Origin of the sequence: Paraburkholderia sp. JHI869 (assembly GCF_038900775.1) — a bacterium.
In the GTDB taxonomy this organism is placed as follows: Bacteria; Pseudomonadota; Gammaproteobacteria; order Burkholderiales; family Burkholderiaceae; genus Paraburkholderia.
Genome location: NZ_JAYMSC010000022.1, coordinates 56,512 through 114,182, shown reverse-complemented (window position 1 = coordinate 114,182; position 57,671 = coordinate 56,512). Strand labels below are relative to the sequence as shown.

The following is a 57,671-nucleotide window of genomic DNA, read 5'->3' as shown; positions in this document are numbered from 1 at the left end:
TCGCCTCCTGGTACACATCCCAGCCGCGACGAACCTCGTCCACAATGCGGTTTTGAGCATGCACGTCTTGCGCCGCAAGCTGCAGCGCCAAACGCGTCTCGACGTGCTCCTTTGCTTCGACTTCGCGCCTCTCTGTCAACGCGAGGTTGTTCTGGACCTGGACCATCTGACGCTCAGCATCGGAGACAATCCACCCTTCTTTCAGCGCCTTCATAAAAAAGCCCGCCGGGCTCTTCGAAACTTTTCCGAGCTTAAGACTGAATCGGGTTCTTTCAACGGCCTGTTCAAGGCGCTCGTCGTTGTACGTGTCTCGGTCCGATGCGATCTGGCTGAACTGAGCACTCGACAACCCAAACTCTTGCTTCAAGGTCTGATATAGCACTTGTGCTTGTTCGTGCGAATGCAACAGACGTTCAGCCATTTCTTTGCGCTGTATGCGAAAACGCAGTCGACCTATCTTCTTTGACCCCGGCTCATTACGCGTTTCGTACGACAAAGCAAGGTCAGAGACCTCATTGATCTGATCCACGGCGGGAGTGAGCCAATCACGCTTGAAATATTTGAACTCGCTGGCCTTAGCGCCCATCGAGCCCTGCCATGAGCGCAATTCATCGAGCGTGAACCAATCTGTTAGGCCCTCGTCTGCATACGGCAGTAGGCGGTCGTACATCACGCGGGCGTAGCTCAGACTGAAAAGCGAAGTGACGCGAAGACTAAGCCAATGAGACTTGCCAGGGCCACGAATTATCCCGATGAGATCGGGCGGCACACGAAACTGGAATCGCCCGCCGGTATAGGAAATGCGTCCGATTAACTGCACCGACCCGAATGGCTTCGTCCCATCTGCCTCGGCGTCCGCGGTAGCTTGGATCAGCGCCCGCTGCGCTTCCGTAATAACTTGCTCCAGATGCGAGTTATTGCGGCTCGAGTAGCGCATAAGCCACTTGAAGTAGTCGAGTTCCACGTCGTAGAGATCGTGGATGTCTTTCTCTTGTGCGACGATGAAGTAGGCTGCATCAATCAAACGACGCGCGGCGACACCTAAGTCAACGATACGAATAAGAACATTCTTTCGTGCAAAGCCGATATCGGACCGCGCGGCGTCGACCGGCAAATCTTCGGCGCTCGCGTCGTCGAACAGAGCCAAGGCCAATTGCCTAGATGTGGCCACTTGCGCCGCTGTCGTCATTAGGCTCCCCTTGTGTCCCCCGTTCGTCCGAGCGCTACGGTACCGACCGCAAAGTGCGCTGTCAACACAGGTTACCTCACCTTGCATCCCGCGCCATCACAAAACGCCTCACCTTAGACGCTCTGCACTCACAAATCGTCTCACCTTAGCCGCCCAAACACTTCACTTTGCGATCCACTCTTCCTCACTTTGTCGTGGTAAACGGCGCACCTTCGCGCTCAATTAACAGCACCTTCGACACAGAACACCTCACCTTCCAACGCTAAACCTTTGATTTATCTAGACAAAGAGGATCGCGTTAGTGGTTTGTCGGTTTTCTGTTTACAAGAAACACAAACAAACCTTCCGGCAGAACGACGATATGGGCTTTTCGAGAGAAACTTGATCCGACTGGAGCAGACACGTCTCTTTCGGGTCGAGGCTGTGTCAAAACTCGAAACCACCCTGTTTTCGGGTGTCGCTTTACCCTTCCCGAAGTGCCGCGGAGCCGATACAGAGCGTTCTGGTGGGGCGACTTTCGCGTTCGATGTCGAAGTCGCACGTTTTGACACAGCCTCGGCCGTGAAAATACGGTGGGAACGGATGCGTAAGGTGAGATGAATTGTGTTTGCGACGAAAGCTAGCCCAATCCCGGTAGCTTTTCGTCCGCTAAGGTGAGGTATTTTGTGTTGGTAAACCCGCACGAATCTCCCAAATTGAGTGCGCTTCCCGGATTGATCGCTCTGGCACCCTTTTTCCACGTATATCGAAGTAGCCGTAAGTACTTGAAAAGATTGTATATTTTACAGAAGAGACCGCGCAATTGACTCCCCGTGTTCGAATGTAATGGCAATTCTGCGGTGTGGCTAGTATTCTACGCTTCGACTTACGCATGAAGCCGAACCGTAGAAATGATCGGTGAACGTTTAGAAATCACCTCACCGTGAACAAAAAGGAACTTACCGTATGAACTTAAGCGAGCTTCCGGGCATCGATCGACGCGTCAAACTGTCGGACTTCAGCGAGTTCGCAGAGCGGCTGCGAGTTATGACCGACGAACTGCGTGATCAGATACTAGCTCCCCGGCCGCGTAAGACTGCTCCTGTGTTCACGATTGGTGAGCTTTCGGAACTCTGCGGAGTGGACCGTCAGAAAATTAACTATCTCGCGACGAAGGAAGGCAGCGACCTTCCGGCAGGTGAAACGCACGGGACAGGGCGAGCAAGAATTTTTTCGTTGAAAGATGCGCGGAGTTGGGTGCAAAAAGTTTCGGCGATCTACCAGACGCCTCTCGTAACAGGGACGCGCGAACAGCGCGGGCGTGTATTGACAACGGCGAACTTCAAGGGTGGATCGTGCAAGACCACGACCTCTATGTGTCTTGGACAAGGGCTCAGTCTGCGCGGACGCAAGGTGCTTATGATCGACCTCGACCCCCAGGCCTCTCTGTCTGAACTCTGCGGACTGTATGCCGAGAAGGATATTACATGGGAGGACACTGTCCTGCCCTACATCTATGAACCAAATATAGAGGGGGGCTTGGGCTCAAAAGTGCAGAGCACGTATTGGGACGGACTTGATGTCATTCCCGCGCACAACTATTTGCACGATGCCGAGTTTCATCTGCCCGCTGCACAGAAGACTAGCCCTGGCTTTGAATTCTGGTCAGTGCTGCGCAAAGGCATTGAGCCACTGCGCGCCCAGTATGACTACATCATTTTGGACACTGCACCGTCGCTGTCTTACATGACCTTGAATGGGTTGATGGCCGCGGATTCGATGGTTATGCCGCTGGTCCCGGAAAGCTTGGACTTCATATCCTCGGCATCTTTTTGGTCGCTGTTCGCTGAGGTCGCAAATGGCTTTGCTGCGCACGAGGTGGATAAGACATATGACTTTGTCTCGGTCCTGCTCTCGAAAGTCGACTACGGCACGACGTCCTCGGCCCCGGTAGTACGGTCATGGTCGCAACGAGCTTACGGCGATTGGCTGCACGCGACGGAAATCCCCGCGAGTTCAGTGATGAGTAATGGTGCGCTTGCTTTCTCGACCGTGTTCGATCTGTCGCGCGCTGACACCGTTGCGAAGACCCTTGCGCGGGTTAAGCAGCCGCTTATGGATTACTGCAAGTGGATCGATGACCAGTACGTGGCACAGTGGAGGGCCGGACAATGAGCAGCTTGCGTGATCGCATGATGGCAAAGACGGCTGATGTTCGAGCTGCGAAGGACATTCAGCTTGAGCCTCAGCAGGAGAAGAATAAGGCTCCACTCACCGCGCCTGGAATGGCTGGCGCCCTTGCTCAAGCGCAAAAGCGAATAACGGAATTGGAGAAGGCGGGTCCTGCTTCCGAGGTTAAGGTCGCCGAGATAGTTCCAAATCCGTGGCAACCACGGCAGGTTTTTGCCGAGGGCAAGCTTACGCAGCTCGCCGAATCGATTCGGGAGGCGGGACTTGTTCAACCGATTGTTGTTCGGCGGAGCGGCGCGGGCTACCAAATCGTTGCTGGTGAGCGGCGCTGGCGTGCTCACAAGATGATCGAAAGGGAGACAATTAAGGTCCTGGTTGTCGATCTGTCGGACGAAGAAATGGCTATGCTTGCTCTCGTCGAAAATGTCGCGCGAGAGGATTTATCGGACTACGAGATCTCTCGCTCGATTCGCCGAACAGAAAAAGAGTTTCCGAACCGCAAGCGCATGGCCGAAGCGTTGGGTATTTCTCGTTCCGAGCTCTATCGCTATCTCGCGTTTGCTGAACTACCTGACTTCATGATTAGGGACCTCGATGTGCAACCTCGTTTGCTTGGAGCGCATGCGGCACAGAATGTGGTGTCAGCGCTTCGTGAGCAGGATCCGAAAGTGTTTGAACTAGCGAGCGATGTGTGGGCGAAAGTCGTTGCTGGGGATTTGGATCAGACGAAGTTAGCGAAGGCGATCAAGCAAGCGATCGACGACGACGGGAAGCATGCTGCAAACGTGGGAGATCGCAGCATCGACAAGATCTTTGCAGGGGGAAATCAAGCTGGCTCGATCACCAAAGATTCCGTTGGACTCACTGTGAAGATCAGGGCTGGTATGCTCACTGATGAAAAGGAGAAGCAGATTCGTGAACTGATTGCGCAGCTATTTGCTAGCGTCCCGTAGACCCATATTTGCTCAAAAGAGGCCCGACTCGTCGGGCCTTTTTTGTTGGTTTGGCGAACTGTAAGTCGCCCCCTCAGGCTCTGAAAACTTTCCCGTTAAAACGAACGCCCTCGTTAGTCACATCACGTTCTCTGAGCCTTCGGCGTGGGGCAATGTTGAGAGACTTTCAAGCGAGCGCTTCGCTCAACGGTCGGATACCGTCTCGCCATTGCCACTAGTAACATCCGGATTCAGTCAGGTGCTCCCATTTGCATCTCCGTTGGAGATGCGTATGGGACAACAGGCCTTCTCGAATGACGAAAGGCCGTGGCGTAGGCGTGGGCTCCGACGCCTATGAAAGCAAGACGGATGTTTCTTTGTGGAGACATATGGTCGGCCGCTGCGTGGCGACTTGCCTGACCGGCCTCGAGGTGGCGCGAGCTCGCCCTTGACCCGTGTGTCTCCAATGGAGACACACGTTCATCGCGCCGCCATAGATAACTTATAAAACGGTTACCGCTGAAAGCGCCAGCAAACCACGACAACGAGAGCACCCGTTGGCGGCACAAATGCAGCGCGCGCGACTGTAGTGAGCAGGCTCCGCGGGCAAGTGTCTCCAATGGAGACACACCGCCGATGCGCCAGGTATGTGGGGGCACTGCGCGGCCCTCAACGAACGTGGCAGTCGGGAGCGAAATGCGCCGACGACCGGAGTTCGCGCGCCGTCGGCCAGTACGTTTGCTGAGTGGATTCATGAAGCGTGCGAGTGGGCGAGTATTGTCAATGGATGCACTCTGATCATGAGTAATGCGTGCTGTCATAGATAACTGACTGAAACAGTCACCGTCGAAGGCAACAGCCAACCAGAACGACAAGCGCAACCGTGGCGGAAAAAATGAGACGCGCGCCCCACTCGCATGAGCCGTCTTCGGACAAGTGTCTCCATTGGAGACACTTTGGCAAAGCGCAACTCGTGATTGGTACAACGCCGAGCTGCAACGGAGACGCAAATTGCCGGGAGCACTGAGTAATCCACGGCGCGGAGTCCACGTTGGGAGAGCGCGGAGGCTGCCGTGTGCGTTCGTCCAACATCGACCGGATCACATGTGGACGAGCGTCTGCAAGGGGAAACAGCGCATCGCACGACTGCAGAGGGACGTACAGATCGACGTGAATTGACTCCTTTGACTCCTGCGAGTGTTCGCTCGCCGGCGGTTTGCCGCTCACAGCCGCCGGGAAGATCTCTAGGCGCCTGGGCCGAGTCAACTCCTTTCCGCCGACCCTCTAGGGTATGGCAAGCGCCGGATTAGCCGAAAGGCGTCGCATCCATGGTGGACAATAGATCCTACTGCGGCTGGGAATGTGAGTCGAAAGTCTCTCGTGAAGACAACGTGGCTTGGTCTGGCCACTAACGCTCGGCAGCGGCAAAGTGTCTCCGCAGGGTCCGAATCCGGACATTTGACCAGGCTTTCAATTCCGGTTGCGGAAACCCGGGCCTAATCCTGGGTCTCGTTGTAGAAGTTGGGCGATGGACTTGTGGCTTCAAACAATCAAGGTTCGCCCTAGTCCAACGCAGCGCGGAAAGGCCGCTCTGAATAGAGATGCATCGCCAGGCGCGAATCGCCACTATGGCGAAGCAGGGGCAAAACGTCGCCGTATCCGACGGTGGCGGAGCAATGAACTAGCGCCAAATGGCGAGCGCTGACGCACTCTAGTTTGACAACCCTTCGTGCGAGGTTGGCGGACAGTAATACCCCGTGCAACGTGGTGAAAGTCTCCGAAGGAGCTTCTGATGACCAGCGCCGGCGCGCGCATCCTAAATGGCACGTCAGTGCTTCGCCAGCGACCGTCCAGACCACAAGCCAACGTGGATTCTTGCACTTAACTGGACTCTGCGTCCCGTGCCATGTTGTCCGGAGTTTCGTCCATTTGCCCATCGGCACTCGCAAAAGACGCTGCGTCGGTGCACGCAACGACTAGGCTTCGCACCTAGCGTTGTGGCAGTTGCAGAACGTGTGCCCGGTAGCGCCTAGTGCAGTCCACTGCGGAACAATGAGCCTGGAGCAGAGAGGTGGCCTGAGCAACCTCATCGGCTTGCTTGTTGCATCAACGGGCCATCCTTCTTGCGAGTTGTGGCATCCATGCCAGACGAAACCCCTCTGAGAAGCCGCGTGATGACACATTTTCGCAACTAACGATTCTAAATGTCTGATTCCTAGCCTTCAGTATGCGGACAGCTAGCGATGGCGCCCGGTCGGGCTAGCGCATCCACGGAGGGCGGCATCCATTCATTGGATGAACGCATCATCGACGACGCATTGAGATCAGAGTCCGACGAGTCAGTTCGTGAAACATAGTTGAAGAGAAACGCAAAAGGCTGCAAAGCTTATCTAATAAGCGTTACAGACAAAATTGCGAATAATGTTTCACGGTTGTAGGGACACTCGGACAGGGAATAATCCGTTTGAAGCCGAAAGGGGACGAGATGTGACGGTCCCGTGCGTGCTATGTATCAAACGTTACGTAATTTGTATCGTTATTCTGGGTGACTGGGCGCTGAGCCGGCTGGTCGTAGGCGGTACTACTGCGGTCTCTACTGCGCACCTCCATGTGTGACCTCGCCTTGCTGGCGCGGATACAACAAACCCGCAGACGACTCACCGGACTCGACCACTTCGCCATAGACCGATCAGCGAAAGGGAGGGCGGTAGGATGCTACCGAATCGCGGCGATCATCCGGTCGTCGCGCACGATGCATCTCGGCCTCGCCATAGAAGCACGCTATCTTGGATCGCTAAGCGGTCCTGCTGCCGCAATGTCGGCGTCATCGAATGCATTGGAAGGAGCCGGCAGCAAAAATGTGAACGACAAAAGACCAAGCGAAAAGGCGTGTCGATCATGCCGCTGTCGATATTGAACCGACTCCGTTGGCGGCATCACGGACAGCGCGTGCGGAGTCTTTGCAGATGTGCAGCGCATTGCTGGCAATACGTGGAAGCTCCGTGGTACCGATCGTGCATCGTCTCGTCGAGCAACGATGTGCGCAATATGTCCAATGGTAGGCACGGCAGTCGGAGAAGATAGTTGAGATCGAGCGCTCCGCAGATGCATCAATCCTTCGAGTGGATCAGCGTCGGGGCACGTCAGACGCGTCAGCACGTCGCCCGGCAGTGCGTTGCCGCAGGCGGATTCGACAGAATCGAGACGACGGATTCACCTGACCTGATCCAATCGAGTTTGAACCCGACGCTCGGCTGCGTCTCGGGCTACCATTCGTGGAATCTTAGAACAGGGACGTGCACTGCCTCGAGCACTTCGCAGATAGGCTGTTGCAAGCACGCGTCCGGTAGCACGGTGAGGCTGAATCTTGCCTCAATGATGAGGCAACAATTGATGGGCATCGCGAACCGGGTGTTCGCCCGCGTCAAACGCCTCGGAAACGTAAAAGCGTGTGAAGCGTCTGGGAGTGCCCTCCAGGTAAGCAGTCTGGTCGTAATCATTTAGGCCCGCGACGACAACTTGGGCATTCCGGATACCCGATAACGCGAGTTCGATCGTGAAGCGACCGACGATCTGAGTCCTGCGGTCTTCTCCTCGAGCATTCCTTTCTAGTCCGACAAGGAGCGTGAAGAGCTTGATCTGCTGGAGAGCAAGCACGTCGTGGACGTCGCGCGCGCAGCCACTCAGAGCGCGAGGCGATGGGCGATCGCGCACCGAACGCCGATACGAGTTGGGCCAACCGCCCCGGGTTGCCGCTTCCGTACTCGAGAGGCAGATTCGCGAGGGGCCATTCGACGCGCCGCGGTCTGTGCTCGCATGCCGCATGGTTGGTCGTCATCTTTGACGCGCAAGCTTGCACCGCCTGTTTTTGACAGGCGCGGGTTTTACCAATCCGCGATGGGCCGCAAACGCGTCCTGCAATGATTCGGTTGCACAGGCGCTCGACGAGCTCAGGACGTCTCGATCGCCTGCGTAGCAAGACGATAGGTTCCAGTGATGAGTGGGTGCAGCGATGGAGCGACCGGACGTGGCATCTGAAGTGACATGACGCACCTCCCAAGATCAGCGACGAGGTTAAGCGCCCTGAGGTGGACAACGCCCGATCGCTCGCAGAAGGAAATGACCTTCGGGGTTGCTTCGAGACGTAGCCATTCTTCGAGCAACGCAGCCGGTCGAACATGACGCATCGCGCTAAACGCTTCGAACCAATGTGCGTAAGTGGGGCGGTCGAGCGCAATTGGCTTGGCTATGTGGAGGGTATCCGCCGTGCGATCTGACCTCCTAGAAATACAAGTGTCAAGTCCAACAATTGAGATTAGGAGTCTTGAGGGAATGAATAATCTCGGCGCTCCTGCGCGCGCATAGCTCCGGGCCACGTAGCTGCCATCATGCGCCAATGACGTGCAGGCGAGGCCGGTAATCCGTCGCCACGCGTTTTTTGACATTACGTGCGCCAACTGTCAAACCGCCCTCAGCTGTCACGCACGTCCGTCGCCCCGGCAGGATTTGCGACTAACGGTCCGCCGCAAATCTCTCCAATCACGGGCAAGGCCCGCAGAGCCCCTGTCTCCAAACGGGGCGAGCAGCGCCCGTCTCGGTCTCCGAAAAGCTTCGCGTGCCTTGCGGGTCGATGAGCACGACGCGGCTGTATCTGGATGTTTTACCCCTGAAGCCTCCGCAAGAGGGCTAGTCGACGAACGATGTCAGCCACGCCGAAAACAAATAATGTCGACGGTTGATCGCTCTGATATGCGCGGTTTGGATACCGCATAACAGGGGCTCCACGTTCTCGATGCGCGGATATCACCCATGCAAGAGCAACGATTGCACGGGACACATCAGAGAGCCGACTTTCCAACGGCGAAAGCCGGCTGAACGGCGCGTGCCTACCAAACAACAAACTTTTGACTATAGAAAGCGATGGCGAACACGGCAAATGACCGATTCGACAATGCAACCCACGCGTACGCTGAAGAGCGTCCGTCAATTGCTTCGTTGCATGCGTAGCAGCGCCGATGGTTTGATGTTCTCCATCCTTGACCACGGAGAACGCAATGAGCACGGTACTGGATCAGCCCCAATCACACGCCGTCGATCACCAGGAACTGCGCGTACGTCGCTACAAGCCGTTGATCGGCGCGGTGATCGAAAACGTCGATTTATCGAAGCCGTTGAGCGAAGCCAACCGGCAGACGCTGCGCCAGGCGCTCGTCGATCACGGCGTGGTCTTCTTTCGCGAGCAGACCCTCACGCCCGAGCAGCACGTCGCGCTCGCGCGCATTTTTGGCAATCCCATCCGCAAGAACGTCTATTTGCCTGCTGTGGCGGGCTTTCCCGAGATCGAAGTCATCGCGCACAGCGACAAGACGCGTTCGGGCGGCACGGACAACTGGCACGTCGACGTGTCCTGGCAGCATCAGCCGCCCAAAGCCACTGTCCTGCACGCGCAGGAGATTCCCGAAGGGGGCGGCGGCGACACGATCTGGTCCTCGTCGGTGGCGGTCTACGACTTGCTGGATGCCGATCTGGCCCGCTACTTCGAGAAGCTGACCGCGGTGAACACCTTCATCGCCTCGCCGAAGAAGGAGGCGCTGGCTGAACTGCTAAGCGGTTACGACATTCCCGAAGGTACCGAGGAAAACAGTGTGGAAGCGGGTCTTGCACGCGTGCGCGACGCCGCCCAGAAGTACCCGCCCATCGAAGTGCCCGTGATCAAGACGCACCCTGAAAACGGCCGCAAGCTCGTGTTCGTCAACGAAGGCCATACGAGCCATTTGCTCGGCATTTCCAAAACCGCGAGCCAGAACCTGCTCAACTATCTGTACGACCTCGTCAAGACGCCCGAAGTGCAGGCGCGTTTCGAATGGCGTCAGGGCGATGTCGCGATCTGGGACAACCGTCAGGTCCAGCATTACGCGGCACGCGACTATGGGTCCGCGCGGCGGCGTATTCATCGTGTCACGCTCGAGCACGACGGCGTCTTCTAAAGCGGACATACTGGCTCTAATACGGAACCCCACATGAAACGCGGTCTCTTTTCGAATTCAAGACGTTTCGTCATCCTTCATATTGCGGCAGTGTTCGCTGCAGCCGCGTCGATGCCTTCGCTCGCGCAGACGCCTGAGAAGCAGGAGCTGCGCTATCAGGGCTGGGCGAGCAAGGTGCTGTATCCCGAGCTTGCCGAAGACCTCGGCTATCTCGCGCCGCTCAAGCTCAAATGGGTGGGTAATACGACGAGTGGGCCGCAGGACATTCAGGCGGCTGTGACAGGCGATGTCGATTTCGGCGGCGCGTTCAACGGCTCGATCGTCAAGCTTGTGGCCGCGCATGCGCCCGTGAAAGCGGTGATTTCCTATGTCGGTACCGACAAAGAGACCAACGGAGGACTGTTCGTGCGCGACGACAGCCCGATCAAGGGGCCGCGTGATCTGATCGGGCGGCGTGTAGGTGTGAACACGCCCGGCGCGTATGAGCAGTACGTCGTGACCGCATGGCTGCAGAAGGCCGGCGTTTCGCCGGCCGACATCGACAAGGTGGTGTTCGTCGCGGCGCCGCCCGTGAATCTCGCGCAATTGCTCAAGCAAAAGCAGCTCGACGCCGTGTTTCTGGAAGATATCGTGAAGGACAAGCAACTCGCGCAAGGCGGGGCGCGGCTCCTCACGACCGATTACCAGTTGTTCGGTTCGTTCGGCTACGCGAGCTATCTGTTCACGGATCGCTTCATCGCGCAGAACCCCAATACAGTGCGCAAATTCGTCGAAGGCACAGCGCGCGCGATCGAATGGACGCGCACTACGCCGCGGGCGGAAGTCGTGGCGCGGCTGCACAAGATCATCGAGGCGCGACATCGCAATGAGGACGCCACGATCGTCGGCTACTGGAAATCACCGGGAGTGGGCGGCAAGGGCGGCTTGATCGCCACCGACGACTTCACGACCTATATCGACTGGTACGTGAATAACGGCGTGCTCAAGGCGGGACAGGTGAAGCCGGGCGATGTCTATTCGAATCAGTTCAATCCGTTCAACCAGAAAGTCGCGAGCCAGTGAAGCGGCGTCATCACGCGAGGACAGCGCAATGAGTGCATCGATCAGTGTGCGCAACGTGGTCAAAGGGTTTCATCTGAACAGGCGGGGGTATTTCGTCGTGCTCGAAGACGTTTCTTTCGAGGTGGCGGCCGGTGAGTTCGTCGCGCTGGTGGGGCCGAGCGGCTGTGGCAAGACCACGTTGCTCGACCTGATCGGCGGACTCACTCAGGCCGATCGCGGCAAGATACTGATAGGCGGGCGCGAAATAGACGGGCCCGGACTCGATCGCGGCATCGTATTTCAGCAATACGCGCTCTTTCCGTGGAAAACGGCGCTCGGCAATATCGAATTCGGGCTCGAAGCGAAAGGGATCGCGAGGCGCGAGCGCAGCGAGCGCGCGCGTCACTTTCTCGATCTCGTCGGTCTCGGTGCGTTCGCCGATCGCTACCCGCATGAACTTTCGGGCGGCATGAAGCAGCGCGTGGCGATTGCACGCGCGCTGTCCTGGGAGCCTGACGTGTTGCTGATGGACGAACCCTTCGCAGCACTCGACGCGCAAACACGTGAAAGCTTGCAAGACGAGTTGTTGCGCATCTGGCAGCGCACGGGCACGACGGTCGTGTTCATCACGCACTCGATCGACGAAGCCATTTACCTGGGACAGCGCGTGCTGGTGATGGCCGCCGGACCCGGCCGCGTCACGCACACGCTGCCAGTGCATGTGCCGCGCGGCGACCTCTCGGACGACATACGCTCGACACCGGAATTCGTGCGCCTGCGCCATGAAATCTGGCAACTGATTCGTCAACGTCGGGGCAACGCGCATTTGCAGGTCGCGCAGGCGGCATGAGGAGAATGGCGATGAGTACGTTATCTGTGGAATCGAAGCGCGGTCTTTCCGTTGCGTCGTTTGCGGCGGCGGCCTGGCGCGCGGCGCGTGGCAGCATTGTTGTGATTGCGTTTCTCGCGCTCTGGGAAGTGTTGCCGCGCGCGGGCTGGGTCGACGTCACGTTCCTGCCGCCATTCTCTGCCGTGCTGCACGCATTGTTCGAGATGAGCGTATCGGGCGAACTCGGTGCGAATTTGCTTGCGAGCGCGGCACGCGCAGCGAGTGGGTTTGCAATCGCCGTGGCGATAGGCGTGCCGCTGGGTCTTTTTATCGGCTGGTATCGCACGCTCGCGGATCTGCTCAATCCATTGCTGGAGATCTTTCGTAATACGGCGCCGCTCGCGTTGCTGCCCGTATTCGTGCTCGTGCTTGGCATGGGCGAAACGTCGAAAATCTCGATGGTCGTGTATTCGTGCCTGTGGCCCGTCGTGCTCAATACGGTGAGTGGCGTGCGCAACGTCGATCCGCTGCTGGTTCGGTCTGCGCGTTCGATGGGCCTGGGCCCGTTACGCCTGTTCGTGAAGGTCGTGTTGCCGGCTTCAGTGCCAGCCGTGTTCACGGGTATCCGCGTGGCGGGCGCCTACTCGATCCTCGTGCTGATCGCCGCGGAAATGGTGGGCGCGAAGGCGGGCCTGGGCTATCTCGTGAATTACTCGCAATACACGTTCGAAATTCCGAAAATGTACGCGGGCATCGTTACGCTGGCCATTCTCGGGCTTGCGTTCAATCACGCCGTGGTGTTCGTCGAACGGCGTCTTACCGCATGGCAAGGCAATCGTTGAGGAATACGATATGAATACCCAGAGAGCGGGCGTAACGGCATCGTCCGCGCAGGCGTGGCACGACGCTGACGTCCTCGTGATCGGCGGCGGCCCGGCGGGTGCGTGGGCGGCGATTGGCGCGTCGGCGCGCGGCGCGAAGGTCGTGCTCGTCGACAAGGGCTTTTGCGGCACTTCGGGCGCCACGGCGCCATCGGGAACCGGCGTCTGGCACGTCGCGCCGGAAAAAGGCGCGCGCGAACTCGCGAAGGCGAGCCGCTTCAAGCTGGGTGGCGAACTCGCCGAGCACGCGTGGATGGACCGCGTGCTCGAACAGACGTGGACCAACTGCGAGCAACTCGCACAATGGGGCTATCCCTTTCCGCTCGACGACACGCGGCTGGAGCGCCGTACTTCCTTGCAGGGTCCCGAATATATGCGCCTGCTGCGCAAGCAGGTGAAAGCGAGCGGGGCGCGCGTTCTCGACCATAGTCCCGCGCTCGAATTGCTGATCGACGCGCGCGGCGTGGTGGCGGGCGCGAAGGGCGTGCATCGTCAGTCGGATGAAACGTGGATCGTAAAGGCAGGCAGCGTGATCATCGCCACGGGCGGCTGCGCGTTCCTGAGCAACGCGCTCGGCTGCAATGTATTGACCGGCGACGGGCAATTGATGGCGGCGGAAACCGGCGCGGCGCTTTCGGGCATGGAATTCTCGAATGCTTATGGTTTGGGGCCTGCGTTCGGATCGGTGACGAAATCGTTGTTCTATACATGGGCGACGTTTTACGACGAAGCGGGCAGCGTGATCGAAGGCGCGGGCTCGTCACACGGCCGCGGCGTGATTGCGAAGACACTGGAAACACAGCCTGTTTACGCTTGCCTTGACCGAGCCGATGAAGACATTCGCGCCTGGATGCGCCGCGCCCAGCCCAACTTCTTCCTGCCGTTCGACCGGCGTGGCATCGATCCCTTCACGCAACATTTTCCGGTGACCTTGCGGCTCGAAGGCACGGTGCGCGGCACGGGCGGCCTGCATCTCGTGGACGAAACGTGCGCCACGTCCGTTGAAGGGCTCTACGCGGCAGGCGACGCGGCAACGCGCGAACTGATCTGCGGCGGCTTTACCGGCGGCGGCAGTCATAACGCGGCGTGGGCGATGTCTTCGGGATTCTGGGCAGGCGCCGGCGCTGCCGACTACGCGCGCGGGCAACGTTCGGCGCGCGCCTCACGTCGGCTCTATCAAGCCGGCACCGTCGCCTTGCGCGATGGCGCGAGCCCGGTAACGTTCGATAGCGACGCCGTGATTCGCGCCGTGCAGCAAGAGGTATTTCCAACGCAACGCAACTGGACGCGCCGCGCCGATCTGCTCGAAGACTCGCTCACGCGCCTCGACGCGCTGTGGCGCCATGTGAGCGGCGCCCGCGCGGCGCCCGGCGCGCGCGAGGCCGTGCGCTCGCGCGAGGCGGCTGCGATGCTCGCGAATTCGCGCTGGATGTATCGCAGTGCGTTGCAGCGCAAAGAAACGCGCGGTATGCATCGGCGGCGCGAATTTACGGGCGCCGATCCCGCGCAGCGTCATCGTCTGTTGAGCGGCGGGCTCGACGAGGTGTGGGTCGAACGCTTATACGGGCAAGCCGACGTCGGAGTGGCCGCATGATCGAGATTGTCGATACGTCGCTTTGCACGGGCTGCAATATCTGCGTGCGCGCGTGCCCCACCAATGTATTCGATGCGTTGCCGGATGGCGCGCCACGTATCGCGCGGCAGCAGGATTGCCAAACCTGCTTCATGTGCGAACTCTATTGCCCTGAGGACGCACTCTTCGTTGCGCCGGAGCCCGCGCCTTGCCCGGAACTCAGCGTAGATCGTGCGCTGGTGGGGAGCTATCGCCGCGCGGTGGGCTGGGGCCGGGATCGGCAGCCCACGGCGGCCGACGATGCGAGTTACGAACTGCTGATGCGCGCGCATTGAGCGCATGGATGGGCAGGAGAGGCAGACCACGAGACCGCAGGTGTGCGGTCTCTCGAAGCGGCGAATAGAGGCGTGCTTTCCCAGGCAAACTAACCTGTGGGTTGCCTATGAACGGCCCCTAAGAGCGCGTCCACCGGCGAGCGCATCGTCGCTCGCGGGCCAGAACAGCAGCGCGCGCAATTCGATGCTACGTCGTGCAGGCGCGTCAGTAGGACTTGTGGGATCTTCGAACGCGGTGTGAGCGGTGAGCCGCGCTGTGCCATCCTCCCGCGAATCGTAAATCTTCAGCAGCAGGACTTCGTCGGGACGCAGGCGGGGAAAGTAGAACCAGCTGTGCTGTGGATTCGCGAGAAACGAGTAGGTTTCGCCAGTCTTGTCGCGGTAGACGAGATCGCTCGGCACGAGATCGTCGGCGGCAATCGAACGCGCGTCGCAGAGCGCGAGCGGCAGTTGCTCCACCACGCCAAGCGGCCGCCACAGATTGACGATCGCAAAGCGATGCTGGAGACGTTGTTGCGCCTCTTCGGCGTCGAGATGGTCGCGCACGCGGCGCGGTCCGGAAACGAAAGTCTGATCGTTGTGCACGCGCCGCACGGGTTCGCGAAGCGCCGCATTCGCGCGTGAACCGTTTGCGCTGTCACGAATCGTGTGGTCGAAGATGACGACCTTCTCCGCCCTCGTCATATCGCGCAGTAATGCCTCGGATTCGGGCCGATAAACGAGCCGTATCAGGCTGTCATCGCTGAAGTCGCTCACTGCGCTGCGATGCGAAACGAGCTGGAAGCCGTTGCGGTCGAGCGAGATTTCGCCAGCCTCTGCAAGTGGGCGAGCATTGCGGATCGTTACGCGCCGCGGATCGAGCACGCCCGAATTCCATGGCTTACCCGCAGGCGGTTCGAACGTGTAGCTGACGGGTCGGGTGATGCCTCGTGCGAGATAGTTGAGTTCCGCCTCGACGGCAGACGTTCGCGCGGGAGGGGGAGGCGCCGCTAGCACTGTGCTCACAGGTTATCCGGATCAAAACGTTTCGCGCCATGGGCGCAGGTCCAGTTCCTGTGTCCAGGCACTGCGGGCCTGGCGGTGCAACTGCCAGTAGCTTTCGGCGATCGCCTCGGGTTGCAGCAGGCCGTCCGCGCCGGCGTCCTGAACGCGTTGCGGCGACGCGCTGCGCAGCCGCTCGCCGTCGATGCCGCCATCTATGACGACGTGCGCGACATGCACCCCGCGTGGTCCAAACTCGCGCGCGAGACTTTGCGCTAGCGAGCGCAACCCGGCCTTTGCGGCGGCGAACGCGGCGAACGGCGGTCGGCCTCGCAAGGAGGCGGTCGCGCCGGTGAAGATGAGGCTGCCGGCACCTGCTGGATTTGTCGTTGCGTCGGGCGCTTCCAGCAAATGGGGCAAAGCGGTGCGACCGAACAGGAAGGCGCCGAGCACGTTCGTGCGCCAGGCGGACTCGAACTGCTCGGCGGTCAATTCGAGCGTCGGGGCGCGCACGGCGTTGCCCGCATTGAAAATCGCGCTGCGCAATGTGCCGTGATTCCGCAATTGGTGGGCGATGCGAGCGAGATCCTCTTCGTTCGTCACGTCGCCAGCGGCGGCGTGGACGCGACCGCCTTGCTCGCGTATTTCCTGCGCGACCACGTCGACACGCTGCGCAGTGCGTCCGGTCAGGACAACGGTATAACCCTCGCGCGCGAAGCGGCGTCCAAGCGCTGCGCCAAGGCCGGCGCTGGCGCCTACCCCGGCAATCCATGCGATCGGTGTGGGAATGGAAGAAGAAAGTTCACTCATGATGCTTCCACGCTAGTTGCCGCGCGCGCTTTTAGAAAAGAATGAAACGTCATATGGTTATTCGTACGGCATCGCGATGAGGCGTCGGTCGCGCAGCAAGCATCGCTGTTCGCTGCCGGAGGATAACGTTTTAAATGAGGAATCCTGTGAAATAAGCGGCGTATCCCGACTCCCGATCGAGTCGAAACGCGCTTGCGTTTTCGCGCGCGAAGTTATGTCGCTTCGCGTGCGAAAGCAAATCTCTTTTTCTCAGTTCGCGTTCGACGTTGTGGACCGTACTATCGCCAGCGACACAACAAGGAAAACGGGGAATGCTTGTGCTACGGAACAGCTTGAAGTCGTGGATCGCAAAAGTGGGCATGGCGACGTTCGCGATGGTGTGGGGCAGCGCGACGATGGCCGAGCCCAATCATGGAGGCACGCTCACCTGGATCGTCACGCCCGAACCCGCATCGATCGTACCCTTGACGACCACCGCGGGCGGCAATGCGGAGATCGGGCCGAAAGTCGTCGAAGGACTGCTGACCTACGACAAGGATCTCAACCCTCAGCCGCTGCTGGCAACGGCGTGGTCGGTCAGCAGCGACGGGCTTCAATACCGGTTCACGCTGCGCCACGGCGTGCGCTGGCACGACGGCCAGCCGTTCACGTCCGCCGACGTTGCGTTCTCTATCCTGACGCTCAAGCTGGTGCATCCGCGCGGGCGCAGCACGTTCGCAAATGTGGTCGATGTCAAGACGCCGGATCCCTACACGGTGATCATCGAGTTGTCGAAGCCCGCGCCGTTTCTGCTGACAGCGCTCTCGGGTTCGGAGTCGCCGATCATCCCGAAGCACATCTACGAGGGGACGGACATTCTGTCGAACCCGCACAATAGCGCGCCCGTCGGCACGGGGCCGTTCGTATTCAAGGAATTCGTGCCAGGCGATCACATTCTTCTGATTCGTAATCCTGACTACTGGGACAAACCGAAGCCGTACGTCGACAGGATCGTCATCCGCTTTATTCCCGATGCCGCTGCGCGAGCAGCAGCGCTCGAATCGGGCGCCGCCAATCTCGGCGATCAGGCGATACCGCTCGCAGACGTCAAGCGCTTCGGCACGCTACCGAATTTTCATGTCGATACGACCAACTGGCCCTACGTCAGCAACCACCAGCAACTGATCTTCAACCTCGACACGCCGGTCCTCAAGGACAAGGCGGTGCGCAAGGCGATTTCACAGGCCGTCGACGTGAACGCGTTGAACCGCGTGGTCTGGTATGGCTACGGCGTGGTCTCCGCAGCAGCGATCGGCGCGGCGAACACCAGGTTTCACGACGCCGGTATCCACTACTTTCCGTACGATGTCGCGCAGGCCAACACCGCGCTGGATGCCGCGGGCCTGAAGCGGGGCCCGGATGGCAAGCGATTTTCGCTGCGCTTGCTCTACAACCCGTTCCAGGACCCGCGTGCCGCCGATTTCGTGCGTCAGTCGCTTGCGCGAATTGGTATTGACGCCCAGATTCAAAGCTATGACTTCGCCACCTACGTGAAGAAGGCCTATACCGACCGGGCATTCGACATCACGCTCGAAGCGCTCTCGAACACCTTCGACCCAACTGTTGGCGTACAGCGTGTTTTCTGGTCGAAGAACTTCAAAATCGGCTTGCCGTTCTCGAACGCGGCTCACTACGCGAATCCTGAGGTCGACCAACTGCTCGAGGCTGCGTCGGTCGAAACCGATCCGGAAAAGCGCCGCCATTTGTTCATCCGCTTTCAGCAAATCGTGCACGACGACATTCCGTCGATCGAGTTTGGCGCGAATCCGAATATCACGATTGTTTCTGCCAAGGTGAAGAATTACGCGCCCACCGGCGAAGGACTGCGTGGCAATTTCTCAGACCTTTACATCGTTCCCTGATTCCAGGGCGCAAGCCGCCTCTTCTGCAATTGCTTTCGAACTGGCGCAATTGCATCTGACGCGTCTGCGAATTTGGATAGCATTTTTAGTTGGTTGGAAGCGTGCCGCCTTGCCCGCATAGTGGAATCCAGATGGCTAAAGGCGGCAGCCCGTAAAAGATTCCGATGAGTGCCGCCAACATGACATGGAGGCACTGATGACAGTGGAACTGCAGGAAAAGCCGCTGCACGCGGATCTCGAAGCGGCGCGCGCCAACGCGCAGGCAAGCGGTCTTCCGTACGCGGGAAGCGTGACGCCGCAGCAGGCGTGGGCGCTCCATCAGGCGGGCGAAGCGGTGCTCGTGGATGTGCGTACTGGCGAGGAACGCAAGTTCGTCGGCCACGTGCCTGACAGCTTGCATGTCGCGTGGGCGACCGGAACGAGCCTCACACGCAATCCGCGCTTCGTGCGTGAACTGGAGGCGAAGACGGGCAAGGGCGCGGCGGTCGTGCTGCTGTGCCGCAGCGGCAACCGCTCTGCGGAGGCTGCTCAGGCGGCCGCCAAGGCGGGCTTTGCACACGTGTTCAACGTCACCGAAGGCTTCGAAGGCGAGCGGGACGAGGCGGGGCATCGCGGCTCGAGCAACGGCTGGCGTTTTCATGGCCTGCCATGGGTGCAGGACTAGAAGGGGCGGTGTACGCCGGATCAATCAAACGGAAAGCGAAGCGAGAACTGGCGTGACAATATTTCATGTGGCTGAGATCGTCGACGCGCTTCAAGGCGTGCGGCAACAATGGCGCGAATTGCAGCGGCGTGCGCTGGAGCCGGGTGGGCGCGACCTGCCTGCGCGTGAAGCGCTGGCTGAGGTCATCGAAACGCTCAAGGGCGTGCTCTTTCCCATGCGGCTCGGGCCGCCGGATCTGCGCCAGGAGAGCGAAAACTTCTACGTCGGACACGCGCTCGACGCCGCATTGCACGCCCTGCTCGCGCAGGCGCGGCTCGAACTGCGCTACAAGGCGCGTCACGCAGAGGCCGACCCTGGCGAGATCGATGCGCGCGCACTGGAGGCCGTGCGCGCGTTCGCTCAGCGCTTGCCCGCCATCCGCGCCCTGCTCGACACTGACGTGCTTGCCGCATTCAACGGTGACCCCGCAGCGGGCAGCGTGGACGAGGTGCTGCTTTGCTACCCCGGCGTGCTCGCCGTTACGCATCACCGTCTTGCGCACGAGCTGTACCAGCTCGGGCTGCCGCTGCTCGCACGCATTATTTCGGAACTGGCGCACGCGGCCACGGGCATCGACATTCATCCGGGCGCGCAGATCGGCAGCGCATTCTTCATCGATCATGGCACGGGCGTCGTGATCGGGGAAACTGCGGTCATCGGTGAGCGCGTGCGCGTGTATCAGGCTGTGACGCTCGGCGCGAAGCGGTTTCCGCGCGACGCGGCGGGCAATCTCGAGAAGGGCCACGCGCGACATCCCATCGTCGAACACGATGTGGTGATCTACGCGGGCGCCACGATTCTCGGGCGCGTCACGCTCGGCCGCGGCGCGGTCATCGGCGGCAACGTCTGGCTGACCGAGAGCGTGCCGCCCGGCGCTCACGTCACCCAGGCGATTTCGCGCCACGAAACGCGCGCGCCGTCTGCGAGCGGCCCTGTCGAGGCTGGCGCTCCCGCATCGTTGGCGATAGCCGCGGGCGCACCGCGATGAGCGCCATCGTTCACGACTTCGGGGCAACTGTGCGCCGTTTGCGCGAGGCGCACGCATGGTCGCAGGAGCGCCTCGCCGAGCATGCCGGACTGAACCGCACCTATGTCGGCGAGATCGAGCGTGGCACGGCCATCGCCTCGATCGTCACAGTGGAGAAGCTCGCGCACGCGCTGGGTGTGAGCATCGGCGAACTGCTTGTCGGCGGGGTGGTTGGCATGGCGAACGCCGTCGGCTTGCCTGCCCGCCCGCTCAGTCAGTAAGCGCGCTTTTCCATACGTTTGTTTATGTTGCGCACGAGATTGCATCTCTCGTTGTCTCTTGACGCCTATAGCCGGTTGAACCGCGCATAAGGGCTTCCCATAATCTGCTGTCTTCATAAGCAATGCAGTTTTTGTCATAAGTAACCGGAGCCCTCCTACATGTCCACGACTCTAAGCGGCCAGAATGCGCTCGGCGATAACGCCGCGCGGCAACTGGCGAATGCCACCAAGACCGTCCCGCAGCTTTCCACGATCACGCCGCGCTGGCTCACGCACCTGCTGCAATGGGTGCCGGTCGAAGCGGGCATCTATCGTCTAAATCGCGTTAAGGACCCCGAAGCAGTGCGCGCCACCTGCACGGCGCGCGAAGACGAGGGCACGCTGCCCACGACGTTCGTGCCGTACGAAGAGCAGCCGCGCGAGTATTTCCTCAACGCGGTGAGCACGGTGCTCGACGTTCACACGCGTATTTCCGATCTCTACAGCAGTCCGCATGACCAGATCAAGGAGCAGCTGCGACTCACGATCGAGACGATCAAGGAGCTGCAGGAAAGCCAGCTCATCAACAATCCCGACTATGGCCTGCTGGCTAACGTCGAGGAAGAGCAACGCATCTTCCCGCTCACTGGCGCGCCCACGCCCGACGATCTCGACGAACTGCTCACGAAGGTCTGGAAAGAGCCCGCATTCTTCCTGACGCATCCGCTCGCGATTGCCGCGTTTGGCCGCGAATGCACGCGACGCGGCGTGCCGCCGCCGACGGTCAGCCTGTTCGGTTCGCAGTTCATCACGTGGCGCGGCATTCCGCTGATTCCGTCCGACAAGGTGCCGGTCGCCGACGGCAAGACCAAGATCTTGCTGCTGCGCGTGGGCGACAAGCGTCAGGGTGTGGTGGGCCTGTATCAGCCCGGTGTCGCGGGCGAGCAGGGGCCGGGCCTCTCGGTGCGCTTCATGGGGATCAACAACCAGGCGATCGCGTCGTATCTGATCTCGCTGTATTGCTCGCTCGCAGTCCATTCGCCGGATGCGCTGGCTGTCCTCGATGACGTGGAGATCGGCAAGTACCATGACTACCCTGACACCTACCGTTAATCCTGCGCCGCTGCCGGGCGGACTGCCGGACCCGGCGACGCTTGCGCGGCTCGCCAACGAGTTCTTCAGTACGTTGCCGGGCAGCGCTGGCGCGCCTGGCGTGGCGGCTGGCAGTGGCGCAGTGGGCGGCGTGCCGTCCGCGTTGCCGGCGGCCGCGCCGATCCTCGCCTCGCTCAGCAATCCGGCGCCGGCTGGCTCGCCGCTCGCGGGGCCCGGCGGCACGGGCACTGGCGTGCCGGGCCTGGAACTGCCGCAAGGCAAGGCGCCGGGCGCGAACCTCGCGCCTTCCGCGCCGACGCATGTGCTCGCGCTCGGCAACCGCGCGCCCGCGCTCGCGCCGCATGCGGCCGCCGCGAACGGCCTGCCGGACAACGCTGTAGCGATCGCACCTGCGCTGGAGCCGCGCGTGGGCGGTGCGCTGCTCGGCGTGCCGCAGGCGTATGGGGCTGCCGAACCGGTGCCCGCCGAGGCCAAAGCCGGGTCCGGCTCGCCGTTCTACTTCACGGGTTCAGATGGCCACGGCTGGCAGCGCGAGGCGCAGGAGATCGTGGTGCCCGCGCAAGGTCGCGCCGCACCGGAGACATTCGGACTGCCAGGCGATGACGCGTTGCGTGGACTGCTCACGCTCAATCGCCCGGAATACGGCGCGCACGATGGCGCTACCCGCTATTTTCTGGCGGAACGCGAAAACGCCGCTCCGCAGGCAGATGTGCTGCGCGGCGCACACCCGCCTTTCGACGTCAACGCGGTGCGCCGCGACTTTCCGATCCTGCAGGAGCGTGTGAACGGCAAGCAGCTGGTGTGGTTCGACAACGCCGCCACGACGCACAAGCCGCAGGCTGTGATCGACCGGCTCGCGTACTTTTACGCGCACGAGAACTCGAACATCCACCGTGCCGCGCACGCACTTGCCGCGCGCGCAACCGACGCCTACGAGCATGCACGCAAGACGGTGCAGCGCTTCATCGGCGCTTCGGAACCCGAGGAGATCGTGTTCGTGCGCGGCACGACGGAAGCGATCAACCTGATCGCGAAGTCGTGGGGTGTGCAGAACGTCGGCGAAGGCGACGAGATCATCGTCTCGCATCTCGAGCACCACGCGAACATCGTGCCGTGGCAGCAACTCGCGGCGCTCAAGGGCGCGAAGCTGCGCGTGATTCCCGTCGACGACTCGGGCCAGGTGCTGCTCGACGAGTATCGCAAGCTGCTCAACGACCGCACGAAGATCGTTTCGGTGACGCAAGTATCGAACGCGCTCGGCACCGTGGTGCCGGTGAAGGAGATCGTGGACCTCGCGCATCGCGCGGGCGCGCGAGCGCTCGTCGACGGCGCGCAGTCGATCTCGCACATGCGCGTGGATGTGCAGGCGCTCGATGCCGACTTCTTCGTGTTCTCGGGCCACAAGATCTACGGGCCGACCGGTATCGGCGTCGTGTACGGCAAGCGCGAGGTGCTCGAATCGATGCCGCCGTGGCAAGGCGGCGGCAACATGATCCAGGACGTCACGTTCGAGAAAACCGTGTTCCACGGCGCGCCTGCGCGTTTCGAGGCCGGCACCGGCAATATCGCCGATGCCGTGGGCCTGGGTGCGGCGCTCGACTACGTGAGCCGTATCGGCATCGAGAATATTGCGCGCTACGAACACAATTTGCTTGCGTATGCAACGAGCGCGCTTGCGCCAGTGCCGGGTGTGCGCCTCGTTGGTACGGCGCGTGACAAGGCGAGCGTGCTCTCGTTCGTGCTGAAGGGCTACACGACCGAGGAAGTCGGGCAGGCATTGAGCCGCGAAGGCATCGCTGTGCGCGCCGGGCATCACTGCGCCCAGCCGATCCTGCGGCGCTTCGGCCTCGAAGCGACCGTGCGGCCTTCGCTTGCGTTCTACAACACCTGCGCGGAAGTCGATGCGCTGGTGTCCGTCGTACGCGGACTGGCGCCGCGCCAGTAACGCCATCGCGGGGCCCACGTGCCCCGCTTTTTTCTCTTTCGCGCGGGTCGCCCTGTGGCCCGCGCGCTCCTCCCTTCCATCGCCGCGCCCGCAATCCGCGAGCCGCGCAATCACCATATTCATAGCCACGCCCGCGAGATAACCATCTGCCAATTCGTTATTGGAGCGTCTCACGCAGGCTTCCTATACTCGGTTTTCCATCAGCACTCATCTGAAGCGAGTGCCAATGACTCTGCCAATAAACCGAGGAAAGCCGCCCATGAGCCTGCGCCCCTTGCACGATCGCGTGATCGTCAAACGACTCGACCAGGAAACCCGCACCGCGTCGGGCATCGTCATTCCCGATAGCGCCGCCGAAAAACCCGATCAGGGTGAAGTGCTCGCGGTAGGTCCGGGCCGCCGCGATAACGACGGCCGCCGCATCGCGCCGGACCTGAACGTGGGCGACCGCGTGCTGTTCGGCAAGTACGCCGGGCAAACCGTGAAAGTCGATGGCAACGAACTCCTCGTACTGCGCGAAGAAGACATCGTCGCGGTCGTGAATCAATAACCGCGAACCTGAGAGAAACGTCACCATGGCAACCAAAGATATCGTATTCGGCGACATCGCCCGCACCAAACTCATTGAAGGCGTGAACCTGCTTGCCGACGCCGTGAAGGTCACGCTCGGCCCGAAAGGCCGCAACGTCGTGCTCGAACGCAGCTTCGGCGCGCCCGTGGTGACCAAGGACGGCGTGTCGGTGGCGAAGGAAATCGAGCTGGCCGACAAGCTGCAGAACATCGGCGCGCAGATCGTCAAGGAAGTCGCCTCGAAAACCAGCGACGCTGCCGGCGACGGCACCACCACCGCCACCGTGCTGGCGCAAGCCATCGTGCGCGAGGGGCAGAAATATGTGGCCGCGGGTCTCAATCCGCTCGACCTGAAGCGCGGCATCGACAAGGCCGTGCTGGCGGCCGTCGAAGAATTGAAGAAGATCAGCAAGCCCACGACCACGAGCAAGGAGATCGCACAGGTCGCAACGATCTCGGCCAACGGCGAGGAATCGATCGGCCAGCGCATTGCCGAGGCGATCGACCGCGTGGGCAAGGAAGGCGTGATCACGGTGGAAGACGGCAAGTCGCTCGCCGACGAACTCGATGTCGTGGAGGGCCTGCAATTCGATCGCGGCTATCTCTCGCCGTACTTCATCAACAATCCCGACAAGCAAGTCGCGGAACTCGAAAACCCGTTCATTCTGCTGCACGACAAGAAGATCTCGAACATTCGCGACCTGCTGCCCGTGCTCGAACAGGTGGCGAAAGCGGGACGGCCGCTTCTGCTGATTGCCGAAGACATCGAGGGCGAAGCGCTTGCCACGCTCGTCGTCAACAACATTCGCGGCGTGCTCAAGACCGTCGCCGTGAAGGCGCCGGGCTTCGGCGACCGCCGCAAGGCACTGCTCGAAGATATCGCGATTCTCACGGGCGGCCAGGTGCTCGCCGAGGAAACGGGCCTCACGCTCGAAAAAGCCACGCTGCAGGAACTGGGGCAGGCCAAGCGCATCGAGGTGGGCAAGGAGAATACGACTGTCATCGACGGCGCGGGCGAAGCGGCCACCATCGAAGCGCGCGTGAAGCAGATTCGCGTGCAGATCGAGGAGGCGAGCTCCGACTACGATCGCGAGAAGCTCCAGGAGCGCGTGGCGAAGCTCGCGGGCGGCGTGGCGGTGATCAAGGTGGGCGGCGCGACTGAAATCGAAGTGAAGGAAAAGAAAGACCGTGTGGACGACGCATTGCACGCCACGCGCGCGGCCGTGGAAGAGGGCATTGTGCCGGGGGGAGGCGTCGCGCTGATCCGCGTGCGCCAGGCGATTCTCGACGTCAAGGGCAACAACGCCGATCAGACCGCAGGCGTGAAGATCGTGCTGCGTGCGCTGGAAGAACCGCTGCGCCAGATCGTCACGAATGCCGGTGAAGAGGCGAGTGTCGTGGCAGCGCGTGTGGCGGAAGGCTCCGGCAACTTCGGTTACGACGCGGCGACGGGCGAATACGGCGACCTCGTCGAGAAGGGCGTGCTCGACCCGACCAAGGTGACGCGCACGGCGCTGCAGAACGCGGCTTCGGTGGCGGGCCTGCTGCTCACGACCGACGCGACCGTGCACGAAGCGCCCAAAGCGGCGGCTGCGGCAGCGCCGGCAGGCGGCCCCGGTGGCGCGGACCTGGGCTTCTGAAGCGTCCCGTATAAGCCATGCGGCCGGACTGCCGTGCATTGCGGCGGTACGGCGCAATTTCCACCTGCTCAATATCGACTATGACGACACTCAACGAGTATCTGGCGCAAAAGCGCACGGCATGGCTCGCCAAAAAAGAGGCGGCCCGTAGCGATCCTTCATTCAAGGCTACGCAGCTCAAGGCGAACGTGCGCGCGCTTGGCCGCAGCGGCGTGCGCGAAATCCGCATTCGCGATTTTCAGGTGATCAGCGACAGTCCGCCCGATTTCGCGGGCTATAACCTCGGTCCCGCGTCGCCTGAGTTGCAGCTAGGCGTGCTGGGCAGTTGCCTCACGCACATCACGCTGATTCAGGCCGCCGAGCGCGGCCTTGCCGTCGATTCGATCGAAGTCGAGGTGACGGGCGAGCAGCACCCGCTCGCCCAGCAGCCGGGCTTCGAGACTATCCCGATCTTTCCGCACAATATCCGCTATACGCTCGAGATCGTTTCGCCGGAACCGGCGCATGCCATCCGCGAGCTGCACGAAGCCGTCGAAGCGGTGTGCCCCATCTTCAATCTGCTCAGGCAACCGCAGGTCATTGAAGGCGAATTGCGCCATACGGCGCCGGCAAGCGCGAAGAGAGAAAAGGCGGCCTGAAATCGTTCTGTGGTTTGAATAACAAGGCGGCGCATGGAGTAGCTCTTCCATGCGCCGCCTTGCTCACATTTGCACGCTTCGTGACTGTTACTGCTTGACGGCAACCGTCTGCTGCAAGGGCAGTAGCGCCCACTGACCGTCACGCACCACGAGGTCGATGCTCTTCACGCCGTCGATGCGGCGCGTGTGCGGATCGAATGTCGCACGGCCGTACACCACGCTCGGCACATCATGCAGCTTCGGCAATGCGTCGTGGACGCCCTGGCGCGTCGTGCCGCCCGTGCGCAGCGCGCTCGCGGCGATGATCACGGCGTCGTAGGCGAAGGCGTTGAATGCGTCGGGCTCGCGGTGATATTTCGCCTTGAAGCCCTGCACGAAACGCTGAACCTCGGGGCGAGGGTCGCCCGGGAAGAAGCTCGTGTTCGTGGTCACGCCGTTCACCGCATCGCCGCCCAGCTCGAGGAATTTCGGCGAATAAACCGAACCCGCCGCAACCACCGGCAGGCGAATGCCGCTCTCTCGCGCCTGGCGCACGATCTGCGCGCCATCGGCGTAGTAGGACACCAGCACGAGTGCGTCTGGATGCGTGTCGCGCACACGCACGAGCGTGGCCCGGAAATCCTTGTCGGTGGGCTGATAGCCTTCGGCCGCGACGACCTGCGCGCCGCGCGCGTTGGCTGCCTTCACGAACACGTCCTTGCTCGCGCGGCCCCAGTCGGTGTTTTGATAGAGCACCGCCACGCGTTTGAAACCTTGCTTGACAGCAAGATCGGCGATGAGCGGCTGTGCATCGGCCTGGCTGACCGAAGGGCTCCAGATGTAGTCGCCGCCTTTGGTGAAGTCGGGATGCGAGTTCGTGAAGCCGAGCTGCACGAGTCCCGCTCGCTGATAGATCGGCGAGGCCGCCATCGAGGCTGGGCTCGAAAAATCGCCGAGTTCGATCAGGATGCGCGGATCGGAGACGAACTTCTGCGCGATGGTCACGGCCTGGCGCGGGTCGCTCTGGCTGTCTTCGAACACATAGCGCAGCGGGTGGCCGTTGATGCCGCCTTCCGCGTTGATCTGGTCGAGCGCGAGATCGAAGCCTGCCTGCCACTGCGCACCGTATTGCGCGTTCGGGCCCGTGAGCGGACCGCTCACGCCGAACCACACGGGGTCGCCCGTCGCGGCGGCCGCTTGCACGCCCGCACTGAACGCAAGAAGCGCCGACGCGGCCGGCGCGAGCACGAGGGTTGCGGCCACGCGTGCGAGCAGACGGCGTCGTGGCGCGCGAAATGAGGTCTTCATCGCTATTGATCCTTCGTATTTCCGGTGAGATCTGAAGTGAACGCAAACGCAATTAATGAAGAGTCTCTGCCGCGCACAGGATGTCCACAACGAATCGATTCAGCTATCGATATGCGTTTGGGCTGAAGCCCCGGGCGGAAAAAACTTTGGGTGAATGCTACGCAGCGTGCGCTATGACGCATTTCAGCGCCGGGAATAAGCATTTCACATTCACACCTCGAAGCTTTGAGACGAAACTTGGTTGGTTCGCCTCTTTGCCGCGTGATTAGATCGCAGTACTTCAATCTGTTGTTCGGAAACCGGCATGGCGAATCAGTTTGGCAAAGCAGGCGGCGCACTCGCGCCATTCAAATGGTTGCGCGCGCTGGCGTGCTGCGGCGCGTTCGCGCTGCCTTATGCGGCACATGCGGCGGCACAAGCGGCCGATCCGTATTGGGTGGGCGTAAGCGGCCCGCTGACCGGCCAGGACGCACAGTACGGCGAGCAGTGGAAACGTGGTTTCGATCTCGCGCTGGAACAGATCAACGGCAGCGGCGGCATTCACGGTCATCCGCTGCAATACGACTTCGAAGATAGCCGCAGCGACCCGCGCCAAGCAGTGGCGATTGCGCAGAAGTTCGTGGGTGACAGCCGCATTCTGCTCGAACTCGGCGATCTTTCCAGTGGCGCTTCGATGGCGGCTTCGCCGATCTACCAACGCGCAGGCCTCGTGCAATTCGGCTTCACCAATTCGCATCCCGACTTCACGAAGGGTGGCGACTATATGTGGAGCACCGCGATTAGCCAGGCAGAAGAGCAGCCAATGCTCGCGCAATACGTAACGGGCGGACTCGGATTCAAAAAAATCGCCGTGCTCTATCTGAACACGGACTGGGGCCGCACGAGCGAAGACATCTTCGCGAAGGCTGCGCGTACGCATGGCGCGCAGATCGTGGCGGCCGAAGGGTACCAGCCCGACGAGAAGGACTTTCGCGCGACGCTCACACGGGTGCGCAGCGCGAATCCGGATTCGATTGTCCTGATCTCGTACTACTCGGACGGCGCGCAGATCGTACGGCAGGCGCGTACGTCGGGTATCACGCTGCCGATTGCGGCCGTCGGGTCCGTCTACTCGCCGAAGTTCATCGAACTGGGCGGCAACGCCGTGAATGGTGTGTACACCGAGTCGAACTTCTTCCCCGGCGATCCGCGTCCCGAAGTGCAGAGCTTCGTGCAGCGCTACCGCGCGAAGTACGGCTCCGATCCCGACACGTTCGCCGCGCGTGCGTATGACGCGATGATCCTTGCCGGCGAGTTGCTGCGCCGCTATGGGGCGACGCGTGCAGCGGTGCACGACGGCCTTGCCAGGATCGACGACGTGCCGAGCGTGATCTTCGGGCACTTCCGTTTCGACCCGCAGACGCGCCGCGTGGCCGGCGCGAAGAATCAGGACCTTGTCGTGAAGGACGGGAAGTTCGCACGCTGGGACGGCGCAAGCGCGCTGCGCGCGCAGTAAGCGCGGCGTCATCGGCAGTTTGCATAAGGGATTCCCGCTACCATGAGCGCCTGGCTTGACTACACCCTCAACGGCCTGATCGTCGGCAACATCTACGCACTGCTCGCAGTGGGGCTGGCGCTGATTTTCGGCGTCTCGCACCTCATCAACTTCGCGCACGGCTCCGTGTACATGGTTGGCGCGTTCATAGGCTGGCTGTGCCTCACGCGGCTCGGCCTGCCGTTGCCGATCGCGCTCGCCGCCACGATGGCGGGATGCACGCTGCTCGGCATCGCGATCGAGCGCATTGGCTTGCGGCCGTTGCAGGGTGCCGCGCGCATCGCGCCGCTGCTCGCCACCATCGGCATCAGCTTCGTGCTCGATCAGCTCGCGCAGCTTGCATTCGGTCCCGATCCGCGCCCGGTACCTTCGCCGTTGCCGAACTGGACGCTTGCGATCGGCGGCGCGACGCTCGGCTCGCTCGATCTGCTGATCGCGGCGATCGGCATTGGCGCGGCCGCCGTGCTGTACGCGTTCCTGCGTTTCAGCCGTCTTGGCTGGGCGGTGCGCGCGACGGCGCAGGACCGCGACGCGGCGCAGCAGATGGGCGTGGACGTGAACGCGGTCAACCGCGTGGTGTTCGCCATCGCGTGCGGTCTGGGCGGCCTGAGCGGGCTGCTCGTCGGCATGTACTACAACAGCATCGACCCCGCGATGGGTTTTCAGGCGACGCTCAAGGGCGTGGTGGCGCTGCTGATCGGCGGCCTGGGCAATGTTCCCGGTGCGATTGCGGGCAGCCTCATTCTGGGCCTCGTGGAGAGCTACGGGGTCGCGCTCTTTGGCACCAGCTATCGCGATCTGTTCGCCTTCGTGCTGTTGCTCGCGTTTCTCGTCTGGCGTCCTAACGGTTTGTTCAGCGCGAACCGGCGGCTGCCGCCGGAGCCGCTCACGGGCACCTTCGTTTCGAATCGCCGGGCACTGAACGTGCCGCGGCCCGTGATCGTTGCACTGATCGCGCTGGCGCTCGCGCTGCCGTTCTTGGGGCCCTCGGCCTACGTGCTGCAGACGCTCACGAACGCCTGGATATACGGGCTGCTGGCGCTGAGCCTCACGCTCGTCGCGGGCACCGTAGGCCAGATTTCGTTGGGCCACGCGGCGCTGCTGCTGATCGGGGCCTACGCGTCGGCGCTGCTTTCGGCCGACTTCGGCTGGTCGCCTGCGTTGACCATCTTGCTGGCGGGCGCGCTGACCGCCGCGCTCGGCACGCTGCTCGTCTATCCGTCGTTCCGGCTGCGCGGCCACTATGTTTCGATCGCGACGCTCGGCATCGGCGAGATCGTCGGGCTCGTCGTGCTCAACTGGGACAGTCTCACGCGCGGCCCCATCGGCGTATCGGGCATCGCGCCACTCTCGCTGTTCGGCTGGACGCTCGACAGCGCGCGCTCGGTCTACTGGTTCACGCTCACAGTGCTGGTCGTACTGGGGCTGCTGCAACTGCGCCTGCTGCGCTCGCACCTGGGCCGCACGTGGCACGCCGTGCGCGAAGATGACGTGGCCGCACGCGCCTATGGTGTGCGGCCGAACCGCTACAAGGCGCTCGCGTTCGCGTGGGGCGGTTTCGCGGCGGGGATCGGTGGCGGCATCTCCGCGCACCTGTACAGCTACATCAACTACCAGACCTTCGACTCGCAGGTTTCGATCCTCGGTCTGACGATGGTGATCCTGGGCGGGCTTGGAAATGTTGCGGGCGCAATTATCGGTGCTGCGGCGCTGATCAGCCTGCCGGAGTTGTTCCGCTTCGCCGCGGAGTACCGCATGCTCGTCTACGGCGTCGTGCTTTTGCTGCTCGTGCGGTTCCGTCCGCAGGGTCTGTTCGGTTCTGTATGAGGTCCCGCGCCATGTCCACGAATGCCAATCCCGAAGCCGACATTCTCTTTGACGTGCGCAACGTGACGCGCCGCTTCGACGGCCTTACCGCCGTTGCGGGCGTGAGCTTCCAGGTCGCGCGGGGAGAGTGCGTGAGCGTGATCGGTCCGAACGGCGCGGGCAAGTCCACGCTTTTCAATCTGCTCGCCGGCGCCGACATGCCCAACGAAGGGGTGATCCGCTTCGACGGCGAGGACGTCACGGGCTATGCACCCGAGCAACTCGCTGCGCGTGGTATTGCGCGCACGTTCCAGCACGGCCGCGTGTTCGGCAACCTGAGCGTGCTCGACAACGTGCTGATGGGCGCGCATGTGCGCCTGCGCAGCGCGCGGCGCGGCTGGCCGGTGGCGGGCGCGGTGGCGGAGCTGCTGCGCGCGCTGTTCCAGCCGCCATCGGTGCGGCGCGAGGAAGCTGCAATGCGCGACGCGGCGCGCGCCGTGATCGAGCGTTTTGGCGAGCGCCTCACGCCGCGTGTGGACCAGTCCGCGCACAGTCTTTCCTACGCGAACCGGCGCCGCGTGGAAATTGCGCGCGCGCTCATGCTCGGGCCGCGCATCCTTTTGCTCGACGAGCCGACAGCTGGAATGAACGAGTCCGAGACCGCCGAGATGCTGGCACTGCTGCTCGAACTCAAGCGCGAGGGTCTCACCATTCTGCTCATCGAGCACAAGCTGGACCTCGTGATGACGCTGTCCGACCGCGTGCTCGTACTCGACGAAGGCCGGGTGATCGCGGCGGGTGCGCCGCAGGAGGTGCGCCGCGATCCTGCGGTGATCGAAGCCTATCTCGGTCATCGCCATGTGGGCGCCGACGATATCGCGCGCGCGGTGGCTGTATGAGCCCGGCGCACGTGATCCCGCTATTCAACGACCCTTCCCGCGAACGCCGCGCCATGACCACGCCGCTCCTGAAGCTAGACCGCGTCGATACGTTTTACGGCCAGAGCCAGGTCCATTTCGGCGTGACAGTGGAGGTGCCGCGCGGCGAGATCGTTTGCCTGCTCGGCGGTAATGCGAGCGGCAAGTCCACGACGATGAAGGTGATTCTCGGGCTGCACAAACCGCGAGCCGGGTCGGTGAACTTTGACGGCGAATCGCTCGACGGGCTTTCCACCGCGCAGATCGTGCGCCGCGGCATCGCCTCGGTGCCGGAAGCGCGGCGGCTGTTCGGCGACATGAGCGTGCGCGAAAACCTGCTCATGGGTGCGTTCACGCGGCGCGACCGCGAAGGCATTGCCGAGGACTACGAACGTATGCTCACGCTGTTTCCGCGCGTGAAGGAGCGTTTGAGCCAGCGCGCCGGCACGCTGTCGGGCGGAGAGCAGCAGATGCTGGCGATGGCGCGCGCGCTGATGAGCCGCCCGCAGCTCGTCTGCATGGACGAGCCCACCATGGGACTTTCGCCGCTTTATGTCGACAAGGTGCTCGACCTGATCCGCACGGTCAACGAGCAGGGCGTGACGTTTTTCATGGTCGAGCAGAACGCGAGCCTCGCACTGCAGATCGCCCACCGCGGCTACGTGCTGCAGACGGGGCGCGTGGTGCTCTCGGGCGACGCTGCGGCGCTCCTTGCCGATGAGCGCATTCGCGACGCTTACCTGGGCGGGCCGCTCGCGGCGCAAACGGCGTCGTGAGACCCGCCTCCGCTATCGGACGACGGAGGTGACGGGGCGGGGCCGCGTTCAGGCGGATTGCCAACGCGCGTCGGCGACCACCAGCTTCTTCGGAATGAGCTTCAGATCGGAGAACGTGTCGGCGATCTGCTGCTGGTAGGCGAGCGTGGCGGCATCGATGGGCTGGACGCCGTAAGCGGTGCGCTTGAGCGCGACTTCGAGTGTTGCGGCGTCGAGCCCAACGAGCGGCGAAAGCTGCGCGGCCACGGCGGTTACGTTATCGCGTGCCCACGTGTCCACGGCAGCGAGTTCCTCCAGCAGCACGTGAACCACTGGCGCATGCGCGTTGGCAAAGCCGCGGCTCGCGATGTAGTACTGCGTATTGCGCACGAGGTTCTCGCCGTTCGCAATCGAGCGCGCGTTTGCCTGGCGTTCGATCGCCGCGAGGTACGGGTCCCAGATCACCCATGCGTCGACGCTGCGGCTCGTGAATGCCGCGCGCGCGTCTGCGGGCGCAAGATAGATCGGGTGGATGTCTTCGTACTTGAGGTTGGCCTTCTGCAGCGCCTTGACGAGCAGATAGTGCACGTTCGACCCCCGGTTGAGTGCCACGCGTTTGCCGCGCAGGTCAGCGACCGTGCGGATCGCCGAGTCCTGTTGAACGACGATGGCCTCGCCCCGCGGTGCGGGCGGCTCGCTCGCGATATAAACGAAATCCACGCCACCGGCCTGCGCGAAAATGGGCGGCGTTTCCCCAACGATACCCACGTCCACCGCGCCCGCGGCCAGCCCCTCCAGCAGTTGCGGGCCGCCCGGAAACTCCAGCCACTGCACCTGAAAGCCGAGTGGTGCCAGCCGCTTTTCCAGCGTACCGCGTGCCTTTAGTACGACGAAATCCCCGTACTTCTGAAAGCCGATACGCAGCACCCCGGCATCCTCGGCACGTGCCGCGCCGCTTTGCAGCGCGAGCCCCGCCGCGCCCACGATACCCGTTACACCGCGCAGCGCCGCTGCGGTCGCGGTGAGCGAGGCAAGCTTGAGCAGCGTGCGTCGCGGGCGGTTTTCCGTACGGTTGTCATATTTGTCGATCGACATGTCTTTTATGCCTCGGTGGAAATGCGATGAAGCCGCCGCGGACACGCGGCGAAGCGCCTCCCACCTTAATTCGTTCCATCGTCGGCACAACCAAGATATTGTCAGATGCTTATCTCTGAGCCGCTCACGATATCGGGATCGCATACATCATTCGTCGGTTTTATTCGTTATCAAGGCGTCGCTGCGCAACTACGATGCTTGCATGAAGGCATCAAGAATGATCTGTGAGTAGCTCACGTGAGATGAACCAAACCGACATGGCAACCAGCCAGCAGGACCAGAGCGACCTGCCCGCACTGCGTGGCGAGGATGCCTACGGGCGAATCCGCCGCGACGTGCTTTCGTGCCGCTTCATGCCCGGCGCGACGCTCACCGAAAGCCAGTTGATGGAGCACTACGGGCTCGGCAAAAGCAGTTGCCGCGTCGCGCTCGTGCGGCTCGTTCATGAGGGGTTCATTCGCGCCATGCCGCGCCAGGGCTATCGCGTTGCGCCGATCACGCTGCGCGACGTCGAAGAGGTGTTCGAACTGCGCGTGCAGCTGGAGCCGCTCGCCGCGCGCCTCGCGTGCGGCCGCGTGGACGTCGCGCTGCTTCGCAGGCTGGAGGCCGCCTGCCGGGTGCCATACCCCGAGCGCGAGCTCTCTGACCAGATCGACGTCTTTCTCGATGCCAACCGCGAATTCCATCTCGCGATCGCGCAGGCGAGTGGCAACGCCCGGCTGCATCACACGCTTGCGAATCTGATGGACGAAATGTCACGCCTCGTCGCACTCGGCTTTGGTGTGCAAGGCACGAAACCGGAAATCCGCCACGACCACAACTCGATGATCGACGCTTTCGAGCGCAACGACGGCCGGCGCGCCGAAACCATCGCGCGCCGCCATATCGAGACCTTCCGCGACATGGCGATGGAAAAGGTCTACGCGAGCCTCTCCAGTTCGGGTGCCTCGCTGCCGGTATTCACCGTTGCGGAGTTGCGGCGATGAGCGCGGCAGCCATCGCGGTGCGCGGTATCGGCAAGCACTTTGGCGAGCTAAAGGTGCTCGACGATGTTGGTTTCGAAGTGGGAGAGGGCGAGACGGTCGCACTGCTTGGCACTTCCGGTTGCGGCAAGAGCACGCTCCTGAACATCGTGGCCGGCCTGGCCGTTCCCGATGCGGGCGAACTGTGGCTGCACGGCGAACGCGCTGCGGCTCGCGGTGAACGACGTTCGCTCGCCTATATGTTCCAGGAAGACCGTCTGTTGCCCTGGCGAACGGTGCAGGCCAACGCCGAACTGGCGCTCGAAGCGGCGCAGCCGCGCTTGTCTGCGCACGGTCGGCGCGAGCGTGCTGCTGCCGCGCTCGAGATGGTCGGGCTCGCGGCGTTTGCTGGCCATCACCCGCATCAACTTTCGGGTGGCATGCGCAGCCGCGTCGCGCTGGCGCGCAGCCTGATTGGCGAGCCCGGCATCCTGTTGATGGACGAACCGTTTTCGAAGCTCGACCCGCAAACGCGCGCGCAGATGCACGGCGAAGTGCTGCGCCTGCGCGCACTGCGGCCCACCACGATCCTGTTCGTGACGCACGATGTGGAGGAAGCGATCGTGCTCGCTGATCGCGTGATCGTACTGGCGCCAAGGCCGGGCCGCGTGCGCGAGATCGTGAACGTGAGCTTGCCGCGCCCGCGCAGCGCCACTGAAACCGACGTTGCCGAAGCGGTCCGCCGTCTGCGCCTCCTCGTATGAGTTCGAGCCCTATGCAAAGCCTAAGCGCACAACGTCGCGGCATTACGACGTCCACCGTCCTTTCCCGCTCCTTCGTGTCGGTTGCCGCGCAGCGCGCCGCGCTCGTCGTCCTGCTCTTGGCCGCCTGGTGGCTGGCCGCGCGGCACATGCCCGCCTTCGTCATGCCGGGTCCGCAAAAGGTCGCGCGGGCGCTCGCGACGTTGCTGCGGTCGCCGTCGTTTTTCAGCGATCTTGGCGCGACGCTGTATCGCGTGCTGGCCGGTTTCGCGCTTGCCGCCGTCGTCGGCGCGCCGCTGGGCGTGGCGCTCGGCGCAAGTCCGCGCGCGGCGAGCTTCTTCGAGCCGTTGCTCTCCACCGTGAATACGGTTTCGTCGGCAATCTGGGCCGTGTTCGCGATCATCTGGTTCGGCATCTCGAACGCGACGACGGTATTCGTCGTCTTCATGACCGCGATGCCGCTCATCCTCACCAACGTGTGGCAGGGCGCGCTCACGGTCGATATGCAGCACGTCGAGCTCGTGCGCAGCTTCCATTTTTCGCCCGCGCAGATCATGCGCAAGATTTATCTGCCAACCATCCTGCCGCACTTCTTTGCGGGCGCGCGACTCGCCTTCGGGTTTGGCTGGCGCGTGTCGCTCGTGGCCGAGACCATCGGTGCCTCGAACGGCATTGGCTACCGGCTGCGCCAAGCTGCCGATCTCGTACAAACCGATCAGGTGTTTGCCTGGACCGTCACGCTGGTCGTGCTTATGTTGATGCTCGAAGCGGGCATTCTGAAACCACTCGAAAGGCGGCTGTTTCGCTGGAAACGCGCCGCATGAATTCTCAGCTAACGGGGAAACGTATTATGCAAGCGATCGACAGACTCAAGCGGGCCGCCATGGCGGCCCTGGTTGCCGCCGCCTCGGCGGGTACGGCGCAGGCGGCACATGCGCAACCGCTACGCATTGGTTACTGGACGAGCGGCGTGAGCCTCGGCTTCGGCGCGGTGCTCGAAGCGAAGCCCTTCTTGCAGCAGCGTGGCCTCGACGTGCAGTTCGTGCACTTCGCCGACGTGAACGCGCCGAACCGCGCACTGGCCGCGGATGCGATCGACTTCGCGTTTGCCGCGCCCGCTGCAGCGGTATTCGGCTCCGCGGCGCAGGGCGCGCCGCTGCGTATCGTGCTGGCGACCCAGCCGGCCGACGTGGCGTTCGTCGCGCCCGAAGACTCGCCGATCCACGCGCTCGCCGACCTGCGTGGCAAGAAAGTCGGCATGTCGCCGCCGGGGAGTTCGGTGGCCTCGATCGCAACGGCCGTATTGCAGGGCAATTACGGCATTCGCAGCGCGGACTTTTCGATCGTCTCCGGCAACGAAGGACGCCTCGCGCAGTTTCTCGCGCAAAAGCAGGTCGACGCGGCAGCGGTGCGCACGATCACGATCGCACAATTGAAGGACCTGAAGGTGCGCCAGCTCGGCTCGTTCGGCGACGAGTGGAAGAAGCTCACGAAGAGCGATGCCGTGCCCTATATCGGCGTGAGCGCGGTGCGAGCGGACTGGCTCGGGCAACACCCGGCCGACGCGGCGAAGCTCGTCGCCGGCTTGCGTGACGCGCTGCAATGGGGCGCGTCGCATCACAGCGAGGTTTCGGCAATCCTCCAAAATAGCGCAAATCTTCCGCCGGCCGATGCCGATGCCTATGCGTCGCGCTGGTCGGAGATCAACCGCGTGACGTTCGAGCCCACCGACATCGCGACCTTGCAGCGCGAGCACAAGATTTTCGTGGACGGCGGCGTGATCGAAGGCGATCTGCCGGCAGGCCTGTTCGACACCGCGCCGTACGCCGCGTCGCGATCCATTCGCTGAAGTTCTATTCCTGTTGCTTTTTCCTGAATGTCACAAGTATTTCGGAGTCCAATACATGGCAGTTTCCCTTCCTTCCACCATGAAGGCGCTCGTGCTGCGTGAGCACGGCGATCTGGACCAGCTCGAAGTGGTGAGCGACAAGCCCGTGCCGCAGCCCGAGCGCGGTGGCGTGGTGATTCGCGTGCGCGCCTCGTCCTTCAATTATCACGATGTGTTCACCGTGAAAGGCATGCCGGGGATCAAGGTGCCGCTGCCTGTCGTGATCGGACTCGACATGGCGGGCGAGATCGCCGCGCTGGGCGTTGGCGTCGAAGGCTGGAAAGTGGGTGACCGGGTGCTTGTGAATCCGCTCAATCGCGAGAAAGGTCTGATGGGCGAAATGCTGGACGGTGGCATGGCCGAGTATTGCGCGGTCTCGGCTGCGCAACTCATTGCGCTGCCCGATTCGGTGAGCTACGAGGCGGCCTCTGCGTTGCCGGTCGCTTATGGCACGGCGCACCGCATGCTCATCACGCACGAAACGGTGAAGGCCGGTGACCGCGTGCTGATTCTCGGTGCGAGCGGCGGCGTGGGCACAGCGTCGCTGCTGCTCGCGAAGCAACTCGGCGCGGAGGTCATCGCCTGCGCGGGCAGCGACGAAAAGGCGGCACAGTTGAAGGCGTTGGGGGCGGACCACGTCGTCAACTATCGCACCACGGACTTCTCGAAGTGGGCCATCGGCCAGTACGGCAAGCCGCAGCGGCGCAGCCACGAAGGGGGCGTAGACGTGGTCGTGAACTTCACGGGGGGCGACACATGGCTGCCCTCGCTCAAGTGCGTGAGGCGCGGAGGCACGGTGCTCGTGTGCGGCGCAACGGCAGGGCACGATCCGAAGGAAGACCTGCGCTACATCTGGAGTTTCGAACTCAAGGTGATCGGGTCCAACAGTTTCTACGACGACAACCTGCGCGCGCTGCTCGACCAGATCGCGAGCGGCAAACTCGCGCCCGCCATCGACCGCGTGCTGCCGCTGGAGAAGGCCGCCGAAGGCTTGAGGCTGATTCGCGACCGCGAAGTGCTGGGCAAGGTAGTCGTCAATCCGTAATCGAGGCGTGGGAGAACAAGCATGAGTCAGGAAGCAAGCACGCCGGCGCAGCCGGACGCGGCGGAAGTGGAGGCGCGGTTGCGCCGCGGTCCGTATCACGAATGGCTCGGCCTGAAGGTCGTGGCCGTGACCGAGGGCGAGATCGAGCTGAGCGCGCAATGGCGCGAGGAATGGGTTGTGAACCCCGAAAAGCGCTATACGCATGGCGGTATTCTCGCGGCGCTCGTCGATCTGGCCGCCGACTGGGCGCTGGTATCGAAGACGGGGCGCGGCGTGCCGACCATCGACTTGCGTGTCGATTATCACCGCGCGGCGCTGCCCGGCGATCTGCGCGTGAAGGGCAAGGTGATCCGCTTCGGCTCGCAGATCGCGACCGCCGAGGCGCATGTGTTCGACTCCGACGGCAAGCTCGTCGCGAGCGGGCGGGGCGCGTATTCCACCGCAGCCGCGCAGCAGCCCGCCCGCCCGTGATGCTGTCACTCGATCATCTCGTCATCAATACGCGCTTCGATACCGACGCTGCCGAAGCGCAGTTTCGTGCGCTGGGCTTCACGGTGACGCCGCGCGGCTTCCACACGCTCGGCTCGATCAATCATGCGATCGTGTTCGAGGACCACTACCTCGAACTGATCGGGCTGCCTGCCGACGGCTCGACCGTGCGTGCGGAAATCGCCGCGAGTCCCATTGGGACCGACGGCCTCGTCTATCGCAGCGATGATGCGCAGCGCACGTACGTGCGGTTGCGTGCGGACGGCTTCGATGTAACCGCGCCGCAGCATTTCTCGCGACCGGTCGAGGGTCTCGGCGATGCGCGCTTCGTGACCGTTCGCTTCACGCCGGGGCAGTTTTCAGGCGGCCGCGTGTATTTTTGCCAGCACCTGACGCCAGAGTTCGTGTTTCGCGCGTCATGGCGCAGTCACGCAAACGGCGCCTATGCGCTCGCGGCGCTGCATCTGATCGACGTGGAGCGGGAAGCCTATGCGCGTCTCGGCGAGCCGGCCCCCGGCTTCGACCTCGCTTTTCACGCTCGCGCCGCGTTCGATGCGCGCTTTGGCACGTTAGCCGCCCATGTTGCATTGCGAGCGCCGCGCTACGGCGCGATTACCCTCCGCACGCCGCAATGGCGCGAAATGGGGGATCGCGCAACGCAAGCGCAGTTGCCGTTCGTGGTGGAAGCCGCGCGCAGCGTCGTGGCGTTGCCCAATTTCGACACCTTGCTGGAGTTCGTGCCATGAACGCGCCAACGAACCTGGGCGAGCTGATCGACCGCACTGCCGATCCTCACGCGCTCGCGCTCGTCGAACTCGACGAAACGCTCACGGCGGTCGAGTACACCTTCGGAGAGCTCGACGCGCTGGCCGAAAGCGTCGCAGCCTCGCTCGCGGCACGCTACGAGCGAGGCGAGCGCGTGGCGCTGCTCGCGGCGAATTCGGCGCACTATGTGGCGACGGTGCTTGGCATCATGCGCGCGGGACTGATTGCCGTGCCGGTGAACTTTCGTTTTCCTCGCGCGCTCATTGCCGACGTGATCGCGGACAGCGGCGCGCGCCTCGTGTTCTGCGACGCGAAGCGCATGGCGGACGTGCCAACGGGTTTCGCGGCCGTCGCGTTCGATGCGCGCGCAATGGAATTGCCGGAGAGACTGCCCCCGAACGTCACGCTGTTTTCGTCGTTCATCGCGAATGAGCGTGGAACGCGCGTGACAGCCATCGTCCCGCACGCGGACGAGCCCGCGCTCATGCTCTACACCTCGGGGTCGACTGGGCGGCCCAAAGGCGTCGTGCTTTCGCATCGAAGCCATCTTTGGGTCGTGCGCACGCGGCTGCAGTCGCAACCGCTGCAAGGAGAGCGCGTGTTGATCGCCGCACCGCTCTTTCACATGAACGCGCTCGCACTGGCATTCCTCGCGTTGGCTGCACGTGCGACGATCGTAATGCTCCCGCAGTTCGACGCAGCGAACTACATTCGCGCCGTCACCGGCTGGCGCTGCACGTGGCTTACGGCCGTGCCGCCGATGATCGCGATGATGATGCAGGAACACGCGCTGCTCGCGCAAAGCGATTTCTCGTCCGTGCGCTATGTGCGCATGGGCTCCGCGCCCGTGAGCGCCGCGCTGCAGGAGCAAATACGCGCGCTTTTACCCAATGCGCGCGTGATCAATGCCTATGGCACAACGGAAGGCGGCCCGGTGGTGTTCGGCCCGCATCCGCAAGATTTGCCGACGCCACCGCTCTCGGTGGGCGCTGCGCACCCGCTCGTGTCGCTGCGTCTCGTCGACGAATACGGCGCCGAGGCCGACGAGGGCGAGCTGGAACTGCGCAGCCCGGCGCTCATGAACGGCTATCACAACCGTCCGGACCTGCGCGCGCCCCTCACGCCCGACGGCTATTACCGTACAGGCGACGTATTTCAGCGAGACACCGATGGCTTCTACACGTTCGTTGGACGCCGCGACGACATGTTCGTTTGCGGCGGCGAGAACATCTACCCCGGCGAAGTCGAGCGCATGCTGGAGCGTCATCCTCTCGTCGCGCAAGCCTGCGTCGTGCCGGTGCCCGACGCGATCAAGGGCGAAAAACCCGTGGCGTTTGTCGTGCTGAAAGCCGCGGCGCAAACAGACGAGAAAGCGCTCAAGCGGTTCGCGCTGGAGCAGGCTCCGGCTTTTCAGCATCCCCGCCGCGTGTGGTTCGTCGGTGCGCTGCCGGTTGCATCGACGAACAAGTTCGACCGCGCCAGCCTCAAGGCCGATGCGGTGCGGCGCATCGCCATGCCGAGCGCCACTTACCTGGACCAGTGATTCCATGAAACGAATACGTATTTTTGCCGCCGGCCTCGCTGTCGCCGCAACGCCGCTCGTCGCGATGGCCGCGAGCGACACACGTGCGCTCGAAACCGTCACGGTGGGCCTCGCGATTCCCCCTGCCGTGCACGACGGCGCGCCCTATGCGGCCGCCGACAAGCTCGGCCTTTTCAGGAGCGAAGGGCTCGACGTGAAGCTCGTCGTCTTCCAGGGCGCGGGTGCGTTGATTCCACAGGTGGCGAGCAAGCGCATCACCTTTGGCTATCCCACTGCCGAGCCGCTGCTTTCGAGCTACCTGAACGGCGGCATGCCCCCGCCCGTACGCTACTTCTACAACGGCGTGCCAGCCAACACGATGGAATTCGCGGTGCTTGCCTCGTCGCCGGTGAAAACGCTCGCCGACCTCAAGGACAAGAAGATCGGCGTGGGCGCGCTCACGTGGGGCACCATTCCCGGCGGGCGAGCGGCGCTGCGCGAAGCAGGGCTGCAGCCGGGCACGAATGTCGACTACGTTGCCGTCGGCTCGCTTGGCGCGGGCTTTCATGCGCTCAAGACGGGCGCCGTCGATGCGCTGAACTTCAACAGCAGTTGGGACGACATGCTGGAACTCTCCGGCACGCCGGTTCGCCGCATCCGCTATCCGGCCGTGTTCGACGCGACAGCGGGCAACGGTTTCATCGCGCATCGCGACACCTTCGCCGAGCGGCCCGACCTGATCGCCCGCTTTGGGCGCGCCTATACGCAAGCGCAGATCGTCTGCGACGCGAATCCGGCGTTTTGCGTGAAAGCGTTCTGGGACGAGCATCCCGAGTCGAAACCGCAGGGCGACGAGGCGCAGAACCTGCGTGTGGCCGAGGAACTGCTCAAGCGCCGGCTCGACCGCGTGCTGCGCACGCCGGATGGCAAGCCGCGCCAGCCTGGCGCCTACGACCTTGGCGCGGTGCGCGCGAATCTCGCCGAGATGCAACGCGTGGGAGAACTTGCACAGGGCAATGTGCCGCTCGATCAATTGTTCTCGAATCAGTTCGTGGCCGACTTCAGCCGCTTCGACGAGGCCGCGCTGCGCGAACGCGCGCGGCAGCAGCCATGAACGCTCGCATCGAGGTGACGCCACGTATTGCGCTCGTCGATGTGGCAAGGCGCATCGTGCTGACCGGCTTCGCGCCCCAGGCGCAGGTCGAGATCGTCGCGCAACTAGCAATGCCCGATGGCAGCGCGTGGCGCAGCACGAATCACTTCGTGACCGACGCAGACGGCAGCGTCGATCTGGGCAAAGCCGCGCCGGTGTCGGGCGACTACGCGGGCAGCGGCGTGCAGCCGATGGGCATCGTCTGGTCGATGCAGTGCGTGAGCGAAGCCACGCGGCCCGAAAGCGTCGCGCCTGTCACGATTGAACTTAACGCCCGCGACAGCGCTGGCATAACGGCCACCACGCATTTCACGCAGCAGTATGTCGCCGAAGGTGTCACGTGCCGCGAGATTCGGGAGGAGGGCGTGGTCGGCACGCTGTTCACCCCAGCGACGCCGGGACCGCATCCGGCGGTCGTCGTGCTCAACGGCTCGGGTGGCGGCATCAACGAACCGCGTGCCGCACTCTACGCCGCGCACGGCTATGCAGCGCTCGCGCTCGGTTATTTCAATGCACCCGGCCTGCCGCCGACGATCTCGCACACGCCGCTCGAATATTTCGCGGCCGCGCTCGACTGGCTGCGTGCAAGCGAGAAGCCGGAGTCCGGCTTCGTAGCGGTCGCTGGGCAGTCGCGCGGCGGCGAACTGGCCTTGCTGCTTGCCGCGACATGGCCCGAACGTGTCTCAGCCGTGATCGGCTATGTGCCCAGCGCCGTGCTGCACGGCACGCTGCGCGCGGGCGCGCCCGGCGAGGCGCCGGATTCGGTGGCGTGGACGCTCGGCGGCCGTCCGCTCGCGCACGTCTGGGAAGACAACGCGAGCGCGGATTGGTCCGCGTTCCGTCATGCGCCCGCGCCGGGCGAGCCGGTGCGGCAGGCGCCGGCCTTCGAGTCCGCGCTGCGTGACGCCGCGGCCGTCGCGCGGGCGCGGATCCCCGTCGAGCGGATCGAGGCACCGATCCTGCTGATATCGGGCACGGACGACGGCTTCTGGCCATCGTCGCGCTACGCTGAGACGATTGCTGCGGACCTGCGTGCTCGCGGCTTCGCGCATCGCGTCGAGCATTTACGCTACGAAAGTGCGGGCCACTCGATCCTGTTCCCGCACGTGCCGACCACGCAGATCGCACGCGTTCATCCGGTTGCGCGCGTGGCGATCACGGCAGGCGGCACCGCGGCCGCGAATGCACACGCGAACGAGGCGTCGTGGCCGCGCGTATTGGCGTTTCTCGACGCGGCGAGGCGCACGCGATGAGTGCGAGCGCCTTTCACGCCGAGGGCGTTTCGGTGCGCTACCGCACCCGCACGGGGACGATCGACGCATTGCTAGATGTCGACCTGCGTATCGCCCAGGGCGAGTTCGTGGCGCTGCTGGGGCCGTCCGGCTGCGGCAAGTCCACGTTGCTCAAGGTTGCGGCCGCACTCATTGCGCCCACCTCGGGGCGCGCGAGCGTGAGCGGCGCGCCGCTCGCGAAGCCAGGGCGCCAGGTGGGCGTCGCGTTCCAGAAACCCAACCTGCTGCCGTGGCGCAACGTGCTCGACAACGTGCTGCTGCCCGCGCGCACGCTGCGTTTGCCGTTAGCGCAGGCGCAGGAACGTGCGCGCGAATTGCTGGCGCTGGTCGGCCTCGACGCTTTCGCGCGCAACTATCCCGCCGAGCTTTCGGGCGGCATGCAACAGCGCGTGGGCATCGCGCGCATGCTGCTGCACGATCCCGCTTTGCTGCTGATGGACGAGCCGTTCGCCGCGCTCGACGCGCTCACGCGCGAGCGTCTCACGTTGGAGTTGCAGCGCATCTGGCTCGCGCAGCGCAAGTCCGTGCTGTTCATCACACACAGCATTCCCGAAGCGGTTTTCCTCGCGGACCGCGTGCTCGTCATGTCCGCGCGGCCGGGGCGAATCGTCGACGAACTGGTGGTTCCTCTCGCGCGCCCGCGCGATGCGGATACGCTCAGTTCAGCCGCGTTCGTCGAGGCATGCGCCCATTTGCGGAGGCATTTTCAATGAAGCGTCTACGGTTGAATAAGGCGGCGCCTGCGGCGCTCTATCCGCTCGCGAGCCTGGCGGCCGCCATTGCCTGCTGGCAGGCCATCGTCGTGGCCTGGTCGATCCCAGACTACGTGCTTCCCGGGCCCGCCGAGGTCTGGAGGGCGCTCGCAGCGGGCTTCGCGGACGGCACGCTGTGGCCTCATATCGGCGCGACGCTGGGCGAAACGCTGCTCGGGTATTGGATCGGCAGCGTGCTCGCTGTCTTCATGGGCGCGTTGCTTGCGGAGTCTCGCGTGTTCGAGCGCTTCGTGTTTCCACTGCTCGCGGGTTTGCAGGCCATGCCGAAGGTCGCGCTCGGACCGATCATTCTCGTCTGGTGTGGCTACGGCAGTGCCTCCAAAGTCGTGCTCGTCGTGCTGGTGTGCTTCTTCCCGTTGTTCGTCAACACCGTGAACGGTCTCAAGCGTGCCGACCCCGATCTGCTCGATGCGTGCCGCGCGTTTTCGGCTTCGCGCGTGTTTCTGTTTTTTCACGTGAAGCTCCCATGCGCCGCACCGGAGATATTCAGCGGCCTGCAGATCGGCGTGTCGCTCGCGCTGATCGGCGCCGTGGTCGGCGAGTTCCTTTCGTCACAGCGCGGGCTGGGCTATCTGATCAGCTCGGCTTCGGTGAACATGAGCGTCGCGACGATGTTTGCGGGCGTCGTGCTGCTCGCCGTGATCGGCGTGAGCGGCGCGCAGCTCGTGCGCGCCGTGCAGCGCCGCGTGGTGTTCTGGGAGCGTAGCGACGGCGACGCGAGTCGCGCACGCGGATGACTTCATCCGCCATCCGCGTGCGCGAGGGGTTGATCTTGGCGTTTTGGCGGATGCCACGCCCGGCCTGGCACGGAGTCGAGCAGCGTGCGCGTATAGGGATGGCGCGGTGCGGTGAACAGCTCGCGCGGCGCACCATATTCGACGATCGCGCCGTCCTTCATCACGGCGATGCGGTCGCACAACTGCGCCGCCACGCGCAGGTCGTGGGTGATGAACAGCATCGACAAACCGAGCTCGGCTTTCAGACGCGCGAGCAGCGTCAATACCTGCGCCTGCACGGACACGTCCAGCGCTGAGACCGGTTCATCGGCGACCAGCACTTTCGGCTCTAGTGCGAGCGCGCGGGCAAGGCCGATACGCTGGCGTTGACCGCCCGAGAACTCGTGCGGAAAGCGCGTGAGCGCATCGGGTGAGAGACCCACCAGTGCGAACAGTTCGCGCGCGCGGGCATGGGCGCGCGCAGGCTCGACACCGCGTGCAATGGGCCCTTGGGTCACGATGTCGCCCACCTGGCGCCGCGGATTCAGCGATCCATAGGGATCCTGAAAGACCATTTGCACACCGAGCCTGTGTGCCTGTGCCTCACGTGTGCGAGGATGCTGGCCGAAATCGTCGCCCTCGTAGTGAATGGCGCCGCTGTCAGGGGTAACGAGCCGCATGATTGTGCGCGCAAGTGTCGATTTTCCCGACCCGCTTTCACCGACGATGCCAAGTGTCGAGCCGCGCGAGAGTTCGAAAGAGACGTCGCGCAACGCGGCCACGCGTGTGGCCCTGCGGCCTCGCGGGCGATACGTCTTTGTCAGGCCCAGCACCGAGAGGAGCGCGCTCGCTTGCGCCGCTGCTAAGTGCACGGGCTCCGAGAAACCTGCCGCCGCCGGCGGCGGCGGGACGGCATCGATCAGCGCTTGCGTGTAAGCGTGTGCCGGCCGGTTGAGCACATCGTGCGCCGCGCCCTGTTCGACGAGTTCGCCGTGCCTCATGACCGCAATGCGATCGGCCACTTCGGCCACCACGCCGAAGTCATGCGTGATGAACAGCACAGCAGCGCCGTTGCGGCGCTGCAAGTCGCGGATCAAATGCAGAATCTGCGCCTGGGTCGTGACGTCGAGCGCCGTGGTCGGCTCGTCGGCGATCAGCAGTTCCGGTTCGAGCGCGAGCGCCATGGCAATCATCGCGCGCTGGCGCTGTCCGCCAGAAAGCTCGTGCGGGTAGCGGCGCAACGCCTGCTCCGGCGCGGGAATCTGCACGGCGTCCAGCAGTTCCAGCGAACGCGCGCGGATTTGCGCGCGGCCAAGGCGGGTGTGCGTGCGAAAGACTTCGGCAATCTGGCCGCCGATCGTGTGCAGCGGGTTCAGCGCGGTCATCGGTTCCTGGAAGATCATGCCGATGCGGTTGCCGCGCCAGCGCCGCAGTTGGCCGCGCGGTAGCGTGAGCAAATCGGTCTGCCCGCGCCACAGCAGATTTCCACCGGTCACGCGCGCGCCTTCCGGGAGCAATCCCGTCAGCGCGCTGGCGGTCATCGACTTGCCGGAGCCGCTTTCGCCGACCATGCACAGGAGTTCGCCCGCATCGAGCGAGAACGACACGTTGTTCAGCGCGTGGGGCCGGTCCGCGCCCGCAGGCAGCGCGACTGTGAGATTGCGTACATCAAGCAGTGCAGTCATGACGTGTCCGGGGTTAGAGGCGCTGGCCGCCGCTGGCGTCGATCTTTTGCCCCGTGATCCAGCGGCCCTCGTGACTCGCGAGAAAGGCCACGATATCGGCGATGTCACCCGGCTGGCCGACGCGGCCGAGCGCAATGGATTGCGCGACCACTTGGCTTGCAACGGGATCGTTTGCGTCGCGATTGAGGTCGGTTGCGGTCGCGCCGGGCAGCACGGCGTTCACGGTGATGCCGCGCGCGCCCAGTTCGGCGGCGAGCACCAGCGTCAACGCTTCCAGTCCGGCCTTCGCGGGCGCATAGACGCTCATGCGCGGATACGCGGCGCGCGTACCCATGGACGAGATGTTGACGATGCGGCCGCCATCGCGCAGATAAGGTAGCGACTGCTGAATCAGGAAGAAGGGCGTTTTCAGGTTGACCTGCATGATGCGGTCGTAGTCCTCGGACTGCACTTCGGCGATCCGAGCGCGCAAGCCTTCGCCCGCGTTGTTCACGAGAATGTCGAACGCCTCGGGCAAGCCGCGCTCGCGCAGCGCCGCGTGCAGGCCATCGAGCAGGACACGTACGCCTTCAGTGGCGGCAAGGTCTGCGCCCAGCACGAAGGCCTGGCCGCCTGCGTCGACGATCTCGCGCGCAACGTCGAGCGCTTTTTCGCGTTCACGGCCGTAGTGGACCGCGACGATCGCGCCACGCCTGCCGAGCGCGAGCGCAATGGCGCGGCCGATGCCGCGGCTCGCGCCCGTGACGAGCGCAACCTTGCCGGCGAGGCTTCCATACCTCGAATCGAGGGGCAGGGCAGCGCTCATGCTGTGACTCCGTGCGCGGCTGGCGCGTCGTGGCTCCAGCCGTGGGTGGCCTCGAGTTCACGCGCGCGCTGCAGCAGCGCATGGCGATCCACTTTGTTGGTGCCAGCCCAGGGCAGCTCCGCAACAAATGCGATGCGGCGCGGATGTTGATAGGCAGGCCCGTTCGCGAGCGCGTGCTGCGCAAGCGCCTGGGCAGACAACGCGCTGCCCGGCTGCCGCACCACGAAGGCAACGGGCACGGCGGCGCGTTCTTCGTCGGGCAGCGGAACGACGCTCGCCTGGCGCACTTCCGGATGCGATTCGAGCAGCTTTTCAACTTCGACCGGATAGATGTTCTCGCCTGCGCAGACGAACATGTCGTCGGCGCGGCCGACGAAGTAGAAGAAGCCGTGCGCGTCGCGGCGCATCACGTCGCCGCTGTAGTACCAGCCGTCGGCTAGCACTTGCGCGGTCTTTTCCGGCAGCCGGTGATAGCCGTGCATCACGGCGGGATTGCGCATGAGCAGCACGCCTTCGTTTTCATCGGGACCGTTCACGAGTTGCACTGCCTCGTTCGATAGCGGATAGCCGAGCGCGAGGGGCGGCGTGGGCAAGCCTTGCGGATGCAGGCCGAACACACTCGGCCCCGCTTCGGTCGTGCCATAGCCGTGCACGATGCGCGCGTGCGAAAACACCGCCTGGATGCGCTCGAAGAGCGCAAGGCTCATTGGCGCGGAGCCGAGCATGATGCGCGCCAGCGCGGAGAAGTCGCGCCCTGCATAGTTCGCGGTGTCCTTCACGATGCGCGCGAACATGGTGGGCACGGCTGCGAGCACCGTGATGCGGTAGCGTTCGAGCGCATCGACGTAAGCCGGCACGTCGAAGCCCGGCTGAATCACGAGCAGCCCGTTGACGGAGAACGCGCGCTTGGCCATGAACAGTCCGTTCATATGGAAGAGCGGCTGTGCGAGCAGATAACGCTCGGTCGAGGGATCGTCGGGCTTGACGTAAGTTGCGCCCAGCGCCCACAACTGGCCCGCGTGCGTGAGCGGCACGCCCTTGGGTTTGCCGGTGGAGCCGGACGTATAGAGCATTTGCGCGACCTGGTCGGGATGCGCGGCGACGGCTTCGAAGTCGGCGGGCGTGATTTGCGTTGCGAAACCCTCCGGGCCCGCGTCGTCAAAGTCGATGACAGGCACGCGTGCGGCCAGCGCAGGACGGCGGTCGGCGTCGACGAAGGCGAGCGCAACTTCGGCGTCCTGCAGCACGTAGTCGAGGTTCTCCTGCGACTGCTTGATGTTGATCGGTACGGCCACGAGGCCGGCTCGCATGATGCCGAAGTAGGCGATCAGATACTCGGCGCGGTTCAGCGAGGCAATGGCGACGTGCGCGCCCGCATGCAGCCCACGGCTGAGCAGGGCGGTCGCCACGCCGTTCGCGAGGCGGTCGATCTGGGCGTGCGTCCACGTGACGGGCCGCGCGGGCTCGCGCAGATCGACTATGGCGGGCGTTTCGAGGTCGAGCGCCTGGTCGACCAGGCTTCCGAGATTGGTCCACCGTGTCATGATCAGGAATCCTTCTTGATGATTTGGGGAATAGCGCGAGCGAAACGCTCAGCGTTTGCGAAAAAGCGGGTTCAGTGCGTCGTTCAGGCCGTCGCCTATGAGGTTGAGCGCGAGCACGACGAGCATGATGGCGATGCCGGGCTCCGCGCACAGGTACCACGACGAGCGGATGAGCGTGCGCCCCTCGCCGATCTGACGGCCCCAGCTCGCAAGGTTCGGGTCGCCGAGACCGAGAAACGAGACGACCGATTCATAGAGAATCGCCCCGGCGATGACGAGCGTGCCCATCACGAGCACGGGCGGCAGCGCATTGGGCAGGATCTCCCCGAACGCGATGCGCCACGGGCCGAGCCCGACGGTGCGGCACGCCGCCACGAAGTCGCGGCTTTTGAAGCTCAGGCATTCGGCGCGCGTGAGCCGGGCGATTGCGGGCCACGACACGAGCGCCACGGCGATCACCGTGTTCTGCAGGCGGGGCCCGAGAATCGACACGATGGTGAGCACGAATACGACGTTGGGCACGATCTGAAACAGTTCGGTCGTGCGCATGAGCAGCGCGTCGATCCAGCCGCCATACCAGGCTGCCGCGAGCCCCACCGCCACGCCGATCAGCGTTGCCACGAGGCTCGCGGAAAGACTCGCGAGCAGCGTCGCCCGCGCGCCGTGAGCGAGGAGCGCCGCGATATCGCGGCCGAGCGCATCGGTGCCCAGCGGAAACTCCCGTGTCTGGAATGGCCAGGTCTCCGGCGCGCTGACGATACGCAGCGGGTCGCCGGGATAGAGCCAGCCGGCCGCGAGCGCGACGGCCACAACGAAGGCGAGCAGCAGCGCACCGGCAACCGCGCCGCGATGGCGCAGGAATTGCCGCCACGCGCCGCCGCGCACGGGCGAATCCGGCTGTGGGACGGAAAGCGGGCCTGTGAGCGGATCGAGCGTCGTCATGACGCCTCCGTGCGGATACGCGGATCGACCCGCGCGTAGAGCAGGTCCACCGCGAGATTGGCGAGCACCACGAGCAGCGAACTGAGCACGAGGATGCCCAGCACGACGGGATAGTTGCGGCTCATCACGCTGTCGAACAGCACGCCGCCAATGCCGGGCCAACTGAACACAGCCTCCACGACGATACTGCCGCCAAGCACCGCGCCGAGCTGCACGCCGAGCAGCGTGAGAACGGGCAGCAGCGCATTGCGCACCATGTGGGCGAGCACGACGCGCAGGCGTGTGAGGCCCTTGGCATAGGCCGTTCTGACGAAGTCGAGTCGGCTGACCTCTAGCATCGAGGCGCGCATCACTCGCGCGTAGGTGGCGGCATAAAAGAGGCCGAGCGTGACGGCAGGCAGCACGAGGTGCCTCGCCACATCGAGCGCGGCGTGCCACTGGCCGGCAAGCCCCCCGCCATAGTCCGCGCCGATGGTGGTCATGCCGCCTACCGGGAGCCAGTCGAGCCGCACCGAGAACAATATGATGAGCATGATGCCGAGCCAGAAGCTCGGCGCCGCGAAGCACAGCACGGCTGCGGCGGAAACGAGCGTGTCCCACCAGGTGTTCACCTTGACCGCGGCGATCACGCCGGCCGTCACGCCAACCAGCACCGCGATTGCCAGACTGGAGAGCATCAGCAGGAGCGTGGCGGGCAGATGCTCCAGGATCACATCGAATACCGGCTCGTTGTGCCGATACGAATAACCGAGATCGAGACGTGCGACCGAGCCGATGTAGTGCAGCAACTGCTGCCACAACGGCTGGTCCATGCCGTACAGCACGCGAAGGTGCTCGATCAGCGCGGGGTCGGTGACCTGCTGGTCGGCGGTCATCACGTCGAGGAAGCTGCCCGGCACGGAATGGATCAGGAAGAAGTTGAGCACGATGACGCCGAGCAGCAGCGGAATCGCCTGCAACAGCCGGCGTGCGATCAGGCGCAGGATCATGGCGGCGCTCCTCTCACGCGTCCAGCCAGACCGAGCCGAGCGAATCGCCCTGCACGTTCGCGCTGGCGGTGAAGTTGCGCAGGTTCGCTCGCGCGAGTGTGAACGACTGCATTTCGACGAGCGGCACGATCGGCACGTCGGTCGAGGCGAGGTGCGCGAAGTCGTGTGCGAGCTGTTTGCGTTTGTCGGGGTTCGTCTCGGTGCTGAGCTTGTCGACGAGCGCATCCATGACGGGATTCGAATAGCCGGTCGCGTTGCGAAAGGCCGCGCCCTTGACGATGCCGTCGGTGGTGAAGTACTGCGTCACCACGGGCACCGGTTCAAGTGGCGCGGTGAAGTTCGAGATGGCGATGTCGTAGTCGTAATCGGTATAGATGCGCTTGAGCGCCGTCGCGCGATCGACCGAATCGAGCTTCACCTTCACGCCGATGTCCACGAATGCCTGCTTCAGGTACTGCCCAAGCTTCGCGTTCTCCTCGAACCAGGCGGCGGCGAGCAGATTGACGGTGAAGCGGCCGCCGTCGCGGTTCGGCAATCCTGCCGCGTCGAGCAGCGCGCCTGCGCGCTTCGGATCGAAGGGGTAGTGAGGCACGTCGTCGGTGAAGAAGAGCGGATTGCTGTGGAAGATCGGCGAAACCGCAGGGCGGCCGCGCCCGAAGTAAATCGTGTCGACGATGAGCTTGCGGTCGATGGCATGCAGCAGCGCCTGGCGCACTTCGCGGCGCTGAACGTTCGCGCGGCGCTGGTTGAACTCCACTGTGACCGTCCACGCGGAGTCTTCATAGCCTTTGGTATCAAGTACGACCTTGCCGGTCTTCACAAGCCGGTCGATGTCGCGCACCGGCACCGGGTTCGAATACGCAAGGCCGAGTTCCCCGGTTTCGAGCGCCGCCGAGCGCGAGGCCGAATCGCTCCACCAGGAGACGACCAGCTTGTCGAGATACGGTTGACCCGCGCCCCAGTATTGCTCGTTGCGGCGGTATTCGACATGGCTGCCACGCACCCACTCGCCGTATTTCCAAGGGCCCGTGCCGACCGGCGCGTTGTTCAGCGGATTCGTGAGAATTTCCCTGCCCGCATAGCGATGTTTCGGCAGGAGTACCTGGTACTGGCCAGCCAGCACCGACTTCAGGAAGAAGTCAGGCACCGGCCGCGCGAAGCGCAATTCGACCGTGAGCGGGTCGATGGCCTTCGCGCTTTGCAAAGTCTTGAGCGCAATGCCGGCCGAAATCGGCTTCCAGTATTCGAGCACGTTGAACACGACGTCGTCGGCGGTGAACGGCTGGCCGTCGTGCCAGCGCACGTTCGGGCGCAGCTTGATCGTGTAGGTCAGGAAGTCGGGCGACGCGCTCACGCCGGTGGCGAGCAAGGGCTGGAATGCGAGCGTGCTGTCGAGCCTGAGCAGGCGTTCGAGAATTTTGGTAGAGGTTTGTAGCGGGCTGGAGCCGCCTCCGCCCGGCACGAACAGCGCTTGCGGTTCGAGGCCGCCCCAGCTCGCCACCAGCGTGCCGCCGCGGCGCGGCGCGGCGGCCGGCAGGGCGGGCGTGGCCGCAAGTGCGCCCGCGGGCAGCGCAAGCGCACCGACGCCGCTGACGCCGGCGCTTGCCGCGAGCGCACCGCGGGCAGTCAGGGAAAGAAAAGAACGTCGGGAATAGGGCGGATTCTTCTTCATGGCAAAAGCTCGACCGGCTCGGGTCGGCGTAGCGTGGTTTGGGTGGAGGTGATGGCGTTCGCGGTCTTACGCGGTGGCGTAACTCGCGCGGCCGATGGCGAGCAGCACGCCCTTGTCGTTGTAAAGCTCGACGTCGGCCACGCTCACCGTGCGGCCGAGGCGCCGCACGGTGGCCACGGCGTCGATATCGGTTTCGATGGCGGGGCGCAGGTAGTCGACACGAAAGTTGATTGTTGGGAGGCCACGCCCAACCAGCATGCCGACGGCAAAGTCGCCGACCGTATCGATAATTGCCGCGAGCGGGCCGCCGTGCCATTGCCGCGTATCCGCGCCGCGCTCGAAGCCCGGCTGAAACGGAATGCGCACGCGCAGCGCTTGCAGGGCGTGGTCGGCGCTGATGGCGCGCATACGCAGCGAGGCGATATAGGGCGAGCGGTCGAACGCCTGCTGGATCTGCTCGATGGTGAGGGTCTCGCGCGCGTCGCTCACGATGCCACCAGCACCTTGCCAATCACTTCGCGGTTTTCGAGCGTCGCGAGCGCTTGTGCGCCTTCTTCCAGCGGCCATTTCCGGTCGATCAGCACACGCAGCTGGCGGCTCTGCACGAGATCGAGCAGTTCGTGCAGGTCCTCGCGCTCCCAGCCGTTGGAGCCGCGAATCTGCAACTCGAAGGTCCAGATGTAGCGGATGTCTTCCGGTGGGGCGTAGCCGGCGGTCGCGCCGCAGGTGAGAAGACGCCCGCCCAGGCGCAGACAGCGCAACGAGCGCGTCCAGGTGTCCCCGCCTGTGAAATTCACGACCACGTCCACCCCGCCACGCTCCACGACATTGCGGCGCCGCGCAGGCTTGCCGAACTTCGCGTGTACCGCGCGCACGAAATCTTCCTCGGTGTACAAAATGACGTGGTCCGCGCCGAGTTCGCGCAGACGCTGGGCTTTTTCCGGCGATCCCGCGCAGGCGATCACTTCGGCGCCAGCGAGCTTCGCGAGTTGCACCGCGCACACGCCGACACCGCCGCTCGCGCCAAGTATCAACACGCGTTCGCCGGCTTCGATCTGACCGATGCGGCGCATCATGCGCAGCGCGGTGCCATAGGCGACCGGCAACGCAGCGGCTTCGTCGAAGCTCACGCCATCGTGCAAGCGGATCAATTGATGCGCCGGCACGCGGCACAGTTCGGCGAGGCCGCCATGTGTGGTTTCGCCGACGAGGCCGCCGTCCACACGATCAATGGGATCGACGAGTACGCGGTCGCCGGGTCGCCAGTCCTGCACGCCCGCGCCGACCTCGACGATCTCTCCCGCTACGTCGAGCCCGATGATGACGGGGAACGGCAGCTTGATGCCTGGCATGCCGCGCCGCGTGAACACGTCGTGATAGTTGAGGGACGAGGCCTTTACGCGGATCACGACATCGCCGGGAGCCGGGCTCGGATCGGGAAAAGCGGTTTCGAGACGGAGCTTGTCAAGGCCGCCGTGCTCGCGCAACACAATAGCTTTCATGATGAAAACAAAAACGTGGATAACTTCGAAGTGCGATGAATGTCGCTTACCAGCGCGCAAGCCCGTCGAGCGTTTGCGCCGTGATGGCGAGTCCGTGCGCAAGCACACGCTCGCGCCAGACCGAGGAAACGGGCACGAACGCGTCGAGCAGGTCGGCACGCAGTTGCGCGTCGCGCTCGGGGTGCGGCGCCTGGCGGGCGCGAAAACGCAGCCACTGGTCGAGTCGCGACGCGAGGCTCATGCTCGGCCCGCGCGTACCGAACTCGATCACGGCGCCCGCCATCGGCCGCCCGTCGAGAAATTGCTCGACGCCGCGGAACACGAGCCCGCGATAGTCGGGCCGCGCCAGGCCATGCGGGCGCTGGCCGAGCACGCGGTCCGCGCCCCACCACTGGGCCGCGCGCTGCTCGAGTTCGCTGTCTTGCGCGTTGAAGCAGAGAAAGAACGGCTCGCCGTATTCGCCGATGCCGGTGTGCCAGTCGATAAACGCCACACGCTCGGCCTGCACGAGATGCGTTTCCACGATGCGCTGCAAGGTCAGGTTCGACCATTCGCGCTGATTGCCGCCATAGATCAGGCCGTCGGCATGCGTGTACTGGCCGCTCGCGAGCGTGTTGAAGAGCGCGTCCGCGCCGTGCGCGTCGCGAAAGCGGTCCGTCGCCTGTGTTGCTGCGGCGAGCGTGTCGCGGTCCCAGCGCGTTGGAATCAGCCATTCGTGCAGGCTCGCGTAGTGCGCGTTGCGTGGCCGTGGCGCGTCGTGATCGACAAAATTCCGGTTCAGGTCGACGTTGTTTTCGGTCGTGCGGGAGCCGTGCGCAAAGCCATACGGGTTGAGCCCGTGCACGAGCGTGACGGCGAGATCCGGAGGCAGGTTCGACGCCAGGCTGTCCAGCCATGCAATCTGGAGCGCCGAGCCCGCAGCGCCTTCAAGACCGTGCGTACCGCTGATGGCGAGCAGTTGCTTCGGCGCGTGCTGCGGCCCGAGACGCGCGACGTCGATGCTCAGTGCGATGCCGCCAGGGCCGCTCGCGTCGGGATGCCGGTAGCTCGCGAGTTGCGCGCCCGCGCGTTGGGCGCGGACCACGAAGCGCTCGCGCGCAGACGCATAGTCGGGCGTGAAGTAATGCCAGAAGGCGGCCGCCTCGCTCATGCCGTTTCGCCTTCGACAAAGCGCAACGCGACGCCTGCGGCATGGCCGGCCGCGACGCGCACCGAGCCGTCTGCGGCTGCGACGGAAACGACGCCATTGCGCTCGAACACCTTGCGCAGCGTGTCGAGCGAGCGCACGCGAAGATCGAGCGCTACGTAGCGTTCGCTGCCATCGAGCGTGACGGCGACCGCGCCGTAGCGGCGCTCCGCCTGGGCGGGCGTGACGAATTCGACGTGCGCGCGGCCCGCCGGCAGGCGGTAGTGATCGTCGCCGACGCGCTCGACGATACCGGGCCCGAACAGGCGCTCGTAGAGGTCCGCGACCTCGCGCGGCGCAGGCGTCGCGATCACGAAGCCGACGATATCGGTCACGCCGTTGGGGTGCTGGCGGTCTTCGTCGCGCCACACGAGTTGCGGCGTGAAGTGATGGCAGAAGAACGTGCGGCCGTTGCGCACCAGCTCGGCGGCGAGGCGCACGGTGCGAAAGCGCGCGTCCTGCGCACCCTCGGGCAGTTGCACGGGTCTGAAAAATTCGGCGGGCGGCTCGACTCCGATACCGCGCGCGGTGATCGCTTCGTGCAGCGCGTGCGAATCGTTGGTCTTGAACACGAGCCCAGAGAGGCCGGGCGGTGCATTGACGATGTCGGGACGGTTCGCGCTCTTGCCCTGCTCGAAGCCGAGGAGTTCCAGGTAGTTCTCGCCGAAGATGGCGAGGTGATTGCTCGACCCGAGCGAATGATGACCGCGCGCGGTCAGGGCGAAGCCGAGCTTGCGATACGTGTCTGATGCGTCGTCGAGCTGGTCCTTGACGTTGACGACGACGTGATCTAGAACGGGGGCGGGAATGTGGCTCATTGCGGTGAGGGTCTCCGGTGGGCAGGGGGCGCAACGCTTGCCAGGTGGCCCACTGCGATTGCGTCAGAGGAAAGGTCGCTGAAAAGTGTAGTGACAGCTTCTTCCGCAACCAACCAAGCTATCGTGATTTGCTCAGCGCAATTCGGGCAAACGTGGGCATCCCAGTTGCTTGCCGGGCGCCGCGTCACGCGCATTTCTCCCTTTGTTAAAGCCTGATTGGAAGGAATCCGTAGTAAGTTCGCGGTCACTCGAATGGTTGAGCTTCACGGGTGGCTCGATGCGCTGAGGTGCCCACGTTCCGGCTGCCCGTCGTAAAGCTTAGGCAAATAACTTGGTTTGAAAAGGACTGCAGAGTCCCTAGACTCGGTGCCCGCGGATTCGGCAAGGCAGCGCTTGGCTTGTCATCGCTGCAGTTTTGTGCCGGTCCGTTGCAGACTTACACACGCTCGTTGTCGACTCGTCCACAATCACCGAATAAATTCTCGCAGATGAAACTCAACAAGTTCAGCGCAGCGGCACTCTCGCTCGGCCTCGTCGCCGGCGCCGCGCACGCGCAAAGCAGCGTCACCCTTTACGGCATTGCCGATGCCGGCTTTCTATACAACAACAACGTGAAAGGCGGTGCGCTGTACGGCCTCTCGTCCGGTACATCGTCGCGCTGGGGCCTGCTCGGCGCCGAGGATCTGGGCGGCGGCCTCAAGGCGATTTTCGATGTCGAGAACGGCTTCACGTTGGGCTCAGGCGCGTTGGGACAGGGCGGTCTGCTATTCGGACGCAAGGCCTTCGTGGGTCTGAGCAGCACGACGTGGGGTGCCGTCACTGCCGGGCGTCAGTACTCGGCCAGCAACGACGCGACCAGCTCGTTCGCTTCGGGTGCCGACTGGGCAGCTTCCGGTCTCGGCTACGGCACGCGCGCTGCCGACGTCGACAACGTCGATACGTCCAACCGTATCCAGAACGCCGTGAAGTACTCGAGCCCGAACGTCGGCGGTTTCACGCTCGGCGTGCTGTACAGCTTCGGCAACGTCGCCGGCAACTTCGGCCAGAACTCGGTCAAGGACGTGGCGCTCGCGTATGCCAACGGCCCCGTGAAACTGGGCGCAAGCTACATGTTCACGAAGGACCCGTACTACGCGACCTTCGGCAATCAGGGGAACTCCTCGACCTCTGCCACCGGCACCAACAACAACATGCCTAGCCGCATTTTTGGCGGGTACGCGTCGGCCGGCTCCCAGCAGATCGTGACTGCGGGCGGTTCGTACGCGCTCGGGACGGTGACGGTCGCGGTACTGTACTCGAACACG

49 protein-coding genes (2 of these 49 only partly in view) are annotated in these 57,671 nt (G+C 63.5%); 34 read left to right on the top strand and 15 right to left on the bottom strand.

Translation table 11 applies throughout. The features are described 5' to 3' along the window. A protein-coding gene (locus tag VSR72_RS30265) for a replication initiation protein (RefSeq protein ID WP_342955955.1) crosses the window boundary here: on the bottom strand, positions 1 to 1,189 show its 5' portion. Its footprint begins 194 nt before the window's first position; the window shows 1,189 of its 1,383 coding nt (coding positions 1-1,189); it begins with the start codon at positions 1,187 to 1,189; the stop codon falls past the left edge of the window. 945 nt (positions 1,190 to 2,134) lie between these two features. On the opposite strand from VSR72_RS30265, the gene VSR72_RS30260 reads away from it, so the two are divergent. The 8 genes from VSR72_RS30260 (at position 2,135) to VSR72_RS30225 (ending at position 14,936) form a co-directional block, all read left to right on the top strand. Continuing rightward, positions 2,135 to 3,343 (top strand): AAA family ATPase, encoded by a 1,209-nt coding sequence (locus VSR72_RS30260; protein WP_342955954.1) that lies wholly within the window; start codon positions 2,135 to 2,137, stop codon positions 3,341 to 3,343. Next, positions 3,340 to 4,311 (top strand): ParB/RepB/Spo0J family partition protein, encoded by a 972-nt coding sequence (locus tag VSR72_RS30255; protein WP_342955953.1) that lies wholly within the window; start codon positions 3,340 to 3,342, stop codon positions 4,309 to 4,311. Before VSR72_RS30260 ends, VSR72_RS30255 begins: the two co-directional genes overlap by 4 nt. A 5,033-nt stretch (positions 4,312 to 9,344) precedes the next feature. Then, the gene (locus tag VSR72_RS30250; RefSeq protein WP_342955952.1) at positions 9,345 to 10,277 is read left to right on the top strand and encodes a TauD/TfdA family dioxygenase; all 933 of its coding nucleotides are present in this window, start codon (positions 9,345 to 9,347) and stop codon (positions 10,275 to 10,277) included. A gap of 33 nt (positions 10,278 to 10,310) precedes the next feature. After that, a complete protein-coding gene (locus VSR72_RS30245; RefSeq protein WP_342955951.1) occupies positions 10,311 to 11,339 on the top strand; it encodes an ABC transporter substrate-binding protein in 1,029 nt (342 codons plus the stop codon). A gap of 28 nt (positions 11,340 to 11,367) precedes the next feature. Further along, entirely contained in the window at positions 11,368 to 12,168 is an 801-nt protein-coding gene (locus VSR72_RS30240; protein WP_342955950.1) for an ABC transporter ATP-binding protein, read from the top strand. A gap of 11 nt (positions 12,169 to 12,179) precedes the next feature. After that, positions 12,180 to 12,989 carry an ABC transporter permease gene (locus VSR72_RS30235; RefSeq protein WP_342955949.1) on the top strand — a complete coding sequence of 270 codons (810 nt, stop codon included), beginning with the start codon at positions 12,180 to 12,182 and terminating at the stop codon, positions 12,987 to 12,989. A gap of 10 nt (positions 12,990 to 12,999) precedes the next feature. Further along, complete coding sequence (locus VSR72_RS30230) at positions 13,000 to 14,622, top strand: FAD-binding protein (RefSeq protein ID WP_342955948.1); 1,623 nt, start codon at positions 13,000 to 13,002, stop codon at positions 14,620 to 14,622. Further along, positions 14,619 to 14,936, top strand: coding sequence for a ferredoxin family protein (locus tag VSR72_RS30225; protein WP_342955947.1), 318 nt, complete (start codon positions 14,619 to 14,621; stop codon positions 14,934 to 14,936). The genes VSR72_RS30230 and VSR72_RS30225 overlap by 4 nt, the downstream gene beginning before the upstream one ends. Positions 14,937 to 15,041: 105 nt before the next feature. Here VSR72_RS30225 and VSR72_RS30220 read toward each other — a convergent pair whose 3' ends face one another. Next, complete coding sequence (locus VSR72_RS30220) at positions 15,042 to 15,941, bottom strand: CmcJ/NvfI family oxidoreductase (RefSeq protein ID WP_342955946.1); 900 nt, start codon at positions 15,939 to 15,941, stop codon at positions 15,042 to 15,044. Between the two features lie 12 nt (positions 15,942 to 15,953). Next, complete coding sequence (locus VSR72_RS30215; protein ID WP_342955945.1) at positions 15,954 to 16,727, bottom strand: SDR family NAD(P)-dependent oxidoreductase; 774 nt, start codon at positions 16,725 to 16,727, stop codon at positions 15,954 to 15,956. Positions 16,728 to 17,086: 359 nt separating this feature from the next. Between VSR72_RS30215 and VSR72_RS30210 the strand changes: the two genes are divergently transcribed. The 9 genes from VSR72_RS30210 to VSR72_RS30170 all read left to right on the top strand — a co-directional run bounded on the left by VSR72_RS30210 (position 17,087) and on the right by VSR72_RS30170 (position 26,464). Continuing rightward, complete coding sequence (locus VSR72_RS30210; protein WP_342955989.1) at positions 17,087 to 18,628, top strand: ABC transporter substrate-binding protein; 1,542 nt, start codon at positions 17,087 to 17,089, stop codon at positions 18,626 to 18,628. Positions 18,629 to 18,824: 196 nt separating this feature from the next. Next, a complete protein-coding gene (locus VSR72_RS30205) occupies positions 18,825 to 19,292 on the top strand; it encodes a rhodanese-like domain-containing protein (protein ID WP_342955944.1) in 468 nt (155 codons plus the stop codon). A 52-nt stretch (positions 19,293 to 19,344) separates the two neighbouring features. Beyond that, entirely contained in the window at positions 19,345 to 20,319 is a 975-nt protein-coding gene (epsC, locus tag VSR72_RS30200; RefSeq protein WP_342955943.1) for a serine O-acetyltransferase EpsC, read from the top strand. Continuing rightward, the gene (locus tag VSR72_RS30195) at positions 20,316 to 20,579 is read left to right on the top strand and encodes a helix-turn-helix transcriptional regulator (RefSeq protein WP_342955942.1); all 264 of its coding nucleotides are present in this window, start codon (positions 20,316 to 20,318) and stop codon (positions 20,577 to 20,579) included. Before epsC ends, VSR72_RS30195 begins: the two co-directional genes overlap by 4 nt. A 159-nt stretch (positions 20,580 to 20,738) precedes the next feature. Beyond that, positions 20,739 to 21,671 (top strand): family 2A encapsulin nanocompartment shell protein, encoded by a 933-nt coding sequence (locus VSR72_RS30190; RefSeq protein WP_342955941.1) that lies wholly within the window; start codon positions 20,739 to 20,741, stop codon positions 21,669 to 21,671. Then, positions 21,646 to 23,616, top strand: a complete 1,971-nt coding sequence (locus tag VSR72_RS30185) for a family 2A encapsulin nanocompartment cargo protein cysteine desulfurase (RefSeq protein ID WP_342955940.1) — start codon at positions 21,646 to 21,648, stop codon at positions 23,614 to 23,616. The genes VSR72_RS30190 and VSR72_RS30185 overlap by 26 nt, the downstream gene beginning before the upstream one ends. A 259-nt stretch (positions 23,617 to 23,875) precedes the next feature. After that, positions 23,876 to 24,166, top strand: coding sequence for a co-chaperone GroES (groES, locus tag VSR72_RS30180; RefSeq protein WP_199124958.1), 291 nt, complete (start codon positions 23,876 to 23,878; stop codon positions 24,164 to 24,166). 25 nt (positions 24,167 to 24,191) lie between these two features. Further along, entirely contained in the window at positions 24,192 to 25,826 is a 1,635-nt protein-coding gene (gene groL / locus VSR72_RS30175) for a chaperonin GroEL (protein ID WP_342955939.1), read from the top strand. An 80-nt stretch (positions 25,827 to 25,906) separates the two neighbouring features. Further along, positions 25,907 to 26,464, top strand: a complete 558-nt coding sequence (locus VSR72_RS30170) for an OsmC family protein (protein WP_342955938.1) — start codon at positions 25,907 to 25,909, stop codon at positions 26,462 to 26,464. Positions 26,465 to 26,551: 87 nt separating this feature from the next. Here VSR72_RS30170 and VSR72_RS30165 read toward each other — a convergent pair whose 3' ends face one another. Then, on the bottom strand, positions 26,552 to 27,751 hold the full coding sequence (locus VSR72_RS30165) for an ABC transporter substrate-binding protein (protein ID WP_342955937.1): 1,200 nt from the start codon (positions 27,749 to 27,751) through the stop codon (positions 26,552 to 26,554). A gap of 304 nt (positions 27,752 to 28,055) precedes the next feature. Here VSR72_RS30165 and VSR72_RS30160 point away from each other — a divergent pair, with 304 nt between their 5' ends. The 4 genes from VSR72_RS30160 to VSR72_RS30145 are packed head-to-tail and all read left to right on the top strand — an operon-like array spanning position 28,056 to position 32,784. Beyond that, the gene (locus VSR72_RS30160) at positions 28,056 to 29,246 is read left to right on the top strand and encodes an ABC transporter substrate-binding protein (RefSeq protein ID WP_342955936.1); all 1,191 of its coding nucleotides are present in this window, start codon (positions 28,056 to 28,058) and stop codon (positions 29,244 to 29,246) included. A gap of 42 nt (positions 29,247 to 29,288) precedes the next feature. Next, the gene (locus VSR72_RS30155; RefSeq protein ID WP_342955935.1) at positions 29,289 to 31,112 is read left to right on the top strand and encodes an ABC transporter permease; all 1,824 of its coding nucleotides are present in this window, start codon (positions 29,289 to 29,291) and stop codon (positions 31,110 to 31,112) included. 11 nt (positions 31,113 to 31,123) lie between these two features. Then, positions 31,124 to 31,990: an ABC transporter ATP-binding protein gene (locus tag VSR72_RS30150; protein ID WP_342955934.1), complete on the top strand. Its 867-nt coding sequence runs from the start codon at positions 31,124 to 31,126 to the stop codon at positions 31,988 to 31,990. 53 nt (positions 31,991 to 32,043) lie between these two features. Further along, positions 32,044 to 32,784, top strand: a complete 741-nt coding sequence (locus VSR72_RS30145) for an ABC transporter ATP-binding protein (protein WP_342955933.1) — start codon at positions 32,044 to 32,046, stop codon at positions 32,782 to 32,784. 48 nt (positions 32,785 to 32,832) lie between these two features. Here VSR72_RS30145 and VSR72_RS30140 read toward each other — a convergent pair whose 3' ends face one another. Beyond that, a complete protein-coding gene (locus tag VSR72_RS30140) occupies positions 32,833 to 33,858 on the bottom strand; it encodes a sulfonate ABC transporter substrate-binding protein (RefSeq protein WP_342955932.1) in 1,026 nt (341 codons plus the stop codon). Between the two features lie 242 nt (positions 33,859 to 34,100). On the opposite strand from VSR72_RS30140, the gene VSR72_RS30135 reads away from it, so the two are divergent. The 12 genes from VSR72_RS30135 to VSR72_RS30080 all read left to right on the top strand — a co-directional run bounded on the left by VSR72_RS30135 (position 34,101) and on the right by VSR72_RS30080 (position 45,245). Next, positions 34,101 to 34,844, top strand: coding sequence for a GntR family transcriptional regulator (locus VSR72_RS30135; RefSeq protein WP_342955931.1), 744 nt, complete (start codon positions 34,101 to 34,103; stop codon positions 34,842 to 34,844). Then, a complete protein-coding gene (locus VSR72_RS30130) occupies positions 34,841 to 35,584 on the top strand; it encodes an ABC transporter ATP-binding protein (RefSeq protein WP_342955930.1) in 744 nt (247 codons plus the stop codon). The genes VSR72_RS30135 and VSR72_RS30130 overlap by 4 nt, the downstream gene beginning before the upstream one ends. A gap of 11 nt (positions 35,585 to 35,595) precedes the next feature. After that, positions 35,596 to 36,405 carry an ABC transporter permease gene (locus VSR72_RS30125; RefSeq protein WP_342955929.1) on the top strand — a complete coding sequence of 270 codons (810 nt, stop codon included), beginning with the start codon at positions 35,596 to 35,598 and terminating at the stop codon, positions 36,403 to 36,405. A 26-nt stretch (positions 36,406 to 36,431) separates the two neighbouring features. Beyond that, positions 36,432 to 37,430, top strand: a complete 999-nt coding sequence (locus VSR72_RS30120) for a PhnD/SsuA/transferrin family substrate-binding protein (RefSeq protein WP_342955928.1) — start codon at positions 36,432 to 36,434, stop codon at positions 37,428 to 37,430. Between the two features lie 79 nt (positions 37,431 to 37,509). Beyond that, a complete protein-coding gene (locus tag VSR72_RS30115; RefSeq protein WP_342955988.1) occupies positions 37,510 to 38,514 on the top strand; it encodes a zinc-binding dehydrogenase in 1,005 nt (334 codons plus the stop codon). 21 nt (positions 38,515 to 38,535) lie between these two features. Continuing rightward, on the top strand, positions 38,536 to 38,985 hold the full coding sequence (locus VSR72_RS30110; protein ID WP_342955927.1) for a PaaI family thioesterase: 450 nt from the start codon (positions 38,536 to 38,538) through the stop codon (positions 38,983 to 38,985). Continuing rightward, entirely contained in the window at positions 38,985 to 39,749 is a 765-nt protein-coding gene (locus VSR72_RS30105) for a VOC family protein (RefSeq protein WP_342955987.1), read from the top strand. Before VSR72_RS30110 ends, VSR72_RS30105 begins: the two co-directional genes overlap by 1 nt. Then, positions 39,746 to 41,311, top strand: coding sequence for a class I adenylate-forming enzyme family protein (locus tag VSR72_RS30100; RefSeq protein ID WP_342955926.1), 1,566 nt, complete (start codon positions 39,746 to 39,748; stop codon positions 41,309 to 41,311). Before VSR72_RS30105 ends, VSR72_RS30100 begins: the two co-directional genes overlap by 4 nt. Before the next feature lie 4 nt (positions 41,312 to 41,315). Continuing rightward, the gene (locus VSR72_RS30095; RefSeq protein WP_342955925.1) at positions 41,316 to 42,404 is read left to right on the top strand and encodes an ABC transporter substrate-binding protein; all 1,089 of its coding nucleotides are present in this window, start codon (positions 41,316 to 41,318) and stop codon (positions 42,402 to 42,404) included. Continuing rightward, a complete protein-coding gene (locus tag VSR72_RS30090; protein ID WP_342955924.1) occupies positions 42,401 to 43,696 on the top strand; it encodes an acyl-CoA thioester hydrolase/BAAT C-terminal domain-containing protein in 1,296 nt (431 codons plus the stop codon). Before VSR72_RS30095 ends, VSR72_RS30090 begins: the two co-directional genes overlap by 4 nt. Next, on the top strand, positions 43,693 to 44,448 hold the full coding sequence (locus VSR72_RS30085) for an ABC transporter ATP-binding protein (protein WP_342955923.1): 756 nt from the start codon (positions 43,693 to 43,695) through the stop codon (positions 44,446 to 44,448). The genes VSR72_RS30090 and VSR72_RS30085 overlap by 4 nt, the downstream gene beginning before the upstream one ends. Beyond that, on the top strand, positions 44,445 to 45,245 hold the full coding sequence (locus VSR72_RS30080; protein WP_342955922.1) for an ABC transporter permease: 801 nt from the start codon (positions 44,445 to 44,447) through the stop codon (positions 45,243 to 45,245). The genes VSR72_RS30085 and VSR72_RS30080 overlap by 4 nt, the downstream gene beginning before the upstream one ends. 2 nt (positions 45,246 to 45,247) lie before the next feature. Here VSR72_RS30080 and VSR72_RS30075 read toward each other — a convergent pair whose 3' ends face one another. The 10 genes from VSR72_RS30075 to VSR72_RS30030 form a co-directional block, all read right to left on the bottom strand. Further along, entirely contained in the window at positions 45,248 to 46,909 is a 1,662-nt protein-coding gene (locus tag VSR72_RS30075) for an ABC transporter ATP-binding protein (RefSeq protein ID WP_342955921.1), read from the bottom strand. 13 nt (positions 46,910 to 46,922) lie between these two features. Next, entirely contained in the window at positions 46,923 to 47,714 is a 792-nt protein-coding gene (locus tag VSR72_RS30070; RefSeq protein ID WP_342955920.1) for an SDR family oxidoreductase, read from the bottom strand. After that, a complete protein-coding gene (locus VSR72_RS30065; protein WP_342955919.1) occupies positions 47,711 to 49,258 on the bottom strand; it encodes a class I adenylate-forming enzyme family protein in 1,548 nt (515 codons plus the stop codon). The genes VSR72_RS30070 and VSR72_RS30065 overlap by 4 nt, the downstream gene beginning before the upstream one ends. Before the next feature lie 48 nt (positions 49,259 to 49,306). Continuing rightward, positions 49,307 to 50,200: an ABC transporter permease gene (locus VSR72_RS30060; protein WP_342955918.1), complete on the bottom strand. Its 894-nt coding sequence runs from the start codon at positions 50,198 to 50,200 to the stop codon at positions 49,307 to 49,309. Further along, a complete protein-coding gene (locus VSR72_RS30055; RefSeq protein ID WP_342955917.1) occupies positions 50,197 to 51,189 on the bottom strand; it encodes an ABC transporter permease in 993 nt (330 codons plus the stop codon). The genes VSR72_RS30060 and VSR72_RS30055 overlap by 4 nt, the downstream gene beginning before the upstream one ends. Before the next feature lie 13 nt (positions 51,190 to 51,202). Then, positions 51,203 to 52,861: an ABC transporter substrate-binding protein gene (locus VSR72_RS30050; RefSeq protein WP_342955916.1), complete on the bottom strand. Its 1,659-nt coding sequence runs from the start codon at positions 52,859 to 52,861 to the stop codon at positions 51,203 to 51,205. 66 nt (positions 52,862 to 52,927) lie between these two features. After that, positions 52,928 to 53,350, bottom strand: coding sequence for a PaaI family thioesterase (locus tag VSR72_RS30045; protein ID WP_342955915.1), 423 nt, complete (start codon positions 53,348 to 53,350; stop codon positions 52,928 to 52,930). Continuing rightward, positions 53,347 to 54,363 (bottom strand): zinc-binding dehydrogenase, encoded by a 1,017-nt coding sequence (locus VSR72_RS30040; RefSeq protein ID WP_342955914.1) that lies wholly within the window; start codon positions 54,361 to 54,363, stop codon positions 53,347 to 53,349. The genes VSR72_RS30045 and VSR72_RS30040 overlap by 4 nt, the downstream gene beginning before the upstream one ends. Before the next feature lie 46 nt (positions 54,364 to 54,409). Then, positions 54,410 to 55,513 carry a M14 family metallopeptidase gene (locus tag VSR72_RS30035; protein WP_342955913.1) on the bottom strand — a complete coding sequence of 368 codons (1,104 nt, stop codon included), beginning with the start codon at positions 55,511 to 55,513 and terminating at the stop codon, positions 54,410 to 54,412. Next, positions 55,510 to 56,367, bottom strand: a complete 858-nt coding sequence (locus VSR72_RS30030) for a VOC family protein (RefSeq protein WP_342955912.1) — start codon at positions 56,365 to 56,367, stop codon at positions 55,510 to 55,512. Before VSR72_RS30030 ends, VSR72_RS30035 begins: the two co-directional genes overlap by 4 nt. A 488-nt stretch (positions 56,368 to 56,855) precedes the next feature. On the opposite strand from VSR72_RS30030, the gene VSR72_RS30025 reads away from it, so the two are divergent. Further along, positions 56,856 to 57,671, top strand: the 5' portion of a protein-coding gene (locus tag VSR72_RS30025; RefSeq protein WP_342955911.1) for a porin. The gene runs 375 nt beyond the window's last position; 816 of the gene's 1,191 nt are visible here — the first part of the coding sequence; it begins with the start codon at positions 56,856 to 56,858; the stop codon falls past the right edge of the window.

Coding starts and splice junctions, on each gene's coding strand:
- VSR72_RS30125 (WP_342955929.1), top strand. CDS start 35,596: ATGCAAAGCCTAAGCGCACAACGTCGCGGCATTACGACGTCCACCGTC.
- VSR72_RS30195 (WP_342955942.1), top strand. CDS start 20,316: ATGAGCGCCATCGTTCACGACTTCGGGGCAACTGTGCGCCGTTTGCGC.
- VSR72_RS30085 (WP_342955923.1), top strand. CDS start 43,693: ATGAGTGCGAGCGCCTTTCACGCCGAGGGCGTTTCGGTGCGCTACCGC.
- VSR72_RS30070 (WP_342955920.1), bottom strand. CDS start 47,714: ATGAGCGCTGCCCTGCCCCTCGATTCGAGGTATGGAAGCCTCGCCGGC.
- VSR72_RS30170 (WP_342955938.1), top strand. CDS start 25,907: ATGACGACACTCAACGAGTATCTGGCGCAAAAGCGCACGGCATGGCTC.
- groL (WP_342955939.1), top strand. CDS start 24,192: ATGGCAACCAAAGATATCGTATTCGGCGACATCGCCCGCACCAAACTC.
- VSR72_RS30110 (WP_342955927.1), top strand. CDS start 38,536: ATGAGTCAGGAAGCAAGCACGCCGGCGCAGCCGGACGCGGCGGAAGTG.
- VSR72_RS30245 (WP_342955951.1), top strand. CDS start 10,311: ATGAAACGCGGTCTCTTTTCGAATTCAAGACGTTTCGTCATCCTTCAT.
- VSR72_RS30145 (WP_342955933.1), top strand. CDS start 32,044: ATGACCACGCCGCTCCTGAAGCTAGACCGCGTCGATACGTTTTACGGC.
- VSR72_RS30205 (WP_342955944.1), top strand. CDS start 18,825: ATGACAGTGGAACTGCAGGAAAAGCCGCTGCACGCGGATCTCGAAGCG.
- VSR72_RS30240 (WP_342955950.1), top strand. CDS start 11,368: ATGAGTGCATCGATCAGTGTGCGCAACGTGGTCAAAGGGTTTCATCTG.
- VSR72_RS30150 (WP_342955934.1), top strand. CDS start 31,124: ATGTCCACGAATGCCAATCCCGAAGCCGACATTCTCTTTGACGTGCGC.
- VSR72_RS30060 (WP_342955918.1), bottom strand. CDS start 50,200: ATGACGACGCTCGATCCGCTCACAGGCCCGCTTTCCGTCCCACAGCCG.
- VSR72_RS30030 (WP_342955912.1), bottom strand. CDS start 56,367: ATGAGCCACATTCCCGCCCCCGTTCTAGATCACGTCGTCGTCAACGTC.
- VSR72_RS30230 (WP_342955948.1), top strand. CDS start 13,000: ATGAATACCCAGAGAGCGGGCGTAACGGCATCGTCCGCGCAGGCGTGG.
- VSR72_RS30140 (WP_342955932.1), bottom strand. CDS start 33,858: ATGTCGATCGACAAATATGACAACCGTACGGAAAACCGCCCGCGACGC.
- VSR72_RS30160 (WP_342955936.1), top strand. CDS start 28,056: ATGGCGAATCAGTTTGGCAAAGCAGGCGGCGCACTCGCGCCATTCAAA.
- VSR72_RS30260 (WP_342955954.1), top strand. CDS start 2,135: ATGAACTTAAGCGAGCTTCCGGGCATCGATCGACGCGTCAAACTGTCG.
- VSR72_RS30050 (WP_342955916.1), bottom strand. CDS start 52,861: ATGAAGAAGAATCCGCCCTATTCCCGACGTTCTTTTCTTTCCCTGACT.
- VSR72_RS30210 (WP_342955989.1), top strand. CDS start 17,087: ATGGCGACGTTCGCGATGGTGTGGGGCAGCGCGACGATGGCCGAGCCC.
- VSR72_RS30080 (WP_342955922.1), top strand. CDS start 44,445: ATGAAGCGTCTACGGTTGAATAAGGCGGCGCCTGCGGCGCTCTATCCG.
- VSR72_RS30095 (WP_342955925.1), top strand. CDS start 41,316: ATGAAACGAATACGTATTTTTGCCGCCGGCCTCGCTGTCGCCGCAACG.
- VSR72_RS30040 (WP_342955914.1), bottom strand. CDS start 54,363: ATGAAAGCTATTGTGTTGCGCGAGCACGGCGGCCTTGACAAGCTCCGT.
- VSR72_RS30130 (WP_342955930.1), top strand. CDS start 34,841: ATGAGCGCGGCAGCCATCGCGGTGCGCGGTATCGGCAAGCACTTTGGC.
- VSR72_RS30115 (WP_342955988.1), top strand. CDS start 37,510: ATGAAGGCGCTCGTGCTGCGTGAGCACGGCGATCTGGACCAGCTCGAA.
- VSR72_RS30155 (WP_342955935.1), top strand. CDS start 29,289: ATGAGCGCCTGGCTTGACTACACCCTCAACGGCCTGATCGTCGGCAAC.
- VSR72_RS30035 (WP_342955913.1), bottom strand. CDS start 55,513: ATGAGCGAGGCGGCCGCCTTCTGGCATTACTTCACGCCCGACTATGCG.
- groES (WP_199124958.1), top strand. CDS start 23,876: ATGAGCCTGCGCCCCTTGCACGATCGCGTGATCGTCAAACGACTCGAC.
- VSR72_RS30235 (WP_342955949.1), top strand. CDS start 12,180: ATGAGTACGTTATCTGTGGAATCGAAGCGCGGTCTTTCCGTTGCGTCG.
- VSR72_RS30075 (WP_342955921.1), bottom strand. CDS start 46,909: ATGACTGCACTGCTTGATGTACGCAATCTCACAGTCGCGCTGCCTGCG.
- VSR72_RS30090 (WP_342955924.1), top strand. CDS start 42,401: ATGAACGCTCGCATCGAGGTGACGCCACGTATTGCGCTCGTCGATGTG.
- VSR72_RS30165 (WP_342955937.1), bottom strand. CDS start 27,751: ATGAAGACCTCATTTCGCGCGCCACGACGCCGTCTGCTCGCACGCGTG.
- VSR72_RS30215 (WP_342955945.1), bottom strand. CDS start 16,727: ATGAGTGAACTTTCTTCTTCCATTCCCACACCGATCGCATGGATTGCC.
- VSR72_RS30100 (WP_342955926.1), top strand. CDS start 39,746: ATGAACGCGCCAACGAACCTGGGCGAGCTGATCGACCGCACTGCCGAT.
- VSR72_RS30065 (WP_342955919.1), bottom strand. CDS start 49,258: ATGACACGGTGGACCAATCTCGGAAGCCTGGTCGACCAGGCGCTCGAC.
- VSR72_RS30190 (WP_342955941.1), top strand. CDS start 20,739: ATGTCCACGACTCTAAGCGGCCAGAATGCGCTCGGCGATAACGCCGCG.
- VSR72_RS30250 (WP_342955952.1), top strand. CDS start 9,345: ATGAGCACGGTACTGGATCAGCCCCAATCACACGCCGTCGATCACCAG.
- VSR72_RS30225 (WP_342955947.1), top strand. CDS start 14,619: ATGATCGAGATTGTCGATACGTCGCTTTGCACGGGCTGCAATATCTGC.
- VSR72_RS30255 (WP_342955953.1), top strand. CDS start 3,340: ATGAGCAGCTTGCGTGATCGCATGATGGCAAAGACGGCTGATGTTCGA.
- VSR72_RS30135 (WP_342955931.1), top strand. CDS start 34,101: ATGAACCAAACCGACATGGCAACCAGCCAGCAGGACCAGAGCGACCTG.
- VSR72_RS30120 (WP_342955928.1), top strand. CDS start 36,432: ATGCAAGCGATCGACAGACTCAAGCGGGCCGCCATGGCGGCCCTGGTT.
- VSR72_RS30055 (WP_342955917.1), bottom strand. CDS start 51,189: ATGATCCTGCGCCTGATCGCACGCCGGCTGTTGCAGGCGATTCCGCTG.
- VSR72_RS30105 (WP_342955987.1), top strand. CDS start 38,985: ATGCTGTCACTCGATCATCTCGTCATCAATACGCGCTTCGATACCGAC.
- VSR72_RS30185 (WP_342955940.1), top strand. CDS start 21,646: ATGACTACCCTGACACCTACCGTTAATCCTGCGCCGCTGCCGGGCGGA.